General features: G+C 64.7%; 48 protein-coding genes (1 of these 48 cut by a window edge). 32 read left to right on the forward strand and 16 right to left on the reverse strand.

Translation table 11 applies throughout. The annotated features are described in order from the left end of the window. The 5 genes from F3H26_RS03730 to F3H26_RS03750 form a co-directional block, all read left to right on the forward strand. Positions 1-1149, forward strand: the 3' portion of a protein-coding gene (locus F3H26_RS03730) for a UDP-N-acetylmuramoyl-L-alanyl-D-glutamate--2,6-diaminopimelate ligase (protein WP_149774728.1). The gene continues 333 nt to the left of window position 1, outside the view; the window shows 1149 of its 1482 coding nt (coding positions 334-1482); its start codon lies off the left edge, out of view; the stop codon is at positions 1147-1149. After that, positions 1146-2540 (forward strand): UDP-N-acetylmuramoyl-tripeptide--D-alanyl-D-alanine ligase, encoded by a 1395-nt coding sequence (locus tag F3H26_RS03735; RefSeq protein WP_149774729.1) that lies wholly within the window; start codon positions 1146-1148, stop codon positions 2538-2540. The genes F3H26_RS03730 and F3H26_RS03735 overlap by 4 nt, the downstream gene beginning before the upstream one ends. Before the next feature lie 34 nt (positions 2541-2574). Next, positions 2575-3657: a phospho-N-acetylmuramoyl-pentapeptide-transferase gene (gene mraY / locus F3H26_RS03740; RefSeq protein WP_149774730.1), complete on the forward strand. Its 1083-nt coding sequence runs from the start codon at positions 2575-2577 to the stop codon at positions 3655-3657. A gap of 150 nt (positions 3658-3807) precedes the next feature. Continuing rightward, positions 3808-5202: a UDP-N-acetylmuramoyl-L-alanine--D-glutamate ligase gene (murD, locus tag F3H26_RS03745; RefSeq protein WP_149774731.1), complete on the forward strand. Its 1395-nt coding sequence runs from the start codon at positions 3808-3810 to the stop codon at positions 5200-5202. 107 nt (positions 5203-5309) lie between these two features. Then, a complete protein-coding gene (locus F3H26_RS03750; RefSeq protein WP_149774732.1) occupies positions 5310-5687 on the forward strand; it encodes a glycine zipper family protein in 378 nt (125 codons plus the stop codon). Here F3H26_RS03750 and F3H26_RS03755 read toward each other — a convergent pair. Beyond that, positions 5669-6865, reverse strand: a complete 1197-nt coding sequence (locus tag F3H26_RS03755) for a BaiN/RdsA family NAD(P)/FAD-dependent oxidoreductase (RefSeq protein ID WP_149774733.1) — start codon at positions 6863-6865, stop codon at positions 5669-5671. The genes F3H26_RS03750 and F3H26_RS03755 overlap by 19 nt on opposite strands. A gap of 129 nt (positions 6866-6994) precedes the next feature. Here F3H26_RS03755 and ftsW point away from each other — a divergent pair, with 129 nt between their 5' ends. From ftsW to F3H26_RS03835, 17 genes are all read left to right on the forward strand, one after another. Continuing rightward, complete coding sequence (gene ftsW, locus F3H26_RS03760; protein WP_149774734.1) at positions 6995-8158, forward strand: putative lipid II flippase FtsW; 1164 nt, start codon at positions 6995-6997, stop codon at positions 8156-8158. Next, on the forward strand, positions 8158-9255 hold the full coding sequence (locus tag F3H26_RS03765) for a UDP-N-acetylglucosamine--N-acetylmuramyl-(pentapeptide) pyrophosphoryl-undecaprenol N-acetylglucosamine transferase (RefSeq protein ID WP_149774735.1): 1098 nt from the start codon (positions 8158-8160) through the stop codon (positions 9253-9255). The genes ftsW and F3H26_RS03765 overlap by 1 nt, the downstream gene beginning before the upstream one ends. Then, positions 9252-10661, forward strand: coding sequence for a UDP-N-acetylmuramate--L-alanine ligase (murC, locus tag F3H26_RS03770; protein WP_149774736.1), 1410 nt, complete (start codon positions 9252-9254; stop codon positions 10659-10661). Before F3H26_RS03765 ends, murC begins: the two co-directional genes overlap by 4 nt. 75 nt (positions 10662-10736) lie before the next feature. Further along, positions 10737-10985, forward strand: coding sequence for a DUF2484 family protein (locus F3H26_RS03775; protein WP_149774737.1), 249 nt, complete (start codon positions 10737-10739; stop codon positions 10983-10985). Beyond that, positions 10982-11248: a DUF2484 family protein gene (locus tag F3H26_RS03780; RefSeq protein ID WP_149774738.1), complete on the forward strand. Its 267-nt coding sequence runs from the start codon at positions 10982-10984 to the stop codon at positions 11246-11248. The genes F3H26_RS03775 and F3H26_RS03780 overlap by 4 nt, the downstream gene beginning before the upstream one ends. Positions 11249-11272: 24 nt before the next feature. Further along, on the forward strand, positions 11273-11566 hold the full coding sequence (locus F3H26_RS03785; protein ID WP_149774739.1) for a hypothetical protein: 294 nt from the start codon (positions 11273-11275) through the stop codon (positions 11564-11566). Next, positions 11563-12489, forward strand: a complete 927-nt coding sequence (gene murB, locus F3H26_RS03790; protein ID WP_149774740.1) for a UDP-N-acetylmuramate dehydrogenase — start codon at positions 11563-11565, stop codon at positions 12487-12489. The genes F3H26_RS03785 and murB overlap by 4 nt, the downstream gene beginning before the upstream one ends. Before the next feature lie 104 nt (positions 12490-12593). Then, a complete protein-coding gene (locus F3H26_RS03795; protein WP_149774741.1) occupies positions 12594-13514 on the forward strand; it encodes a D-alanine--D-alanine ligase in 921 nt (306 codons plus the stop codon). Then, the gene (locus tag F3H26_RS03800) at positions 13502-14503 is read left to right on the forward strand and encodes a cell division protein FtsQ/DivIB (protein WP_188127681.1); all 1002 of its coding nucleotides are present in this window, start codon (positions 13502-13504) and stop codon (positions 14501-14503) included. Before F3H26_RS03795 ends, F3H26_RS03800 begins: the two co-directional genes overlap by 13 nt. Positions 14504-14511: 8 nt before the next feature. Continuing rightward, positions 14512-15846, forward strand: coding sequence for a cell division protein FtsA (ftsA, locus tag F3H26_RS03805; RefSeq protein WP_149774742.1), 1335 nt, complete (start codon positions 14512-14514; stop codon positions 15844-15846). A 16-nt stretch (positions 15847-15862) separates the two neighbouring features. Next, positions 15863-15988: a hypothetical protein gene (locus F3H26_RS19820; RefSeq protein ID WP_262504546.1), complete on the forward strand. Its 126-nt coding sequence runs from the start codon at positions 15863-15865 to the stop codon at positions 15986-15988. After that, on the forward strand, positions 15989-16249 hold the full coding sequence (locus F3H26_RS03810) for a hypothetical protein (protein WP_223162422.1): 261 nt from the start codon (positions 15989-15991) through the stop codon (positions 16247-16249). It abuts the gene before it with no gap. Positions 16250-16592: 343 nt separating this feature from the next. After that, on the forward strand, positions 16593-18200 hold the full coding sequence (gene ftsZ / locus F3H26_RS03815; protein WP_149774743.1) for a cell division protein FtsZ: 1608 nt from the start codon (positions 16593-16595) through the stop codon (positions 18198-18200). Between the two features lie 211 nt (positions 18201-18411). After that, a complete protein-coding gene (gene lpxC, locus F3H26_RS03820; RefSeq protein WP_149774744.1) occupies positions 18412-19332 on the forward strand; it encodes a UDP-3-O-acyl-N-acetylglucosamine deacetylase in 921 nt (306 codons plus the stop codon). Between the two features lie 125 nt (positions 19333-19457). Next, entirely contained in the window at positions 19458-20321 is an 864-nt protein-coding gene (locus F3H26_RS03825) for an outer membrane protein assembly factor BamD (protein WP_149774745.1), read from the forward strand. Between the two features lie 36 nt (positions 20322-20357). Further along, positions 20358-22007, forward strand: coding sequence for a DNA repair protein RecN (recN, locus tag F3H26_RS03830; protein ID WP_149774746.1), 1650 nt, complete (start codon positions 20358-20360; stop codon positions 22005-22007). An 82-nt stretch (positions 22008-22089) separates the two neighbouring features. Further along, a complete protein-coding gene (locus F3H26_RS03835; protein WP_149774747.1) occupies positions 22090-23775 on the forward strand; it encodes a chloride channel protein in 1686 nt (561 codons plus the stop codon). A gap of 13 nt (positions 23776-23788) precedes the next feature. Here F3H26_RS03835 and F3H26_RS03840 read toward each other — a convergent pair whose 3' ends face one another. From F3H26_RS03840 to F3H26_RS03860, 5 genes are all read right to left on the reverse strand, one after another. Beyond that, on the reverse strand, positions 23789-24133 hold the full coding sequence (locus tag F3H26_RS03840) for a DUF427 domain-containing protein (RefSeq protein WP_149774748.1): 345 nt from the start codon (positions 24131-24133) through the stop codon (positions 23789-23791). 76 nt (positions 24134-24209) lie between these two features. Next, positions 24210-26000: an aminopeptidase P family protein gene (locus F3H26_RS03845; protein WP_149774749.1), complete on the reverse strand. Its 1791-nt coding sequence runs from the start codon at positions 25998-26000 to the stop codon at positions 24210-24212. An 85-nt stretch (positions 26001-26085) separates the two neighbouring features. Continuing rightward, positions 26086-27963: a cobaltochelatase subunit CobT gene (gene cobT / locus F3H26_RS03850; protein WP_149774750.1), complete on the reverse strand. Its 1878-nt coding sequence runs from the start codon at positions 27961-27963 to the stop codon at positions 26086-26088. Positions 27964-28076: 113 nt separating this feature from the next. Then, complete coding sequence (gene cobS / locus F3H26_RS03855) at positions 28077-29063, reverse strand: cobaltochelatase subunit CobS (RefSeq protein ID WP_149774751.1); 987 nt, start codon at positions 29061-29063, stop codon at positions 28077-28079. Positions 29064-29248: 185 nt separating this feature from the next. Beyond that, positions 29249-29869, reverse strand: coding sequence for a J domain-containing protein (locus F3H26_RS03860; RefSeq protein WP_149774752.1), 621 nt, complete (start codon positions 29867-29869; stop codon positions 29249-29251). A 107-nt stretch (positions 29870-29976) separates the two neighbouring features. Here F3H26_RS03860 and F3H26_RS03865 point away from each other — a divergent pair, with 107 nt between their 5' ends. The 3 genes from F3H26_RS03865 (at position 29977) to F3H26_RS03875 (ending at position 31361) form a co-directional block, all read left to right on the forward strand. Then, the gene (locus tag F3H26_RS03865) at positions 29977-30231 is read left to right on the forward strand and encodes a BolA family protein (RefSeq protein WP_149774753.1); all 255 of its coding nucleotides are present in this window, start codon (positions 29977-29979) and stop codon (positions 30229-30231) included. A 114-nt stretch (positions 30232-30345) separates the two neighbouring features. Beyond that, complete coding sequence (locus tag F3H26_RS03870; RefSeq protein ID WP_149774754.1) at positions 30346-30822, forward strand: acyltransferase family protein; 477 nt, start codon at positions 30346-30348, stop codon at positions 30820-30822. Further along, on the forward strand, positions 30819-31361 hold the full coding sequence (locus F3H26_RS03875; protein WP_188127682.1) for a hypothetical protein: 543 nt from the start codon (positions 30819-30821) through the stop codon (positions 31359-31361). Before F3H26_RS03870 ends, F3H26_RS03875 begins: the two co-directional genes overlap by 4 nt. A gap of 12 nt (positions 31362-31373) precedes the next feature. On the opposite strand, the gene F3H26_RS03880 is transcribed toward F3H26_RS03875, so the two are convergent. The 6 genes from F3H26_RS03880 to pepN all read right to left on the reverse strand — a co-directional run bounded on the left by F3H26_RS03880 (position 31374) and on the right by pepN (position 39252). Beyond that, positions 31374-31772 (reverse strand): DUF4177 domain-containing protein, encoded by a 399-nt coding sequence (locus F3H26_RS03880; RefSeq protein ID WP_149774756.1) that lies wholly within the window; start codon positions 31770-31772, stop codon positions 31374-31376. An 82-nt stretch (positions 31773-31854) separates the two neighbouring features. Then, on the reverse strand, positions 31855-33111 hold the full coding sequence (gene pepT / locus F3H26_RS03885; protein ID WP_149774757.1) for a peptidase T: 1257 nt from the start codon (positions 33109-33111) through the stop codon (positions 31855-31857). 149 nt (positions 33112-33260) lie between these two features. Next, positions 33261-34772, reverse strand: a complete 1512-nt coding sequence (gene gatB / locus F3H26_RS03890) for an Asp-tRNA(Asn)/Glu-tRNA(Gln) amidotransferase subunit GatB (protein WP_149774758.1) — start codon at positions 34770-34772, stop codon at positions 33261-33263. Between the two features lie 90 nt (positions 34773-34862). Beyond that, the gene (locus tag F3H26_RS03895; RefSeq protein ID WP_223162423.1) at positions 34863-35972 is read right to left on the reverse strand and encodes a hypothetical protein; all 1110 of its coding nucleotides are present in this window, start codon (positions 35970-35972) and stop codon (positions 34863-34865) included. Between the two features lie 287 nt (positions 35973-36259). Further along, positions 36260-36703, reverse strand: coding sequence for a hypothetical protein (locus F3H26_RS03900; RefSeq protein WP_149774759.1), 444 nt, complete (start codon positions 36701-36703; stop codon positions 36260-36262). Continuing rightward, positions 36700-39252 carry an aminopeptidase N gene (gene pepN / locus F3H26_RS03905; RefSeq protein WP_149774760.1) on the reverse strand — a complete coding sequence of 851 codons (2553 nt, stop codon included), beginning with the start codon at positions 39250-39252 and terminating at the stop codon, positions 36700-36702. Before pepN ends, F3H26_RS03900 begins: the two co-directional genes overlap by 4 nt. Before the next feature lie 202 nt (positions 39253-39454). On the opposite strand from pepN, the gene F3H26_RS03910 reads away from it, so the two are divergent. From F3H26_RS03910 to F3H26_RS03920, 3 genes are all read left to right on the forward strand, one after another. Next, positions 39455-41590 (forward strand): malate synthase G, encoded by a 2136-nt coding sequence (locus tag F3H26_RS03910; protein WP_149774761.1) that lies wholly within the window; start codon positions 39455-39457, stop codon positions 41588-41590. A 36-nt stretch (positions 41591-41626) separates the two neighbouring features. Continuing rightward, positions 41627-42052, forward strand: coding sequence for a GlcG/HbpS family heme-binding protein (locus F3H26_RS03915; RefSeq protein WP_093964871.1), 426 nt, complete (start codon positions 41627-41629; stop codon positions 42050-42052). Between the two features lie 188 nt (positions 42053-42240). Continuing rightward, on the forward strand, positions 42241-43020 hold the full coding sequence (locus tag F3H26_RS03920) for a gamma-glutamyl-gamma-aminobutyrate hydrolase family protein (protein ID WP_149774762.1): 780 nt from the start codon (positions 42241-42243) through the stop codon (positions 43018-43020). 63 nt (positions 43021-43083) lie between these two features. Here F3H26_RS03920 and F3H26_RS03925 read toward each other — a convergent pair whose 3' ends face one another. Beyond that, positions 43084-45324, reverse strand: coding sequence for a xanthine dehydrogenase family protein molybdopterin-binding subunit (locus F3H26_RS03925; protein WP_149774763.1), 2241 nt, complete (start codon positions 45322-45324; stop codon positions 43084-43086). Positions 45325-45327: 3 nt separating this feature from the next. Next, positions 45328-45792, reverse strand: coding sequence for a (2Fe-2S)-binding protein (locus F3H26_RS03930; protein WP_149774764.1), 465 nt, complete (start codon positions 45790-45792; stop codon positions 45328-45330). A gap of 99 nt (positions 45793-45891) precedes the next feature. Between F3H26_RS03930 and F3H26_RS03935 the strand changes: the two genes are divergently transcribed. Continuing rightward, positions 45892-46470 carry a TetR/AcrR family transcriptional regulator gene (locus F3H26_RS03935; protein ID WP_149774765.1) on the forward strand — a complete coding sequence of 193 codons (579 nt, stop codon included), beginning with the start codon at positions 45892-45894 and terminating at the stop codon, positions 46468-46470. Here F3H26_RS03935 and kynU read toward each other — a convergent pair. Continuing rightward, positions 46463-47656, reverse strand: coding sequence for a kynureninase (gene kynU / locus F3H26_RS03940; RefSeq protein WP_149774766.1), 1194 nt, complete (start codon positions 47654-47656; stop codon positions 46463-46465). The two genes, F3H26_RS03935 and kynU, sit on opposite strands and share 8 nt — an antisense overlap. A gap of 200 nt (positions 47657-47856) precedes the next feature. Here kynU and F3H26_RS03945 point away from each other — a divergent pair, with 200 nt between their 5' ends. The 3 genes from F3H26_RS03945 (at position 47857) to F3H26_RS03955 (ending at position 51473) form a co-directional block, all read left to right on the forward strand. Beyond that, on the forward strand, positions 47857-48306 hold the full coding sequence (locus F3H26_RS03945) for a methyltransferase family protein (protein ID WP_149774767.1): 450 nt from the start codon (positions 47857-47859) through the stop codon (positions 48304-48306). A 130-nt stretch (positions 48307-48436) separates the two neighbouring features. Further along, positions 48437-50005 (forward strand): Re/Si-specific NAD(P)(+) transhydrogenase subunit alpha, encoded by a 1569-nt coding sequence (locus F3H26_RS03950; protein WP_149774768.1) that lies wholly within the window; start codon positions 48437-48439, stop codon positions 50003-50005. Between the two features lie 13 nt (positions 50006-50018). Then, positions 50019-51473: an NAD(P)(+) transhydrogenase (Re/Si-specific) subunit beta gene (locus F3H26_RS03955; protein WP_149774769.1), complete on the forward strand. Its 1455-nt coding sequence runs from the start codon at positions 50019-50021 to the stop codon at positions 51471-51473. 81 nt (positions 51474-51554) lie between these two features. On the opposite strand, the gene F3H26_RS19360 is transcribed toward F3H26_RS03955, so the two are convergent. After that, positions 51555-51909: hypothetical protein (locus F3H26_RS19360; RefSeq protein WP_188127683.1), on the reverse strand; the 355-nt coding region annotated here is incomplete at its 5' end.

Below are 51909 nucleotides of genomic sequence, written 5' to 3' on the forward strand. Positions count from 1 at the left end.
GCGGTCACCGGCACCAACGGCAAGACCTCGATTTCGACCTTCGTGCGCCAGATCTGGACCGAGCTGGGCCACATGGCCGTCAATCTCGGCACCACAGGGGTCGAGGGCGCCTGGACCGCACCGCTGGCCCACACGACCCCCGAACCCATCACCCTGCATCGCTGTCTGGCCGAGGCTGCCGAGGCCGGCGTGACCCACGCCGCGATGGAGGCCTCGTCGCACGGCCTGGAACAGCGCCGGCTGGACGGCGTGCACCTGACGGCGGCGGGGTTTTCGAATTTCACCCAGGATCACCTGGACTATCACGCGACGTTCGAGGCGTATTTCGCCGCCAAGGCCGGCCTGTTCGACCGGGTTCTGCCGCAGGACGGAACGGCCGTGATCAACATGGATGATCCGAAAGGGGCCGCGATCCGTGACATTGCGCAGGCGCGCGGTCAGACAGTTTTGACCGTAGGCAGTGGGGATGTCGATCTTTGCCTGTTGAACCAAAGGTTTGACGCTACCGGGCAGGATCTGCGCTTTGCCTGGCGCGGCAAGACCTTCCAGACCCGGCTGAACCTGATCGGCGGGTTCCAGGCCGAAAACGTTCTGCTGGCCTGCGGGCTGGTCATTGCCAGCGGAGACGAGCCCGACCATGTCTTTGACACCCTGCCGCATCTGACCACGGTGCGGGGGCGGATGCAGTTGGCGGCAACCCGCAGCAACGGGGCGGCTGTATTCGTCGACTACGCGCACACGCCCGACGCCGTGGCCACCGCGTTGCAGGCGCTGCGTCCGCATGTGATGGGCCGGTTGATCGCCATCGTCGGCGCAGGCGGCGACCGCGACGCGACCAAGCGCCCGCTGATGGGGCGGGCCGCGGCCGAGAACGCCGATATCGTCTTTGTCACCGACGACAACCCGCGCTCGGAAGACCCCGCCGCCATCCGCGCTGCGGTGATGGCCGGGGCCCCCGACGCGACCGAGATTGCCGATCGGGCCGAGGCCATCCTGCGCGGCATCGATGCATTGCAGCCGGGCGATGCGCTGCTGATCGCGGGCAAGGGGCACGAGACCGGGCAGATCGTGGGTGACCAGGTTCTGCCCTTCGATGATGTGGAACAGGCCAGCATCGCCGTGGCCGCACTGGACGGGAGGGTCGCATGACGCTCTGGACCGCATCCGAGGCCGCCGCCGCGACGGGCGGACGGGCCACGACCGACTGGCAGGCGGGCGGTGTGTCGATCGACACGCGCACGCTGCAACCGGGCGACCTGTTCGTGGCGTTGAAGGCGGCGCGCGACGGGCATGATTTCGTGGCGCAGGCGCTGGAAAAAGGGGCTGCCGCCGCGCTGGTGTCGCGCGTGCCCGACGGTGTGGCCGCAGATGCGCCATTGTTGATCGTCGATGACGTGCAGACCGCGCTAGAGGCGTTGGGCCGCGCCGCCCGTGACCGGTGCAAGGCCCGCGTGGTTGGGGTGACGGGCAGTGTCGGTAAGACCTCGACCAAGGAGATGCTGGCGACCATCCTGTCGGATCAGGGCCGCACCCATGCCAGCGTTGCCAGCTACAACAACCATTGGGGCGTGCCGCTGACTCTGGCCCGGATGCCGCGCAACACCGAATATGCGGTGATCGAGATCGGCATGAACCACCCCGGCGAAATTGCGCCCCTGGCGCGGCAGGCCCGCCCGCATGTGGCGCTGGTCACCACCGTCGCCGCGGTTCACTTGGAGGCGTTCGAGTCGGTTGCTGGCATTGCTCACGAAAAGGCCGCTATCTTCGAAGGGTTGGAGGCCGGCGGCACCGCCATCGTGAACGCCGACCTGGATCATACCGACATCTTGCGCACATGCGCCGCCCGGCACGGCGCGGTGATCGTGGATTTCGGCCGCACCGCATCGGATTATCGGCTGACCGGCGTGACCCAGTCGCCCACGGACATTCACGTGACCGCCGAGGCCATGGGCCAGGCTATTTCCTTCGATGTGCAATCTGCGGGGACGCATTTTGCCATGAACGGCCTGGGCGCGCTTGCCGCTTGTGTCGCGCTGGGCATCGATCTGGACGCGGCCATCTCCGGCCTGGCCAAATGGGCGCCGGTCACGGGGCGGGGCGTGCGCGAGATTCTGACACTGCCGGATGGCGGGCAGATCGAACTGCTGGATGACAGCTACAACGCCAATCCGACCTCGATGGCGGCGGCGCTGGATGTGTTGGCGGCGGCGCAGGGCGCACGGCGCATCGCCTTTTTGGGCGACATGAAGGAGTTGGGGCCGCAAGAGCATGCCATGCACGCGTGCTTGGCCGATGCGCCGGCCATGGCACGGATCGACAAGGTGCATTGCATCGGCCCGTTGATGCGGGCGCTGCACGAGGCCCTGCCCGAGGACAAGCGTGGCCTGTGGTTCGAAACCAGCACCGAAATGGCCCGGCATCTGCCGGGGCTGGTGCAGGCGGGCGATGCGGTTCTGGCAAAGGGTTCGCTGAGCATGGCGCTGGCACGGATTGTTGACGGATTGCGGAAATTGGGGCAAGTGGGCGCGCTTGATGCATGACCACCCATGACCGCCATGTAAGAAAGGCTTTTGGATGCTCTATTGGTTGACCGCCCTGTCGGACGGAGGGGATTTTTTCAACCTCTTCCGCTACATCACGTTCCGCGCAGGCGGCGCCTTTCTGACGGCTCTGATCTTTGGCTTCCTGTTCGGCAAGCCGTTGATCAACGTGCTGCGCCGGAAACAAGGCAAGGGTCAGCCGATTCGGGATGACGGCCCCGAGGGGCACTTTACCAAGGCCGGCACGCCCACGATGGGCGGGCTGCTGATTGTCGGTGCTCTGGTGACCTCCACGCTGATTTGGGCTCGGTGGGACAACCCCTATGTCTGGATGGTTCTTTTCGTCACGCTGGCCTATGCGGCCATCGGATTCGCGGACGACTATGCCAAGGTGTCGAAGCAGAATACCAAGGGCGTTTCAGGAAAAATGCGTCTGGCTTTGGGCATCATCATCGCCGCGCTGGCCGCGCTGTGGGCGACGCTGCACCATCCGGAAATGCTGCAGAACCAGCTGGCCGTGCCGATCTTCAAGGACACGCTGATCAATTTGGGGATCTTCTACATTCCGTTCTCGATCGTGGTGATCGTGGGGGCGGCGAATGCCGTCAACCTGACCGACGGACTGGACGGGCTGGCCATCATGCCCGCGATGATCGCGGCCTCGACCTTGGGCGTGATAGCCTATGCGGTGGGTCGCGTCGACTTTACCGAATATCTGGACGTGCACTATGTGCCCGGCACGGGTGAGATCCTGATCTTCACTGCCGCGCTGTTTGGAGGCGGTCTTGGGTTCCTGTGGTACAACGCGCCGCCCGCCGCGGTGTTCATGGGCGATACTGGATCATTGGCGCTGGGCGGCGCGCTGGGTGCGATCGCGGTGGCGACCAAGCACGAGCTGGTGCTGGCGATCGTCGGCGGCCTGTTCGTGGTCGAGGCGCTGAGCGTGATCATCCAGGTGCTGTATTTCAAACGCACCGGGCGGCGGGTCTTCCTGATGGCCCCGATCCATCACCACTATGAGAAAAAAGGCTGGGCCGAGCCGACCATCGTGATCCGGTTCTGGATCATCTCGTTGATCCTGGCGATGATTGGTCTGGCCACGCTGAAGGTCCGGTAGGGCTCCCGCCGGGCGCGGTGGGCCGGCGGCCCGCATGTACCCGTTGGGCCCGGCTCGCGCCAAAGGCGCGAGCCTGACGCCGCCCTTGCCAAGGGTCAATTCTTCGGTACAGGGTGGCGGCGCATTGGCAGATGGAAGAAGGTGCGCGGCATGATCCCGGTCAAAGGGTTTTCAGGACATAAGGTTGCGGTTCTGGGGCTGGGTCGGTCGGGCCTGGCCACGGCGCGCGCATTGCGGGCCGGTAGGGCCGAGCCGGTCTGCTGGGATGACAACCCTGCCGCGCGCGAAAAGGCCGAGGCCGAGGGCTTCGTGTGTCAGGACCTGAGACGGCAGGGCGCCTTTGACGCGATCGCCACGTTGATCGTATCGCCCGGCATTCCCCATCTTTATCCCGAACCCAACCCGGTTGTTGCCGCCGCGTTGCAGGCCGGGGTCCCGGTCGACAACGACATCGGTCTGTTCTTCCGCTCGTTGGGTGGTGCCGAATGGGACAAGTTTGACGTGCCGCCGCGCGTGGTCGCCGTCACCGGTTCGAACGGGAAATCGACCACGGCGGCGTTGATCCACCACATCCTGACCCAGTCGGGGCGCGAGGCGCAGCTGGCGGGCAATATCGGGCGCGGCGTGCTGGATATCGACCCCGGCGGTGATGGATCGGTGGTGGTGCTGGAGCTTTCCAGCTATCAGACCGAGCTGGCGCGTGCGCTGACGCCCGACGTGGCGGTGTTCACCAATCTCTCGCCCGACCATCTGGACCGGCACGGGGGCATGGGCGGCTATTTCGCCGCCAAGCGCCGCCTGTTCTCAGAAGGTGGCCCAGACCGTGCCGTGATCGGCGTGGACGAGATCGAAGGCGCGTTTCTGGCCGGTCAACTGGCCGAAGGGCCGGGCGACGACCGGGTGATCCGAGTCTCGGTGGCGCGCAAATTGGCCGGGCCCGGCTGGCAGGTCTTTGCCCGCAAGGGGTTCCTGTCGGAATACCGCAAGGGGCGGCAGGCCGCTTCGATCGACCTGCGCGGCATCAAGGGCCTGCCCGGAACCCACAACCACCAGAACGCGTGTTCGGCCTATGCCGCCTGCCGCGCGTTGGGGCTGGCGCCCAAGATGATCGAGGACGCGCTGCACAGCTATCCGGGTCTGCCGCACCGCAGCCAGATCATCGCCGAGGCAAACGGCGTGACCTTCGTGAATGACTCCAAGGCCACCAATGTCGACAGCGCGGTCAAGGCGCTGGGCGCGTTCAAGAAGATCCGCTGGATCTGCGGCGGGCTCGAGAAAGAGGGCGGTATCGCCGCGCTGAACGACGCGACCGAAGAGGTTCTGTGCGCCTATGTGATCGGGCGCGAGGCGGCCGCGTTCGCCATGCAATTGTCGGTCGAAACCCGCGTCTGCACCACCATGGCCGCGGCGGTTGAGCAGGCCATGCAGGACGCTGCACCGGGTGAAACCATACTGCTGGCCCCAGCAGCGGCCAGTTTCGACCAGTATGACAATTTCGAACAGCGCGGCGACGACTTTGTGGCACAGGTGAAGCGGCGGTTGTGATCCCGGCGTTTGCAATGAACCGCCGATTGCGCCAAGGTGAACCGCCATCGGCTTGACGCGCCTGAAGTTTCCGGATTTGCGTCAGGCGAAACAGACACGAGGTCACAATGATGCTGAACCGCAAGCTTTCCCTGATCCTGCCCGCGCTTCTGGCTGTGGCGGCCTGCGCTGATGTCGGCGCGAACTATCAGCCTATCGTCGATGGCCCGGTCAGCCCCAACTACAATGCCGACCTGGCCCAGTGTCAGGCCCTTGCGCGCCAGCAGGGCACCGTCGATGCCAATACCGCGCGCAGTGCCGCCATCGGTGCGGCCGGGGTGGCCGGCACCAAGGCCATCATCGACGACAGCGCCAGCGATCTGGGCCGCGCGGCCGTGGCCGGCGCATTGGTGGGCGCGGGCGCCAGTGCCATCTCGAACACGCAGAAGCAGGAAGTCATCGTGCGCAACTGCATGCGCGGGCGCGGCTACAACGTCGTAGGCTGAACGCGACCGGCGATTGCTTTTCCGGCGGCGTGGCCCGAGGACCACGCCCACTGGAAATTGTATCCGCCCAGCCATCCGGTGACATCCACCGCTTCACCAATCGCAAAGAGGCCGGGGACATCCCTGGCCTCCATCGTTTTGGAGGACAGGCCGTCCGTGTCGATGCCGCCCAAGGTGACCTCGGCGGTGCGGTACCCCTCGGTGCCTGCGGGGGTCAGCACCCAGTTGGACAGCGCATCGGTCAGCGCCTGCAGCGCCGCATCCGATTGATCGGCCAGGTTGCCGTGCATCGGGATCCGGGCGCTCAGATACTCGACCAGGCGGGTGGGCAGGTGGCGCGCGAGTTCCGTGGTCAGGGCCTTGCGGCCGGCGCTTTGCCGCCGTTCGCGCAGCAGGTCGAACAGGGGCAGGTCGGGGATCAGGTTGACCCGGATCGCCTCGCCCTCGCGCCAGTATGAGGACAGTTGCAGAACCGCCGGCCCGCTCAGGCCGCGATGGGTGAACAGCAGCGCCTCGTCGAAACTTGCGCGCGCATTCGACAGTCGCGCGGGGACGGACACACCGGACAGGTCCTTGAACCGCCCATCCGGGAAGGTGAAGGGCACCAGGGCCGCGCGGGTTTCAGTCACGCGCAGGCCGAACTGCGCGGCGATGTCATAGGCCAGCCCGGTTGCGCCCATTTTGGGGATGGATTTGCCGCCGGTGGCCAGCACCAGGTTGGCGCAGCTCAGGTCATGCCGAGCGCCCTCGCGCTCGACCGACAGGGAAAACCCGGTTTCGGTCTTGCGCAGATCGCGCAGCGACGTGTGCAACCACAGCTCGGCGCCTGCGCGGTCTATCTCGGCCAGCAGCATGGCGATGATCTGCTTCGATGAACCGTCGCAGAACAGCTGCCCCAGCGTCTTTTCGTGCCAGGCGATGCCGTGACGACCCACAAGGTCGATGAAATCCCATTGCGTGTATCGCGCCAGCGCCGACTTGCAGAAATGCGGGTTCTGCGACAGAAAGTTCTGTGGTCCGGCATGGAGGTTGGTGAAGTTGCACCGCCCCCCGCCCGAGATGCGGATCTTTTCCCCCGGCGCCTTCGCGTGATCGATCACCAGCACACGCCCGCCGCAATGGGCGGCGCACATCATGCCGGCGGCTCCGGCGCCCAGTATGATCGTGTCAAATCGCATGCCCCGCCCTTGGCGCGGATTGACGCCAATGACAAGAGGAAGAGGCTGGCCTGAGGGGTGTTTTCCCTGTAGACTCTCAAACAGATCCCGAAAACGGGACGGTAACGAGGCAGAGAGTGGCGGTATCTCATGACTGAGATGGTGTATGGCGCGGTCCAGGACCAGCGCGGTGAACCGATCCTTCCGAAATGGTGGCGGACGATTGACCGCTGGACGATGTCCTGCGTGCTGATCCTGTTTGCGATCGGGCTTCTGCTGGGGCTGGCCTCGTCGCCGCCGCTGGCGCAGCGCAACGGGTTCGATCCGTTCCACTATGTCGAGCGGCAGGCGCTGTTCGGATCGCTGGCGCTGACAGCGATGCTGCTGACCTCGATGATGTCGCCCACGCTGGTGCGGCGGCTGGCGGTTCTGGGCTTTCTGGCGGCCTTCGTGGCGCTGGCCTTCCTGCCGATCTTCGGGACCGATTTCGGCAAGGGGGCGGTGCGCTGGTATTCGCTGGGCTTCGCCTCGGTCCAGCCGTCCGAATTTCTGAAGCCCGGCTTCATCGTCGCCGCCGCTTGGCTGCTGGCGGCGGCGCAAGAGATCAACGGCCCGCCGGGGCGTCTGTGGTCCTTCGCGCTGTGCCTGTCGATCGTTGGCATGCTGGTGATGCAGCCCGATTTCGGTCAGGCTTGCCTGATCCTGTTCGGCTGGGGCGTGATGTATTTCGTGGCCGGCGCACCGATGCTGCTGTTGCTCAGCATGGCGGGGGCGGTTGTTCTTGGGGGAATGGTGGCCTATTCCAACTCGGACCATTTCGCCCGGCGCATCGACGGGTTTTTGAATCAGGAGGTCGATCCGACCACCCAGTTGGGCTATGCCACCAACGCCATTCGCGAGGGCGGCCTGTTCGGCGTGGGCGTCGGAGAGGGGCAGGTGAAATGGTCGCTGCCCGATGCGCATACCGATTTCATCATCGCCGTCGCGGCCGAGGAATACGGCCTGATCCTGGTGCTGATCATCATCGCGCTTTATGCGCTGATCGTCGTGCGCTCGCTGCTGCGGCTGATGCGCGAACGTGACATGTTCATCCGTCTGGCGGGCACCGGTCTGGCCTGCATGTTCGGCGTGCAGGCGATGATCAACATGGGCGTCGCCGTGCGCCTGCTGCCGGCCAAGGGCATGACGCTGCCCTTCGTCAGCTACGGCGGCTCGTCACTGATCGCGGGCGGCATCGCCGTGGGCATGCTGCTGGCCTTCACCCGAACCCGCCCGCAGGGCGAGCTGGGCGACATTCTTCGCGGACGAGGCTGATGACGAACCCCTATTTGCTGATCGCGGCTGGCGGAACCGGGGGCCACATGTTCCCCGCTCAGGCGCTGGCCGAGGCGATGCTGAAAAAGGGCTGGCGCGTGCGCCTGTCCACCGACGCGCGCGGCGCGCGCTATACAGGCGGTTTTCCGCATTCCACCGAGATCGTCGAGGTCTCCTCGGCCACATTCGCGCGCGGCGGGCTGACGGCCAAGGCGCTGGCCGGTCCGCGGATCGCGGCCGGAGTTGTGGGGATGACGGCCCAGTTTCTGCGCGACAGGCCGGACGTGGTGGTGGGGTTCGGCGGTTATCCTTCGATCCCGGCGCTGAGCGCGGCGGTGATGCTGCGTCTGCCCCGCATGATCCACGAACAAAACGGCGTTCTGGGGCGCGTGAACCAGCTGTTCGCCACCCGTGTGGCGCATGTGGCCTGCGGCGTCTGGCCCACCGACCTGCCCGAGGGCGCCCACGGCATCCACACCGGCAACCCGGTGCGTGCCGCGGTACTGGAACGCGCCGCCGCGCCCTATATTCCGCCCGGAGACTATCCGATGTCGGTGCTGGTGATGGGCGGCAGCCAGGGCGCCCGCATCCTCAGCGACGTGGTGCCCGGCGCCATCGCTGCACTGCCCGAGAACCTGCGCCAGTACATCCGTGTCTCGCACCAGGCGCGCGAGGAGGACGCCGAGCGGGTCACCGCCTTCTACGCCGAGCACGGGATTCTGGCCGAGGTCCAGCCGTTTTTCCACGATGTCCCCCGCCGCATGTCCGAGGCGCAACTGGTGATCAGCCGCTCGGGCGCGTCCAGCGTGGCTGACATCTCGGTGATCGGGCGGCCCTCGATCCTGATCCCCTTCGCCGCCGCAGCGGGCGACCACCAGACCGCCAATGCGCGCGGGCTGGTGCAGGCGGGCGCGGCGATCATGATCCCCGAAAAGGCTCTTGACGTTCCCGCCCTGACCGAGCAAATCGCACTGGTTCTGACCAACCCCGAAGCCGCACAGAAAATGGCCCATGCCGCCCTGACGGTCGGGGCGCCCGACGCGACCGAGCGTCTGGTGGCCCTTGTCGAACAGCTGGCGCAGAAGGAGACCCCATGAATCCAGCAACCAAACTGCCGCAGGATGTCGGACCGATCCATTTCGTGGGCATCGGCGGCATCGGGATGTCGGGCATCGCCGAGGTGCTGCTGAACCTTGGGTACCAGGTGCAGGGATCCGATCTGAAAGCCTCGAAGATCACCGACCGTCTGGCGTCGCTGGGAGCCGAGATTTTCGTGGGTCAGCGGGCTGAAAACCTCGACAATGCGGCCGTCGTGGTCGTTTCGACCGCGATCAAGCCGGGCAACCCGGAACTGGACGGCGCGCGTGCGCTGGGCCTGCCGGTGGTGCGCCGTGCCGACATGCTGGCCGAGCTGATGCGACTGAAATCCAATATCGCCATCGCCGGTACCCACGGCAAGACCACCACCACCACGATGATGGCCGAGTTGATGGTGGCGGGCGATTTCGACCCGACCGTCATCAACGGCGGCGTGATCCATGCCTACGGCTCGAACGCGCGGATGGGGCAGGGCGAATGGATGGTGGTCGAGGCCGACGAGTCCGACGGCTCGTTCAACCGGCTGCCGGCGACCATTGCCATCGTCACCAATATCGACCCCGAGCACATGGAGCATTGGGGTGATTTCGACCGGCTGCGCGCGGGCTTTCATGATTTCGTCTCGAACATCCCGTTCTACGGTCTGGCGGTGTGCTGCACCGACCATGCCGAGGTTCAAGCGCTGGTGGGCCGCATCACCGATCGCCGCGTGCGCACCTATGGGTTCAACGCTCAGGCCGACGTGCGTGCAGTCAACCTGACCTACAAGGGCGGCATCGCGCATTTCGACATCCACCTGCAATACGAGGATACCGTGATAGAGGGTTGCACCCTCCCGATGCCGGGCGATCACAACGTCTCGAACGCGCTGTCGGCCGTGGCCGTGGCACGTCATCTGGGCATGAAAACCGCTGAAATCCGCGACGCGCTGGCCAATTTCGGCGGCGTCAACCGCCGCTTTACCAAGGTGGGAGAGGTGAATGGCGTCACCATCATCGACGACTACGGCCACCACCCGGTGGAAATCGCGGCGGTGCTCAAGGCCGCGCGTCAGGCGACCGAAGGCCGCGTGATCGCCGTGCACCAGCCGCACCGCTATTCGCGCCTGTCCAACCTGTTCGACGATTTCTGCGCCTGTTTCAACGACGCCGATGTCGTGGCCATTGCCGAGGTGTTCTCCGCCGGAGAGGACCCGATCGAAGGCGCCAACCGCGATGATCTGGTGCAGGGCCTGATCCGCCACGGCCACCGCCACGCGCGGGCGCTGCTGGACGAAGGTGACCTGGAGCGTCTGGTCCGCGAACAGGCCCGGCCCGGCGACATGGTCGTCTGCCTGGGTGCCGGAACCATCAGTGCCTGGGCCAACGCGCTGCCGGACCGGTTGAAGGTCAAACAAGCCGTTTGACGTTCGCGGGCATTTGGGTGCACAACTTGCGGATGTGTCGCTGCCCTTGCATGTGACTCATTTGCGGAGAGAACCATGGAGTATTCCGTCATCTTTGCCGCCCTTTGGGTTATCTGCGCCACTGTGGTGGCACTGCTGCCGATGCGCCTGCAATTTCCGCCGGGCATCGTGCTGCTGATCTGCGCGCCGGTTCTGATCGCCTGGCTGGGCGTGGCGCATGGCTGGCTGATCGGAGTGCTGGCTTTTGCCGGGTTCGTATCGATGTTCCGCAACCCCATCCGGTACTACTGGCGCAAATGGTCCGGCCGCGAGGTGGGACAATGAGCTGGTCGCTTGCGCTTGCCGCCCTGTGGGGCATCGCCGCCAACGTGCTGGCCATGATCCCCAGCAAGGACAACCACTGGACCCGCGCCTATGCGCTGATCGCCGTGGGTATTCCGATCCTGGGCTATGTCACCTATGAAAACGGCCCGTGGGTCGGCCTGTTCGTACTGGCCGCCGGCATGTCGGTGCTGCGCTGGCCGGTGATCTATCTGACCCGTTGGACAAAGGCGAAAATGCAAGGCATGAAGGCGGCGGACAAATAACCCGACACCCTTCGGAGGCCAACGATGACGGACATCGCCACATTTGCTTACCTGCCGCTCGCGGCGCTTGTGCTCGGGACGCTGGCCGGATTTGTCGCCGCGCGATGGCTTGGCCTGCGCGCGCTGTTGTGGCTGATTGGTTTGACTTCGCTTGTTGCGCTTGTCCTGATCGCGATGTTGGCAGGCGTCGGCACGGGCGAGGAGGAGCAGGCCTTTGGCCCCTTCGTCTGGTTGACCGGAGGTGTTCTGCCGATTCTGTTCGCTGAAATCATGGGCGGAGTCGTCGGGCGCAGCCTGACGGTGCGTTCCGGGCAATGACCACGATCCCAACGCCTCGTGGCCGTCTGACTGCGGCCCGTGCTCTGAACGACCTCACTTGGCTGCGCGTCGGCGGCCCGGCTGATTATCTGTTTCAGCCGGCTGACCTTGAGGATTTGCAGGCTTTCCTGCGCGACCTTCCGGCCGAAATGCCGGTGTTCCCGATGGGCGTCGGCTCGAACCTGATCGTGCGCGATGGGGGGCTGCGGGCCGTGGTGATCCGGCTAGGGCGCGGCTTCAACGGCATATCGGTCGAGGGCACCACCGTCACCGCAGGGGCAGCCGCGCTGGATGCGCATGTAGCGCGCAAGGCGGCGGATGCGGGGGTGGACCTGACCTTTCTGCGCACCATCCCCGGTTCCATCGGTGGGGCCGTGCGGATGAACGCCGGGTGCTATGGCAGCTACACGGCGGATGTTCTGAAATCGGCTACCATCGTCACCCGGCAGGGCGAGGTGGTCGAACTGACACCCGCCGAGCTGAACTTCCGCTATCGTCAGTCCGACCTGCCCGAGGGTGCGGTGCTGGTGTCGGCCACGTTCCAGGGCCCGGCGGGTGACCCGGCCGACCTGCATGCCCGGATGGAGGCGCAGCTGAAAAAGCGCGACGAGACCCAGCCCACCAAGGACCGCAGCGCCGGGTCGACCTTTCGCAATCCGGCCGGGTTTTCCTCGACCGGGCGGGCCGATGATGTGCACGACCTGAAGGCCTGGAAGGTGATCGACGACGCCGGAATGCGCGGCGCCCGGCGCGGGGGCGCACAGATGAGCCCCAAGCACTCGAATTTCCTGATCAACACCGGAAACGCCACCGCCGCCGACCTCGAAGGGCTGGGCGAAGAGGTGCGAAAAAAGGTTTACGAAACAAGCGGGATCACGCTAGAGTGGGAAATCATGCGGGTCGGTGATCCGCTGACAGATTAAAGCCCCGACCGTCAGACCAAAACAGGCAAAATCAGGCGACGGATCAAAGGCATAACGAAATACGGACCACCAGATAAGGTCCGGGGACATTGAGGCGCACGAACGTGGGTAGGTCGAGCAGGACAAACCCCAAAGTGGCGGTATTGATGGGTGGCCCCTCGGCGGAGCGCGAGGTGTCTCTCAGCAGCGGGCGCGAATGCGCAGCCGCCCTTGTGGGAGAAGGGATCGAGGTCGTCGAGCTGGACGCCGGTCCCGACCTTTGTGCGCGTTTGCAGGACATCAAGCCCGACGTGGTATTCAACGCCCTGCATGGCCGCTGGGGCGAGGACGGTTGCGTGCAGGGTCTGCTGGAGTGGCTGCGGATGCCCTACACGCATTCCGGCGTGTTGGCCTCGGCGCTGGCCATGGACAAGCAACGCAGCAAAGAGGTTTTCCGCGCGGCCGGCCTGCCGGTGGCCGACAGCGTGATCGTTCCGAAATCGGACGTGATGGCGGGGCACGTCATGCCCGCGCCATATGTGGTCAAGCCCAACAACGAAGGATCGAGCGTCGGGATCTATCTGGTGTTCGAAGGGTCGAATGGCCCGCCGCAGCTGTCGGATGACATGCCCGAGCAGGTCATGGTCGAGCAATACGTGGCCGGGCGCGAGCTGACGGTGACCGTGATGGGCGACCGCGCTTTGACCGTGACCGAGATCCTGACCGACGGCTGGTATGACTATGACGCCAAATACAAGCCCGGCGGATCGCACCACGTGCTGCCCGCCGACATCCCGCCGCGGATCTTCGATCTGTGCATGGATTATGCCCTGCGCGCCCACCAGGTTTTGGGCTGCCGGGGCGTCAGCCGCACCGACTACCGCTGGGACGAGACCCGGGGCGAAGAGGGCCTGTTTCTACTGGAGACCAACACCCAGCCGGGTATGACCCCCACCTCGCTGGTGCCTGAACAAGCCGCGCATCTTGGCATGACCTTCGGTCAGCTCTGCGCCTGGATGGTCGAGGACGCCTCATGCGATCGTTGACCGCCAGTCGTGCGCCGGATGTGTATCGGGCCAAACCGCTTGCGGGGCCGGATGCCGCGTTTCAGGCTGGCGGCAATACCAAGGCCGACCCCAAGCTGCGCCTGCGCGGCGGTCGCCTGTTCCGCCGTCGCGCCGGGCGCGCCGATCCCGCCCCTTCGCGCCTCAGCTACCGCCTGCAGCGCTGGATGCTGACCCCCGGTATCCGGCGCGGCCTCAAGATCGGCCTGCCGCTGGCTGCGCTGGCCACCGCCATCGGGCTGTTCTTTGCCGACGAAACTCGGCGCGACGCGCTGGCTGCGCAAGTTGATGGTGCGATCACAGCTTTCCAGGAACGCCCCGAATTCATGGTCAAGCTGATGGCGATCGACGGGGCCGGGACCGACCTGTCCGATGACATCCGCGAGGTGGTGCCGCTCGATTTCCCGATCAGCTCGTGGGATCTGGATGTCGAGCAGATCCGAGACACGATCACCGGGCTGGACCCGGTGAAATCGGCCAGCGTGCGGATCCGGCCGGGCGGTATCCTGCAGGTGGACGTGGTCGAGCGTCAGCCGGTGGTCGTCTGGCGCACGCGCGAAGGCCTCGACCTGCTGGACGAAACCGGTGCGCATGTGGCGTCGATCGCCCGACGGACGGAGCGGCCCGATCTGCCGCTGATCGCGGGAGCGGGCGCCGACGAGCATGTGGCCGAGGCGCTGGAGCTGCTGCGCACCGCGCGCAGCCTGGAGGACCGTGTGCGCGGCCTGCTGCGGGTGGGCGAGCGGCGCTGGGATCTGGTGCTGGACCGCAACCAGCGCATCATGCTGCCGACCGAACGCCCGGTGCGTGCGCTGGAGCGGGTTCTGGCAGTGAACGAGGTTCAGGATCTTCTGGAGCGGGACGTGGCCGTGGTCGACATGCGGCTGGGGTCGCGCCCGACGATCCGAATGACCGAAGCCGCCAGCGCAGACTGGTGGAATACAAAAGTGACAACGGGTAACGGGCAGTGAATACGATGATGACCGATCTTTATCAGTCTCAGCGCGCGATGCGCCAGATGCGCCAGCAGGCCATGCAGCGGGGGGTGGTCGCGATCCTTGATGTGGGGACATCCAAGATCGCCTGTCTGGTGCTGCGGTTCGACGGAACCGGTCGGCTGAGCGAGGACAATTCGATCGGCTCGCTGGCCGGGCAGACCGGGTTTCGGGTCATCGGCGCGGCGACCACCCGGTCGCGTGGGGTGCGGTTCGGCGAGATCACGGCCATGCAGGAAACCGAACGCGCCATCCGCACCGCGCTGCAGGCGGCGCAGAAGATGGCCGACATCCGGGTCGATCACGTGATCGCCTGTTTCTCGGGGGCCAACCCGCGCTCGTACGGACTGGACGCGCAGGTGGACCTGGACGGGCAAGAGGTGACCGAGGCCGAGATCGGCCGCGTTCTGAACGCTTGCGACGTGCCGGATTACGGAGCAGGGCGCGAGGTGCTGCACGCCCAGCCGGTAAATTTCGCGCTCGACAACCGGTCGGGCCTGATCGACCCGCGCGGGCAGATGGGGCAGACGCTGGCCGTGGACATGCACATGCTGACGGTCGATGCGGTCGCCATTCAGAACCTGGTGCGCTGCGTCAAGCGGTGCGATCTGGAGTTGGCGGGCATTGCCAACTCGGCCTACGTGTCGGGCATCTCGGCGCTGGTCGAGGACGAACAGGAACTGGGCGCTGCCTGCATCGACATGGGCGGTGGATCGACCGGCGTGTCGATCTTCATCAAAAAGCACATGATCTATGCCGACAGCGTACGCATGGGCGGCGATCACGTCACCAGCGACATTTCGATGGGGCTGGGGATCTCGACCACCATCGCCGAACGGATCAAGACCTTCAACGGAGGCGTTAACGCCACCGGCGCCGATGACCGCGACATGATCGACATCGGAGGAGAGACCGGCGATTGGGAGCACGACCGCCGCACCGTCAGCCGGGCCGAGTTGATCGGCATCATGCGCCCTCGCGTCGAAGAGATCCTGGAAGAGGTCCGCCTGCGGCTGGACGCGGCCGGGTTCGACCACATGCCCAGCCAGCAGATCGTGCTGACCGGAGGGGGCAGCCAGATCCCCGGTCTGGACGGTCTGGCCAGCCGCATCCTGGGCCAGCGGGTCCGCCTGGGGCGGCCGCTGCGGGTGCATGGCCTGCCGCAATCGGCGACGGGTCCCGGCTTTTCTTCGGCGGTCGGGTTGGCGCTGTTTGCCGCGCATCCGCAGGACGAATGGTGGGATTTCGAAACCCCTGTCGATACCTCGGCGGTGCGCCCGTTCCGCCGCGCCGTGCGCTGGTTCCGTGAAAACTGGTAGGCGCCTGTTTCGGGCCGTGGCGCTGGCCGCGGCCCTGATGCCCTGCGCGGTCCCGGCCCAGACCCGCATCACCCCGGATGACTTTCTGGACGCGGTCGTGGGCAAGACCGTCACCTTCCACGAACTGACCAGCGGAGCGTAGGTGGGCACCGAACAGTTCGTCAGTCGAACGCTCTCGGTGTGGCGGCGCGCGGGTGAAGGCTGTGTCTACGGCCGCATCACCACGCCCGACGGCCAGCTGTGTTTCCTCTATGACAACGAGCCCGGACCTGTCTGTTGGTGGCCGTTCATCCACCAAGGGCGCCTGCTGGTACGGATCGCACGGCTGGGCGACGGCGAAATCCAGCAGGTCGGAGCCATGTCAGACGAAGGGCTGGGCTGTCCTTCGGTCCCGATCAGCTGAAAAATCCGGTTGCGGCGCAGAGGTTTATGCCGCAAGATATCCCCAACGCCCGTCAGAGGCCGACCGGCAGGACCCGAGCAGTCAGCCGTCGTGAACAAGTTCCAGAATTACCGCCCGCCTGAATGGGTTGGGTTGAATACGTGTGTCTGGTAGCAGTGTCCTGTTCGACCGCTAGATGTTCTGGGTTCAGGCGAGATGACGCGGAAAATCGCCTTAATTCCTCCACATTTTGTGGATTCGCGCGATTTTTGGCGTGACGTTTGGGCTTTGGAAATGTAGAATCAAACGTGGATAGGCAAGAAAAACACCGCTTTGCGGGATCAGAATTACAGGCGGACAGAGCATGACATTGAATCTTTCGATGCCCGGGCACGACGAACTCAAGCCTCGGATCACGGTATTTGGCGTCGGCGGTGCCGGTGGCAACGCCGTCAACAACATGATTGAAAAACAACTGGACGGCGTTGATTTCGTGGTCGCGAACACCGACGCACAGGCGCTGCAGCAAAGCCGCTCGTCGGCGCGGGTGCAGCTGGGCATCAAGGTGACCGAAGGGCTGGGTGCAGGCGCCCGGGCATCGGTCGGTGCCGCCGCCGCCGAAGAGAGCATCGAGCAGATCGTCGATCACCTGGCCGGCGCGCATATGTGCTTCATCACCGCCGGCATGGGCGGGGGCACCGGCACCGGCGCCGCTCCGATCATCGCGCAGGCCGCGCGTGAACTGGGCGTACTGACCGTGGGCGTGGTGACCAAGCCGTTCCAGTTCGAAGGCGCCAAGCGCATGCGTCAGGCCGAGGACGGCGTCGAGGCGCTGCAGAAGGTCGTTGATACGCTGATCATCATCCCCAACCAAAACCTGTTCCGTCTGGCCAACGAAAAGACCACGTTCACCGAGGCCTTCTCGATGGCTGATGACGTGCTTTATCAGGGCGTCAAGGGCGTGACCGACCTGATGGTGCGTCCGGGCCTGATCAACCTAGACTTTGCCGACGTCCGCGCCGTGATGGACGAGATGGGCAAGGCCATGATGGGCACCGGCGAGGCCGAGGGCGAAGATCGCGCCATCCAGGCCGCCGAAAAGGCCATCGCCAACCCGCTGCTGGACGAAATCAGCCTCAAGGGCGCCAAGGGTGTCCTGATCAACATCACCGGCAGCCACGATCTGACCCTGTTCGAACTGGACGAGGCCGCCAACCGCATCCGCGAGGAAGTGGACCCCGAGGCCAACATCATCGTCGGCTCCACTCTGGACCCCGAGATGGAAGGCAAGATGCGCGTCTCGGTCGTGGCAACCGGGATCGACGCCAGCGACAGCGCCGCCGAAGCCCCGGCGCCGCGCCGGTCGATGGCAGCGCCGCTGAGCCGCGCCACCTCGGCCGAGCAGGAAGCCCCTGAAGTCGAGACCCAGCCGCGTCCGGCCGAAGTTGCCGAGGCGGCCGAGAACATCGCGCCGAGCCTGTTCGAGTCGATCGAGGATGTCGAGCTCAAAGAGAGCTTCTACGACTCGGGTGCCGAAACCGCGTCGGATGACGATGACCTTCCGCCGCCGGCCTACCAGCCTCGCGCGGCCGAAGCCGGGCCGGCGCCCCAGCCGGTCGAACCCGCCGCCGATCCTGTGCATTCCCATGCGCCGGGCACCCCTTCGCCGCAGGCCATGCAGCGGTTGCAGGCCGCGGTTCAGAAAGTGCCGAACGAGTCGCAGCGCCTGAACGCGCAGCGTCCTCAGGCGCCGACGCAACCACCGCGCCCCGCGGCTGAGGAACGGCCGCGTTTCGGCTTCAACCGTCTGATCGACCGGATGACCGGACATGCGCCGGACACCCCCGCGCAGCCCGTGCGGCAGCAGCCCGAACTGCGCCAGACTGACGCTACGGCACCTGCGCCGGACGCGGCCGACCCGGATCAGGAGCGGATCGAGGTTCCGGCGTTCCTGCGGCGTCAGGCCAACTGATCGCGGTAACAAATTCTGAAAAAGGGTCGCCGGGTGGCGGCCCTTTATTTTTGTTTTTTAGATACTTACCTGCGGGTCGGCAGGCTTTTGCCGATCGTTCGCAAAACTGTTTCATTCGGTTACAAAGAGTGAGTTGAGCAGCGTTCGAGCCTTCCTTAACTGAGTGGCAACACGGCCGATCCAGGTCGGACACCGCTCACTGAGGTCCCATTTGCAACAGACGCTCAAATCTTCGGTCACGTTCAAAGGCGTGGGTTTGCACAGCGGCAAGCCTGCGACGATGGTTCTGAAGCCGGCTGCCGCCGGGCACGGTATCTGGTTCAAGCGGACCGACATCGAACTGGGCAATGCGATGATCCCGGCGATCTATGACGTGGTCGAGCGCACCCAGCTGTGCACGCGTCTGGTGAATGATGCGGGCGTCTCGGTGTCGACCGTCGAACATATCATGGCGGCCCTGGCCGGATGCGGAATCCACAATGCCTTGATCGAGATCGACGGCCCTGAGGTTCCGATCATGGATGGCTCGTCCATCGAATTCGTGCGCGGCATCATGTCCAAGGGTGTGCGCCGCCAGGCCAGCCCCGTTCTGGCCTACGAGGTGCTCAAACCGGTCGTCGCCGAGCGCGAAGGCGCGCGGGCGTCGATCCGCCCGGCGGACGGTTTGATCATCGAATTTCACATCGATTTCGAAGACGCGGCCATCGGACGGCAGACCAAGATTCTGGACATGCGCAACGGTGCCTTTGCCCGCGAATTGTCTGATTGTCGAACGTTCTGCCGTCGCTCGGATGTTGAGGCGATGCGCGAAAACGGTCTGGCACTGGGCGGCACGTTGGAGAACGCTGTCGTGGTGCAGGGCGACTCGGTTCTGACCCCGGGCGGCTTCCGCCGTGCGGACGAAGCCGTGCGCCACAAGATGCTGGATGCGCTGGGGGATCTGTATCTGGCCGGCGGCCCGATTTTCGGCCATTTCGTCGGCGAGAAATCCGGCCACGCGATGACCAACACGCTGCTGCGCAAACTGTTCGAAACGCCCGGTGCGGTGCGCCCGGTTCTGTGCACGCCGGAACAGGCATTGCAATTGCCGGGGCAGGGCCTGGCCTTGGCGGAAATCCCGCAGGTGGCCTGATCTGTCCCGTCTTGGCGACAATTCCGTCGCGGGTCGTTTAAGGCGTTTTGCACCGGAATTTTATATGCTAGACCAAAGCCCAATCCGGGGTTACCCAAAGAGACAAGACGACTAGGATGGGCGGTATGGTTGGCTTCAAGGCGGCAGTCAGGCTTGCGGGCGTGATTCTTCTGGCGGCTACTTTGACGGCATGCGGCAATGCGGGCGGCCTGTTCGGAAACAAGGGGGCCGATCGGTCCCAGAACCTCGAAGGCTATACCCCCGAACAGATTTTCACCCGTGGCGAATTCGAGCTGTCGCAGAACCGGCCGGATGACGCCGCCTGGTATTTCTCGGAGGTCGAGCGCCTGTACCCCTATTCCGAATGGGCAAAGCGGTCGCTGATCATGCAGGCCTTTGCGTTTCATTCGGACAAGAATTACGAGGAAAGCCGTGCCGCCGCGCAGCGGTATATCGATTTCTACCCCACCGACGAAGACGCGGCCTATGCGCAGTACCTTCTGGCGCTCAGCTATTATGACCAGATCGACGAGGTCGGCCGCGACCAGGGCCTGACCTTCCAGGCGCTGCAGGCGCTGCGCACGGTGATCGAGGTCTATCCCGACAGCGAATACGCCACCTCGGCCGTGTTGAAATTCGATCTGGCCTTCGACCATCTGGCGGGCAAGGAAATGGAGATCGGGCGCTATTATCTGCGTCAGGATCACTATACCGCCGCAATCAACCGCTTCCGTGTCGTGGTCGAGGATTTCCAGACCACAACCCACACTGCCGAAGCGCTGTACCGCCTGGTCGAAGCCTATCTGGCCCTGGGGCTGGTTGACGAGGCGCAGTCGGCTGGCGCGATCCTTGGCTACAACTACCAGTCGTCCGAATGGTATGATGCGGCTTACAAGCTGCTGACGTCGCGCGGGCTTGAACTCAAGAGCCGCGGCAACAACTGGCTCAGCCAGATCTACCGCCAGACGATCAAGGGCCAGTGGTTATAATCGCCATGGTCACAGGCTTGGGACGCTGACGACCCGATGCTGCGCGCCCTTGATATCCGCGACATGCTGATCATCGACCGGCTGGAACTGACCTTTCAGCCGGGCCTGAACGCGCTGACCGGCGAAACGGGCGCGGGCAAGTCGATCCTGCTCGACTCGCTGGGCTTCGTGCTGGGCTGGCGCGGACGGGCCGAACTGGTCCGGCAGGGGGCCGCGCAGGGCGAGGTCGTGGCCGAGTTCGAACTGCCCGAGGACCATCCCGCCCATGCGATCCTGGCCGAGGCCGGGTTGCCCGGCGGCTCGGAACTGATCCTGCGCCGCGTCAACACCGCCGAGGGGCGCAAGACCGCCTGGGTCAATGACCGCCGCTGCTCGGGCGAGGTGTTGCGCGCGCTGTCGGAAACCTTGATCGAGCTGCACGGCCAGCATGATGACCGGGGCCTGCTGAACCCGCGCGGCCATCGCGCCATGCTGGACGCCTATGCCGGGGCCGAGCCGCAACTGGCCACCGTGCGCGCTGCCTGGGCCGAGATGGCGCGCGCCCGCAAGGCCCTGGCCGAGACCGAGGCCGCCGTGGCCGCCGTGCGCAGCGAAGAGGAATTTCTGCGGCACTCCGTGGCCGAACTCGACAAGCTTGACCCGCAGCCGGGCGAGGATGCCGAGCTCGACGCCCGCCGCCGGATGATGCAGGGGGCCGAGCGCATCCGCGACGACGTGGCCCGCGCCTTTGCCCTGCTGGGCGGTGACGGGGCCGAAGGGGCGATGGCGGATGCCGTGCGCTGGCTGGAAGGCGTCGCCGACCGGGCGGATGGCCAACTGGACGAGCCGATCGCCGCCCTGGGGCGCGCCCTGATCGAGCTGGGCGAGGCGCAGGACGGCGTGACCGCCTGCCTCGAGGCGCTGGACTTCAACCCTGTCGAGTTGGAGCAGACCGAGGAACGTCTGTTCGCCATCCGCGCGGTGGCCCGCAAGCATGACGTGGCCCCCGATGATTTGAGCGGTTTCGCCGACACGCTGCGCGCCCGTCTGGGCCAGCTTGAGGCCGGAGACGCCGACCTGGCCGACCGCCGTGCTGCGGTGCAGGCCGCGCAGGCCGCCTATGACGCAGCCGCCGAGGCACTCAGCGCCCTGCGGCGCGAAGCTGCCGGCCGGCTGGACGCGGCGGTAATGGCCGAGCTTGCACCGCTCAAAATGGAGCGTGCGGTGTTCGAGACCCAGATCACGCCCGCCGACCCCGGACCCGATGGGCAGGACGCCGTGGCCTTTACCGTGGCCACCAACCCGGGCGCGCCGTCGGGACCGCTGAACAAGATCGCCTCGGGCGGGGAACTCAGCCGCTTTCTGCTGGCGCTCAAGGTGTGCCTGTCGGGCGATGACAGCACCCGGACCATGATCTTTGACGAAATCGACCGCGGGGTGGGCGGCGCCACGGCCGATGCCGTGGGCCGCAGGCTTGCGGCGCTGGCGCAGGCCGGGCAGGTGCTGGTGGTAACCCATTCGCCGCAGGTCGCGGCGCGCGCCGCGCATCACTGGCGGGTTCAGAAACACGTGACCGACGGGCAGACCCTGTCCACCGTTCTGCCGCTGTCCGAATCCGACCGGATCGACGAGATCGCCCGCATGGTTTCCGGCGACACCATTACCCCCGAGGCCCGCGCCGCCGCCCGCGCGCTGCTGCAGGCCTGATGCAAGCCTGCCGCAGGTTGCGACTTTTCTCTGCGCGATGCGTGCGTTACCAAGGGTCATCACCCAACCCCGCCGAGGGCCAATGACCCACTCCATCCGTTCCGTGTTGCAAACCCAGCTCCAGCAAGCCCTGGCCGCGCTCAAGGACGCCTGGCGGGTCATGCTCCGCCGCGGGCCAAGCCAGATTCAGTTCTGGTTCATCGCCTTGGCCATCGGCGTCGCGGCAGGGTTCATGGCGCTGGGGTTTCGCAAGGGCATCAACGCCTTGCAGGCCTATGTCTACCAGACTGACGATATTCTCCACCTGCACAGTTTTGCCGAGAATCTGCCGTGGGAGATGGTGCTGATCATCCCAATTATCGGCGGTCTGATCGTGGGGGTGATTTTGCACCTGTTCACCGATGACGGCCGTGTGCGCTCGGTTGCCGACGTGATCGAAGGCGCCGCCGTCAACGATGGTCGGGTCGAAACCAAGGCCGGCATCGCCTCGTTCCTGGCCTCTCTGATCACGCTCAGCACCGGCGGCTCGACCGGGCGGGAAGGGCCGGTGGTTCACATGGCCGGCGTGATCTCGACCTGGGTCAGCAACCGCATTCATGCCGACGGCATCACCGGGCGCGATCTGCTGGGTTGTGCCGTGGCCGCCGCCGTCTCGGCCAGTTTCAACGCCCCCATCGCCGGGGCGCTGTTCGCGCTCGAGGTGGTGTTGCGCCATTTCGCCGTGCATGCCTTTGCGCCGATCGTCATCGCCTCGGTGGCGGGCACGGTCATCAACCGGCTGGAATATGGAGACGTGACCGAATTCATTCTGGAAACGCCGGGATCGTTGCAATTCTACGTCGAACTTCCGGCCTTCCTGATCCTCGGGCTGGTCTGCGGTCTGGTGTCGCTGGCGCTGATGCGCGCGATCTTCTTTGCCGAGGATTTAGGGACCCACGTCCAAGCACGCCTGTCACTGCCGCGCTGGCTGCGCCCGGCGGTGTCCGGGGCGATGCTGGGGGGGCTTGCCGTCTGGTTTCCGCATATCATCGGTGTGGGTTACGAAACCACGATCCGCGCCCTGACCGGCGATCTGGTGCTGACCACCGCCATCCTGTTCGCGGTGGTGAAAACCGCCGCCGTCGCCATTACCATGGGCGGGCGCATGGGGGGCGGTGTGTTCTCGCCCTCGCTGATGATCGGGGCGCTGACCGGTCTGGCCTTTGGCCTGATCGCGACCGGGCTGCTGCCGGATGTGTCCGGCACGCACACGCTCTATGCCTTCGCGGGGATGGGGGCGGTTGCGGCTGCGGTGCTGGGGGCGCCGATTTCGACCACGCTGATCGTGTTCGAGCTGACCGGAGACTGGCAGATCGGGTTGGCTGTGATGGTTTCGGTTTCGATGTCCACCGCGCTGGCCTCGCGGCTTGTCGACAGGTCGTTCTTCCTGACCCAGCTGGAACGCCGGGGCGTGCATCTGGCCGCCGGGCCGCAGGCCTATCTGCTGGCGATGCTGCGGGCCGGTTCAGTGATGCGCCCGCTGGGTGATCCGCGCTCGATCACCGAAGAACAGGCGCGGGTGCTGATGGATCAGGGGCTTTGCATTCCGGCCAGCGCCACGCTCGAGGCCGCGATGCCTTATTTCGACCGTGACGAGATTGCCTGTCTGCCGGTGGTGGTGCCCGAAGACGACGGGACCGAAACCCCGGTTGGCGCGCTTTATCATGTCGATGCGCTCAAGGCCTACAACCGCGCGCTGACGGCCACGGCAGCCGAGGAACACTCGTGACCTTGCGCAAGCGTCAGATCTGTTCGACCTTCACCGAGTCGAGCCGGTAGAACGCCAGGTACCCCTTGATCCCGGCCACGGCCGGGATCGGGTTCTCATAGCTCCAGACTGCGTTTTCCGTCACCGAAGATTTGTTGACGATCGAATAATGCGTGGCGTCGCCCTTGTGCGGGCAGTGGGTCACTTTGTCGGTCTTGTCCAGAAAGGCCATCGCGATGTCGTCGCGCGGGAAATAGATGACCGGCGGCAGATCGCCCTCCAACAGCTCCAGCGCGTTGGTGGTCTCGCCCAGAATGGCGCCGCCCGAACGGACGCACCATTTGCCCGGCGCCTCGCGGATCGTGATATCTGCGGTCATTTCTGCTCCTTCCCTCGTCGTCGCGGCCCTTGTCCATTCCGGCCCGAAGTCTACCCGTCCTTGTAACATTGTCATGTCACAGCGGTGCTGTCGCGGCATCCAACCACAGTTGCGCGTCGGGCGACAGCCTTGGGCGGATCTTTTCCGCAACGTCCCGATGGTAAGCGTTCAACCAGTCGCGTTCTGCCGCCGTCAGCATCTCGGCCACGATCAGGCGCCGGTCGATCGGGACATAGGTCAACGTACGCCAGCACAGCATCGCCCGTTCGGCGTCACCGCCGGGCAGGGCGGGCGCTTCTTCCACGACCACCAGGTTTTCCAGCCGGATGCCGAACGCGCCCTCGCGGTAATAGCCGGGTTCATTGGACAGAATCATGCCGGGCTGCAGCGGCACATGGCTGACGCGCGACAGGCGCTGCGGGCCTTCATGTACGCTGAGATAGGCACCGACGCCATGTCCGACGCCGTGGTTGAAATCCTGACCCGCCTGCCACAACGGGATACGCGCCACGCATTCGATGTCACGCCCGGCCAGCCCCACCGGCCAGCGCAGCATCGACATGGCGATCATCCCCTTCAGCACGCGGGTGAAACAGGCCTTCTCCTCGTCGCCGACGCTTCCGATGGCAATCGTGCGGGTGATGTCGGTGGTGCCATCCAGATACTGCCCGCCGCTGTCCAGAACCAGCAGATGCCCGTCTTCAAGCCGGCTGTCGGTTTCCTCGGTCACGCGATAGTGCATGATGGCGCCATTCGGCCCGGTGCCCGCGATCGTGTCGAACGAGATGTCCTGCAGCGCGTCGTCCCGCCGCCGGTTTTCCTCGAGCCGGGTGACGACCTGGGTCTCGGTCACGCTGCCCGGTGCCTGCGCATCCAGCCAGCACAGGGTCTCGATCACCGCCACGGCGTCGCGCAGATGCGCGGCGGCACTGCCCGCGATCTCGGCCGCGTTCTTGCAGGCCTTGGGCAGAGCGCAGGGGTCGCCGCCATCCACGGCACGCTCGGCGAGTACGTCGACCACGGCCTGAGGCACGGTGCCCATGTCCACCTGTACCGCGCCTTCCAGCGTGCCGACGGCCGCCAGGAACGCCTCGGGCGGGTGCACCGCCACCTGCGGCCCCAGATGGTTGTCCAGCCCGGTCAGCTTCTGGGCCGCCATGAACAGGTCCACCCGCCCATCGGCGTGCAGAATGGCAAACCCGTGCGCCACCGGGTTGTAGGCGATATCCGACCCGCGAATGTTCAGCAGCCACATGATCGAATCCGGCAAGGTGATCACGGCGGCGCTGCGCCCCGCGTCCGCCAGACCTTTTGCCAGGCGCGTGATCTTGCTCTCGGCGCTTTCGCCCGCAAAGTCCAGCGGGTGCGGCTTTGCCGGGTTCATCGGCGGCGCCGGCTGATCCTCCCAGATGCGGTCGACCAGGTTGTCACAGCGCACCAGCTCGATCCCGCTGCCTGCCAGTGCGGCCTGCGTGTCACGGATCTGTCCCGCCGCGTGCAGCCACGGATCGAACCCCACCTTGCCACCTTGGGGCAGGTGCCGTTGCAGCCAGTCGGCCAGAGACACCTCGGGCCAGTGCACCGGCGTGAACTCCTCGGCCACCTGCGCCTTGACCTGGGTGCGGTAGCGGCCATCGACGAACACCCCGGCAACGTCGCGCAAGGCCACGCAGAACCCGGCTGTTCCCGTGAACCCGGTCAGCCAGGCCAGTCGCTCGTCATGAGGGGCCACATATTCGCCCTGATGCGCATCGGCACGCGGCACAAGGAACCCGTCCAGTCCTTCGCGCACCAACTCGGCCCGCAACGCCGCCAGTCGCGGCGGCCCCTGTTCCGGCCGCGCCGTCACTTCGAAGGATTGGAACATCTGCGTCTCCCTCAATCCGCGGCGGGCTCTGGCCCACCTCAGTTTGGTTCTTTCAAGAAAAGTCCCGCCCGGGGCAAGGCCTGGCTCAGCTGGCCTTCCGAATGCCCATCACGCGGGCCCGCGCGCGCGGATCGCTGTCGAACAGGGCGGCCAGCTGCTCGGTCATTGCCCCGGCCAGCTGTTCCACATCGGTGATCGTCACCGCTCGGTCGTAATACCGGGTCACGTCATGGCCGATCCCGATTGCCAGCAATTCGACCATCTTGCGCTTTTCGACCATGGCGATCACGTCACGCAGGTGTTTCTCCAGGTAGTTCGCTGGGTTCACGCTGAGCGTGGAATCATCTACCGGAGCCCCGTCCGAAATCACCATCAGGATCTTGCGCTGCTCGCGCCGGGCCAGCATCCGCCGATGCGCCCATTCCAGCGCCTCGCCGTCGATGTTTTCCTTCAGCAGGCCTTCTTTCATCATCAGGCCCAGATTGGCCCGCGCCCGCCGCCAAGGTGCATCCGCCCCCTTATAAATGATATGCCGCAGGTCATTCAGGCGGCCGGGCTGCTGTGGGCGGCCATCGTTCAGCCACGCCTCGCGCGCTTGTCCGCCTTTCCAGGCCCGGGTGGTAAAGCCCAGAATCTCGACCTTCACGTTGCAGCGTTCCAGCGTGCGTGCCAGAACATCGGCACAGATCGCCGCGATGGAGATCGGGCGCCCCCGCATCGAACCGGAATTGTCCAGCAGCAGCGTCACCACAGTGTCGCGGAACTCGGTGTCTTTCTCGACCTTGAAACTCAGCGGAGTCGTCGGATTCGCCACCACCCGTGCCAGCCGGCCGGCATCCAGAATGCCTTCCTCGCGGTCGAACTCCCAGCTGCGGTTCTGCTGCGCCTGCAGACGGCGCTGCAGCTTGTTGGCCAAACGGCTGACGGCGCCCTTCAGCGGCTCCAGCTGCTGATCCAGATAGGCGCGCAGCCGCTCCAGTTCGGCGGGTTCGGCCAGCTCCTCGGCGGCGATCTCCTCGTCATGGGTGTTCAGATAGACCTTGTAATCCGGGTCGGCCTCGGACGCAGGCGGCGGGGCGGGGGGCTCCAGCGGCGCTTCGCCCTCGGGCATCTCGGCCTCTTCGCCCATCTCGTCCTCGGCCATCTCATCCATCGAGACCTGCGCCTGCGACTGGTCCTGCTGCTCTTCCTGCGTCTGTTCCGGAGTGGCGTCGGCGTCGTGCTCGTCCTGCTCGTCCTGGCCAGTGCTGTCGGGGTCGGGCTGCTCCTCGGCCTCTTCTTCGGCCTGGTCCTCCTGATCCTCGTCCAGCGCGTCCGGGTCTTCGCCCAGCTGGTCACCATAACCCAGATCGTCGATCACCTGGCGGGCGAATTTGGCAAAGGCGGTCTGGTCCGACAGGATTTCGTTCAGACTCTCCAGCGTGCCGCCGGCCTGTTCCTCGATGAACCCGCGCCACAGATCCATGACATTCGTGGCTGCAGGCGGCAGATCGCGCCCCGTGGCCAGGTGCCGGATCAGATAGCCCGCGGCGACGGCCAGCGGCGCCTCGGACGGCTGCTTGCACTGGTCATAGCCGCGCCGCAGCGCCTCGTGGTTGATCTTGACGTCGATATTGCTGGCGGTGCCGGGCATGTCGCGGGCACCCATCGCTTCGCAACGGGCGGTTTCCATCGCCTCGTACAGATCGCGGGCCATGTCGCCCGGCGGGGCGTACCGGGCATGGGTGGCCTCGTCGTGATACCGGCGCTGCAACGCCAGCGCATCCGCCGTGCCGCGCGCCAGCAAAACCTCTTCGCGCGTCATCCGGCGCGACACTTGCGGCAAGCGCATCGACTCGCCCGACAGACCCGAGGGATCGACGGTGTAGCTGACCGACAGGTCCGGGTCGTCGGCCATCACCTTGGTGGCCTCGGCCAGGGCCTTCTTGAAGGGATCAGCGGGGTTGTCGTTCTTCTGCACCATGTTTCTCAGCCCTCATTCAAGCGCCGCCCGACCGCGACGACCGGCCCCGCCTTCATCTGGCCCAAAATATCCCCGCCGGAGGCATTGCGCCCGGCACGGGCGCAACTCCGACATCACCCCAAGCTGACGCTTGCGGCGCTTTCCGGCAGTTCCTCATCGAAACACCGCTGATAGAACTCGGCAACCGTCTCGCGCTCCAACTCGTCGCACTTGTTCAGGAACGACAGGCGGAACGCATAGCCCACGTCGCGGAAGATTTCAGCGTTCTGGGCCCAGTTGATCACGGTGCGCGGGCTCATGACCGTGGACAGATCGCCGTTCATGAACGCGGTCCGGGTCAGGTCGGCCACGGTGACCATCTGGCTGACGGTCTTGCGGCCCTTTTCGGTGTTGTAATGCGGCGCCTTGGACAGAACGATCATCACCTCGGCATCGTGACTGAGATAGTTCAGCGTCGCCACCAGCGACCAGCGGTCCATCTGCGCCTGGTTGATCTGCTGCACGCCGTGATACAGGCCGGTGGTGTCGCCCAGACCCACGGTGTTGGCGGTGGCGAACAGGCGGAAATAGGGGTTCGGCGTGATGATCTCGTTCTGGTCCAGCAAGGTCAGCTTGCCGTCATGCTCCAGAACCCGCTGGATCACGAACATCACATCGGCGCGGCCGGCGTCATATTCGTCGAACACGATGGCCACCGGGTTGCGCAGCGCCCAAGGCAGGATGCCCTCGTGAAACTCGGTCACCTGTTTGCCGTCACGCAGCTTGATCGCATCCTTGCCGATCAGGTCGATCCGGCTGATGTGGCTGTCCAGGTTGACGCGAACGGCAGGCCAGTTCAAACGAGCTGCGACCTGCTCGATATGCGTCGATTTGCCTGTCCCGTGATAGCCCTGGATCATCACCCGGCGGTTGTGCGAAAATCCCGCCAGAATGGCCAAGGTGGTCTCGGGGTCGAACTTGTAGGTCGGATCGATCGCCGGCACACGGTCGCTTTGCTCGGCAAAGCCTTTGACGACCATGTCCGTGTCAATGCCGAACACGTCCCGGACCGAGATCTCTTCGGTCGGTTTTGCGTTGATGTCGATTGATCCGTCAGCCATGAGCCTTGTCCTTATTCCTTGCCCCGCCTACCGGGGTCGAACCCGTGTGTGGTGCAACATATCGCGGGCAAGGGCAAGGGAAAGCCGACTGCCTTGCGATGAAGCCGGACGCTTTGCCGGCAACCGCCATGCCGTGGTGCAGATACAAGCCCGGCGAGCGGTCGGCCACCGGCGTGCCGCGGCGGCTACTTGAAGTTCCGGCTGTCCTTGATCTGGTCCCAGGCCCAGACGACTTCCTGCAGCTGTTCCTCCTGGCTGCGGTCGCCGCCGTTCATGTCGGGATGCAGCACCTTGATCAGTTTCTTGTAGGCCTTGCGCACTTCGGCCTTGGTCCAGGTGTCCTTGGCTTCGAGGATCTCGATCGCCCGGCGTTCGGTGGGCGGCAGGCGGCGGCCCGTGGCCTCGCGGCCGCGGTTCTTGGTGGCTTTCTCGCCCAGCACCTGATGCGGGTCCTCGATGCCCAGCCGAGCCCAGGCGCGCGCCTCGGGGTCGCCCATCGGCTTGGTCTCGCGCTCCCACACCTTGTCCTTGGACCGCTGCGCGTTCAGTTCGGCCTCGGTCGTGCCGTCGAAGAAGTTCCACTTCTGGTTATATTCGCGCACGTGCTGCTGGCAGAACCAGAAATAGTCATCCAGCACGTCGGGCGCCTTGGGGGCACGGTATTTCCCCGGTTCGTTGCAGCCCTCGTGGTCGCAGACGCGGGTCGATGTTTCGGATGCGCCCGACATGCCCCGGCGGCCGCGCGGGTTTTTCTTCTTGGCGCTGGACACCGAGATGTCGAAGCCGAAGGGATCAGGTTTTACCATATGCTCATCCTCACGAACGCGTCTTTTCGACTCGGAGGCAGCAGTTTAATCTAAGTGACCGAAAGTAGAAGAGGGGCGCGGCAAATTATTTGCCCACGAGCACGAAAATGACCATGACAGAGGAAATCCGCACCCGCCTGCAGGCGGCTTTCGACCCCTATGAGCTTGAGGTCGTGGACGACAGCGAAAGCCATCGCGGCCATGCCGGGTTCCGTGAAGGCGGCGAAAGCCATTTCAACGTCCGCATCCGCGCCGCGGCCTTTGCCGGGCTGTCGCGTGTGGCCCGCCATCGCGCCGTGCACAAAGCGTTGGGCGACGTCGTGCCGCGCATCCACGCGCTGGCGCTGGACGTCAGCGACTGAGGCAGCGACCGGAAAAACCGGTGCCGGATTGGTGCATCCAAAGTCTTTGACCCGTTCGACGGATCGGTCTTCAATAGAGCGCGGAGTGCTCTGACGGACGGAGCCTGTGTCGACATGCGCTTGTGCCGGTTAAAACATCTGGACGTCCTTCTCGGGATAGGGATCATTCTGGTCGTGGCCGGCCATGTGCTCGAGCCGCCTGTATCCAGCGTAATCTACGTTTTTTACATGCCACTGTTTTTCTTTCTGGGCGGCTTTCTGGCGCCCGAGGAAGTCCAGGTCACCAATGCGCAAACTGCGCTCGGGCTGGCGCGGCGCAAGGCGGTCCGCGTGTTGTTGCCTTATGTTTCGTTTCTTGTCTTGATCTCGTTGCCGTCGATTGTGACGGCTGCCGCACAGTCGCCTGAGGTCGCCATGAAGGCCTTGCTCAGATTGGCTTACGGTGGCGAAATGCTGACCGGCTGGACCGGAGTGTTCTGGTTTCCCACCACATATTTTTTGCGTTGGTTGCGTTCGAGTTGCTCCGTGCAGGGTGTCTGGCGTGGGTCCAACTGGGCGTGGTGTCCGTTGCGCTTGTCCTGGCCACGATGAACCAATACCTGTGTCCCGACTTCCATTTGCCTTGGGCACTGAACGTGGTCGCTATGGCGCTCCCGATCGTCTGGCTTGGTCACCAATGGCGCCGGTATCAGGCTGGGTGGAGCCTCGGCCTGGCTGCATGGGTGCCTTTGCTGATTTTCGGTGTGGGATACCTGACAGCCGCGTGGTTTGAGATGTCGCCGCAGATGCGGATGAAGCGCGCCGATTATGGCTGGCCGTTGATCACTTTGGGCGCGGCTGTCGCGGTCACTATTCTGTTGGGGTTCACCAGCAAACAGATCACCCGGATACCGGTGGGGGCAAAGCTGTTCGGGGTGTTTGGCACTGCCTCGATGACTATCATGTACATTCATCAGCCCATCCAGTTGGCAATGAAAGACATGGGCCTCGCAAGTGACTATCTGCGATTGCCGATCACACTTGGCCTTTCGTTGGCGGTTCATCACATGCTGAACCGGACCCAACTGACGCAAAGGCTGTTCCTTGGTCGCACTCGGAGCGGAGCGCCCGGGACCAGCGCCGCGAGCTGACCACGTTGCTCGTCAATCGTCTTTGTTCTCGGATTTCACTGGCGGCTCGTCCGGTTCGGCCGGAATCGGTTTGGGCGCCTCGACGTCGCGGGGGTCCGGCACAGCGCGCGCCAGGGGTGTGGCGTCCTCTTCGGGGGGGCTCAGGAACGCGGCCATGTCTTCGTTCGCGGCTTCGCTGTTTGCCATTCGCCGGAACACCATCACGTTGCGCCAATTCAAAGTGCTGCCGGTCAAACCGGAGCGTTCCTCGCTGGGCAGAAGCTCGGAGCGGTGATACTCCCAGCCATCAATGGCCAAGTCGTTCAGCAACTGTTCGATTGTGACGGCGAAGCGCCCTTCCGGCGTTTTTACACCCTTGGCCTTGGTGCCTTTCCGGGGGGCGGGGACAACCTTGTATTCGTAACGCTGCATCGATGGTTCCCTATTGCCTGTTGGCGGGCAATTTACCTGCCCAGCCAGGGCGGAGAAGAAAAACTTCGCGCCCCAGTGAATTTCAGCCCTGACTGTTGCCTTCGCCCTGCGCCGCCTTGCCGACGATCCTCAGGCACAGCTCGGTCGCCGCCGCCATGTCCTGAACCGAGATCCACTCCAGCGGCCCGTGGATGCATTGCATCCCGGTAAAGATGTTGGGGCAGGGGGTGCCGAACTCGGTCAGGCGCGACCCGTCGGTGCCGCCGCGTATCGGAACCGAGACCGGATCGATCCCCATGTCCCGGCAGGCCTCGCGCGCCAGATCCACCGGTGTCATGTCCTTTTCCAGCCAATAGCGCATGTTGCGGTACTGGTGGCTGATTTCGACGCTGATCCTGGCGCGCGGTTCGCTGGCCTGTACTGCATCACAGACCTTGCGCACCAGCGCGCCCTTGGCTTCCAGCCCGTCCATCTCGAAATCGCGCAGGATCAGCTTGATTTCCATCTCGGACGAGCCGCCGTTCAGGTCGGTCACGTGGATGAACCCTTCGCGCCCGTCGGTGACTTCGGGGGTCATGGTGGCCTGCGGCAGCGTCTGCACGATCTTGGCCGCCAGATGGGTCGCGTTCACCATCTTGTCCTTGGCCAGGCCCGGGTGAATCGAAACGCCCTCGATCCGGATCACCGCCCGGTCGGCCGAGAAGCTCTCATATTCGATCTCGCCCAGTTGCTGCCCATCCAGCGTATAGGCGAAGTCGGCGCCCAGATCCTTGGGAAGCGCCTCGGTCACGCCCCGGCCGATTTCCTCGTCGGGGGTAAAGGCGATGCGGATCGGTCCGTGCGCGACTGTCCGATCGGCCAACAGGTGCCGGGCCATGGTCATGATGATCGACACGCCCGCCTTGTCGTCGGCGCCCAGCAGCGTGGCGCCCGAGGCGGTGATCAGGTCGTCGCCGACTTTGCTGGCCAGATAGGGGTGCTCGGCCGGCGACAGCACCAGCGACGGATCGTCGGGAAAGGTGATGTCGCCGCCATTGTAGCCCTTGATGACCCGCGGCTTGACCCCGGTCGCGTTGAACTGCGGTGCGGTGTCCACATGGGCCAGAAAGCCGATGGTCGGCCCCGGCGCGGTGCCCGGAATGGTGGCCAGAACGACGCCATAGTCCGTCATGGTCACATCCTGCGCGCCCATTTCGGTCAACTCCTGCCGCAGCAGGTTCAGCATACCGTATTGGACTTCCGTGCTGGGGGTGGTGGGTGAGTTTTCGTCGCTCTGGCTGTCGATGGCCGCATAGCGAACCAGCCGGTCCTCCAGCTCCTGGTCAAATCTGTTCTGCATGGCACCTCACCTCTCTGGCCAAGACAAAGGCCGCAACCGGCCGCCCGAGTCAAGCGCCGCCTCGGCCCCGGAATGCGTCAAGAACTCCGGGTAAAGCTTTGTACAAACCGGACAAACCCAGTTGCCCGACCTGTACAAACCGAAAGACCTTATTGGCCCAGCTTCTGCGCAACCAACTGGTTGACCGCCTTGGGGTTGGCCTTGCCGCCGGTGGCCTTCATCACCTGTCCGACGAACCAGCCGGCCAGCTTCGGGTTCACCTTGGCCTTCTCGACCTGGGCCGGGTTGGCCGCGATGATCTCGTCCAGCGCGGCCTCGATGGCGCCGGTGTCGGTCACCTGCTTCATGCCGCGCTCTTCGACGATCTGCGCCGGGTCGCCGCCTTCGGTATAGACGATCTCGAACAGGTCCTTGGCGATCTTGCCCGAGATGGCGTCCGAGGCGATCAGGTCGATGATCCCGCCCAGCTGTGCGGGCGAGACCGGCGAGTCGGTGATGTCGCGGTCGTCTTTCTTCAGGCGGCCGAACAGCTCGTTGATGACCCAGTTCGCGGCCAGCTTGCCGTTGCGGCCCTTGGCGACCTCTTCGAAGTACACGGCCGCTTCAACCTCGGCGGTCAGCACCGATGCGTCATAGTCGGTCAGGCCGAAATCGTTGATGAAACGGGCCTTTTTCTCGTCCGGCAGCTCGGGCAGTTTGGCGGCGATGTCATCGACCCAGGCCTGCTCGATTTCCAGCGGCAGCAGGTCGGGGTCGGGGAAATAGCGATAGTCATGCGCCTCTTCCTTGGACCGCATCGAGCGCGTCTCGCCCTTGTCGGGGTCATACAGGCGGGTTTCCTGCTCGACCTTGCCGCCGGCCTCGACGATGGCGATCTGGCGGCGCGCCTCGACCTCGATGGCCTGCTGGATGAAACGCATCGAGTTCATGTTCTTGATCTCGCAACGCGTGCCCAGATGCGAAAAGTCTTGCGTTTCCATGTACTTTTCATAGTCGCCCGGACGGCAGATCGACACGTTCACGTCGGCCCGCAGGTTGCCGTTCTGCATGTTGCCGTCGCAGGTGCCCAGATAACGCATGATCTGGCGCAGCTTGGCGATATAGGCGGCGGCCTCTTCCGGGCCGCGGATGTCGGGGCGGCTGACGATCTCCATCAGGCAGACGCCGGTGCGGTTCAGGTCCACGAAGGACATGTTCGGATCCATGTCGTGGATCGATTTGCCTGCGTCCTGTTCCATGTGGATGCGCTCGATGCGCACCTTGCGCGCGGTGCCGTCGCCCAGTTCCACCAGCACTTCGCCTTCGCCCACGATCGGGTGGTACAACTGGGAAATCTGGTAGCCCTGCGGCAGGTCGGGATAGAAATAGTTCTTGCGGTCAAAGGCCGATTTCAGGTTGATCTGCGCCTTCAGGCCCAGGCCCGTGCGCACCGCCTGTTCCACGCAGAATTCGTTGATCACCGGCAGCATGCCCGGCATGGCCGCATCCACGAAAGACACGTTCGAGTTCGGCTCGGCCCCGAATTTGGTCGAGGCCCCCGAGAACAGCTTGGCATTGGACGAGACCTGCGCGTGCACCTCCATCCCGATCACCAGTTCCCAGTCGTGCTTGGCACCGGCGATGGTCTTGGGTTTGGGCAGTTCATAGGTCAAGTCGAGCATGGCGCGCCTCATTTCCGCAGAAGTCTAGGCCTGCGTATTAGGCCCGGACCGTCCAAGGGGCAAGGGGCAAAGGGCGCGGGGGCGCGAATCTCAGGGCGTGTTCAACTGCAAGCCCGAGGGCGTGAAGGTCACGACGGTGCCGTCGCGCAGCTCGTCGCGGAACAGATCGCTGATGGCGCGCAGGGCGGCGCGGTGTCCCCGCGCGGCGTATCGTTCGGGCGATTGCACCCGGACCGAGTTGTTGAACCCATTCGCCGCGTGCGCCCAGATCAGCGGGTGCAGCTCGGTCAGGTGGTCGCGGATCAGCCATTGGGCGGCGTCGGCGATGCGGCTGCGCACCAGATCGGCCTGTTCGTTCAAACATTGGCCGCTCTGCATGGTCAGGGCGCAATAGGACGCCAGCAGGTTGACCGTCTGCTGGTCGGGCCGGCGGGCGACGATGTCGGACAGGCCCTGCAGAAAATAGTCGGTGTCCAGGCGGGCACAGGCGATCTCGTCCAGCGCGATGGCGTCGAACTGGGTCCAAGTATAGCCGCCAGCGCCCCAGATGGATTGCGTGTTGGCTGCGGCGCGCAGGGCCCGCAGTTCCAGTTCCTCGTAGCTGCCGAACCAGCGGGGCAGCAGATGGCAGCCCATCGCGCGCATGTGCCGCGGGTTGTGCGGGTCCAGCGCGATCAACCGTTCATACCGGTCCGCGACGCGTTGGGTGCCGGCCGGTTGCCCGCCCAGCAGGGCGCAATCGGCCGCAGCCATGATCGGGCTGTCGGCTGCGGCCGGCCGCCATTGCGACAGGATGGCACCGGCGCGATCGAAATGCGCAGCGCAACGGGCCCGGTTCAACGGCGGAAGCGTCGAGACCTGTGCGGTTCCCCGCCAGGCCCATGCCAGGTCGATATGGGCCAGCGCGACGATCAGCGCGATGATCGGATCGCCGGGGTGGTCCTGCATCACGCCTTCCAATTCCGAAATTCCGGCCAGCACATCATACTCGGCAAAGGCCTTGCCGTCGGACAACGCGTGTTCAACCGCCAGAACCACGTCCGAACGTGCCCCAAAGGCCAACAGGTCAGCCACGGGAACCCCGTCGGGGGCCGTGGCGCGGGTTCGGTCGGCGGTCCGGATTTCGGCGGACAGTTCGGCCCAGCGATCTTGGCGGGCCAGATGGCGGCCCCGGTCGATCCGGTCCTGTCCGGTTGGCACGTCAGTCTGTGCGACGGGAATGTTCAGCCGGCCAACATGGTGCAGACAGTCTGCGGCTGGATCGACCTGCGGAACGCGCGGATGCGGCGTAGATTGAAAAATTCCTTTGAGGGGGGCAAGCCCTGCCCAGAAAGACCGGAACATGGGGAACACTCGGACCATTTGAAACTCGTAAAAAACCAAAGCTTAGTGTGCTCTGGAATTGTCGAAAATTCAAGATGTCGGGCGCTGGCGCTCAAAAACGGCGATGGATCAGGTTCAATGGGCCTGTAAACTGCGGAATCGTTTCAGAAAACGGTGAAATGATGCCGGTCGACCCGGAAACCGGCCTGTTGCAGCGCCTGTTCCAGCTGTTTGTGCGGCGGCAGGGCCTCGTCCGGCAGGCGCAACCGCTTGCCGTTGGTCAGAACGACGGACACCCGCACGGAAAAATCCCAGCGTGTGTCGAAGCGGAAGGCGTCGATCTCGGTCAGGTCGATTTCACCCTGCCGCGCGCCCGAATGCCAGCGCAGCTTTGCCGGGTCCAGGCTCAGCCCCGCGCTGGTGTTGCGTAGCACGTCCCACAGCGCGGGCAGGGTGCCCAGCGCCAGCAACCCGATCAGCCACCATGCCGCGTCGAAAACCAGCACAAGTGCCAGCAGCCCCGCATAGACAGCGCACAGAATGGCGATGCTGCGGGGCGACCGGTTGTGGCGGGCAAAGCGGAACCCGGAGCTTTCGGGCGCCGTCATGCCCCGAGGATGCGCGAGATCATCTCGGTCGTGTCGCGCGACAGGTTCGGGGTTTCGGCGATCCGGGTCAGTTGGGCGCGGATCAGGTCCTGACGGTCGGCGTCATAGCGTTTCCATGTCTGGAAGGCGGTGCACATGCGCGCGGTGGTCTGCGGGTTGACCGGATCCAGCCGGATCAGCCAGTCGGCCAGCAAGGCGTAGGAGGCGCCGCTGGCGTGGTGGAACCCGGCGTGGTTCATCGCCAGCCCGCCCATCAGCGCCCGGAACCGGTTGGGGTTCTTCCAGTTGAAATCGGGATGCTCGCACAGGGCACGCGCGATCCGCGGCGCATCGTCCGGGGCGGCCAGCGAGGCCTGAAGCCCGAACCATTTGTCCAGAACCAGCCGGTCATGGCGCCACTGGTCGTAGAATGCCGCCAGTTCCGCCTGGCCCTTGCCGGCCCGCGGCAGGCAGGACAGGGCGCTGAGCTGCAGGGTCATGTTGTCGGCCTTGGCATAGACCTCGGCCGCCATCGCCCCGCCGTCCAGTCGGGTGGTCAGCGCCAGCGCGGCGCTGCCCAGGGCGCGCTTGCCCGCCTGATCGGCATCGGGTGAATAGGGGCCGTCCACCAGCGCCTCGGAATGCAGGCGGGGCAGCAGGTCCTGCATGTGCTGGGCGGTGGCCTGGCGCAGGGTCTCGACCGCGCGCCAGATCGCCATCGGGTCGGGCGTTTCGCCCTGTTCGTGCAGCGCGGCGGCCAGTTCCGACTGGGTCGGCAGGCCCAGCATCAGCGCACGATAGGCCGGGTCCAGATCGGCGTCGCGCAGAACGGCCAGCAGGCCATCCAGATATTCGGCATCGGGGGCCGCGTCCTGTGTGATCATGCGCAGCAAAGTGTCCTGCGCCAGCGTCCGCCCGGCCTCCCACCGGTTGAACGGATCGGTGTCATGGGCCAGCAGAAACGCGCGTTCGGCGTTCGGGCGGTCATGTTCAAGGATCACCGGCGCCGAGAACCCCCGCAGGATCGAGGCGACGGGCCGCGCGGCCAGCCCCTCGAAGGTGAAGCTCTGGCGCGCTTCGGTCAGTTCCAGCACCTCGGTGCCGCGCACCTCGTCGCCATTCGGGCCCAGCAGGCCCACGGCCACGGGGATCACCTGCGGCAGCTTTTCGGGCTGGCCGGGCGTGGGCGGCGTGCTCTGGGACAGGGTCAGGGTATAGGTGCCGTCGGCCCAGTCCTCCTGGACCTTCACCCGGGGCGTGCCGGACTGGCTGTACCAGCGCTTGAACTGGGTCAGGTCGCGGCCGGTCGTGTCCTCGAACACTTTCAGCCAGTCCTCGATCGTGCAGGCCTGCCCGTCATGGCGCTCGAAATACAGATCCAGCGCCTTGGAATAGGCCTCGTCACCCACCAGCGTTTTCAGCATGCCGATCACCTCGGCGCCTTTTTCATAGACGGTCGCGGTGTAGAAGTTGTTAATCTCTTGAAAGCTTTCGGGGCGCACGGGGTGCGACAGCGGCCCGTTGTCCTCGGGGAACTGGCGCGCGCGCAGGTCGATCACGTCATGGATGCGCTTGACCGGGGCCGAGCGCATGTCCGAGGTGAACTGCGCGTCGCGGAACACGGTCAGTCCCTCTTTCAGGCACAGTTGGAACCAGTCGCGGCAGGTGATGCGGTTGCCGGTCCAGTTATGGAAATATTCATGCGCGATGATCGCCTCGATCCGTTCGAAATTGGCATCGGTCGAGGTTTCAGGGCTGGCCAGCACCGCCGACGAGTTGAAGATGTTCAGCCCCTTGTTCTCCATCGCGCCCATGTTGAAATCATCCACGGCGACGATGTTGAACACGTCCAGATCGTATTCGCGGCCATAGACATCCTCGTCCCATTTCATCGACCGCTTCAGGGCCTCCATGCCAAAGGCGCATTTGCCCTCATCCCCGGGCCGGACCCACAGGTTCAGATCGACATGTCGGCCCGATCTGGTGGTGAAACTGTCGGAATAGGCAACCAGCTCTCCGGCGACCAGCGCGAACAGATAGGCGGGCTTGGGCCAGGGGTCGGTCCATTCGGCCCAGCCTTCGCCCGTGCCCGTCGGGTTTCCGTTCGACAGCAGCACCGGCAGGTCGCCGTTGATGCGCACGGTGAAGGTGGACATCACGTCGGGCCGGTCGGGATAGAAGGTGATCTTGCGGAACCCCTCGGCCTCGCACTGGGTGCAATACATGCCGTTCGACATGTAAAGCCCTTCCAGCGCGGTGTTGTTGCCGGGGTCGATCTCGACCTCGGCCTCCCAGACGAAGGGGGCATCGGGGACGTTGGCGGTCAGGCCCTTGTCGGTGACCTCGGGCGTGATCGGTGTGCCGTCGATGCTGGCGCGGATCAGATTCAGCTCTTCGCCATGCAGGAAGAACGTGCGGTCGGTGGCCTGCGGGTTGGGGCGGAACGCGATGCGCGATGTCACGCGCGTTGCATGCGGCGCCAGGTCGAAGGTCAGGTGAACGCTGTCGACGATGTAACCGAACGGCGAGTAATCCTTGAGGTAGATCGTTGTGGGGGCTGGGTCGCGCATCTGGGGCCTCGTTGTCATTTTTGCCGCTACGTTAGGCGCTGCCGCGGGGCACCGCAAGCAGGCGGCCCATTGCCTTGGCGCGTTTGAAGCTGTTTCAGCCGGATGCAGAGGGGCGGGGGGCTTGCCGGCAAGTTGCCGATCGGAAACACTCGCCCTATTTGATGGACGCGACCACCGCAGAACAGGGCAGGAGATTCGATTCATGAGCGGCAGACAAGACCGGCACGGGCTGAAGGTAGACACGGTTCTGGCCGATTTCATCGAGCAGCAGGCGCTGCCCGGAACGGGGGTGGCCCCCGATGCGTTCTGGGCGGGGCTGGCGCGGATGGTGGCCGAACTGGGTCCGCAGAACCGCGAATTGCTGGACAAGCGCGCCGAGATCCAAAGCCGGATCGACGCGTGGCACCTTGCGCGCAAAGGGCAACCCATCGACATGGCCGAGTATCAGGCGTTCCTGCGCGAGATCGACTATCTGCTGGATGAAGGCCCCGATTTCCAGATCGACACGGCGAATGTCGACCCCGAGATCGCCGCGACGCCCGGCCCGCAACTGGTGGTGCCGATCACCAATGCGCGTTTTGCCCTGAACGCGGCCAATGCCCGCTGGGGCAGCCTGTATGACGCGCTGTATGGCACCGACGCGATGGGCGACCTGCCTCAGGGGGGCGGCTATGACGCGGCCCGCGGTGCGCGGGTGATCGCCTGGGCCAAGGCGTTTCTGGACGAGGCCGCGCCGCTGGCCCAGGGCAGCTGGGCCGATGTGTCCGGTCTGAAGGTCGAAGGCGGCGCATTGGTGCCGGCGCTGGCCGATCCGCAGAAATTCGTGGGCTTCAGCGGTGCGGCCGAGGCCCCGCACTTCGTGCTGCTGAAGAACAACGGCCTGCACATCCAGATCATGATCGACCCGTCCAGCACCATCGGCGCCTCGGACCCGGCGGGCATTTCCGACGTGCGCCTGGAATCGGCCCTGTCCACCATCATGGACTGCGAAGACTCGGTCGCCTGTGTCGATGCCGAGGACAAGGTCGTGGCCTACGGCAACTGGCTGGGCCTTATGAAGGGCGATCTGACCGAAGAGGTCACGAAAGGCGGCCGGACATTTACCCGCAAACTGTCCGAGGACATCGCCTTTACCCGGCCCGACGGATCGACCAGCAGCCTCAAGGGCCGGTCGCTGATGCTGGTGCGCAATGTGGGCCACCTGATGACCAACCCCGCCGTGCTGGACGCCGAGGGCAACGAGATCGGTGAGGGGCTGATGGATTCGCTGTGCACCACGCTGATCGCGATGCACGACCTGCAGCGCGATGGCGGCAACTCGGTCCACGGCTCGGTCTATGTGGTCAAGCCCAAGATGCACGGACCCGAAGAGGTGGCGTTCTCGGTCAAAATCTTCGACATGGTCGAGGACATTCTGGGCCTGCCGCGCAACACCGTGAAACTGGGCATCATGGATGAGGAACGCCGGACCTCGGTGAACCTCAAGGAATGCATCCGCGCCGCGAAATCGCGCGTGGCCTTCATCAATACCGGGTTCCTCGACCGGACGGGGGATGAGATCCATACCTCGATGGAGGCCGGGCCGATGCTGCCCAAGGGCGACATGAAGAATACGCCGTGGATCCAGTCCTACGAGGATCGCAATGTCGATATCGGGCTGGCCTGCGGGCTGAAGGGCCGGGCGCAGATCGGCAAGGGCATGTGGGCCATGCCCGACCGGATGGGCGAGATGCTTGCGGCCAAGATCGGCCACCCCATGGCCGGTGCGACCTGCGCCTGGGTGCCGTCGCCCACCGCAGCGACCCTGCACGCGACTCATTATCACAAGGTGGACGTTCTGGCCCGTCAGGACGAGATCGCCGCCGGAGGCCCGCGCGGCACGCTGGACGATCTGCTGACCATCCCGCTGCTGGGCGGCCGCAACCTCAGCGACGATGAAATCACCCGCGAGATCGAGAACAACGCGCAGGGCATCCTGGGCTATGTCGTGCGCTGGGTCGATCAGGGCGTCGGCTGCTCGAAGGTGCCCGACATCAACGATGTGGGTCTGATGGAGGATCGCGCCACCTGCCGGATCTCGAGCCAGGCGCTGGCCAACTGGCTGCATCACGACGTGATCGGCGCCGATCAGGTGATGGCCGCGATAAAGAAGATGGCTGCCGTGGTCGACCGCCAGAACGCGGACGACCCGGCCTATCGGCCCATGGCGCCGGGGTTCGACGGCATCGCCTTCCAAGCCGCCTGCGATCTGGTGTTCAAGGGGCGGGTGCAGCCCTCGGGCTATACCGAGCCGGTCCTGCATGCGCGGCGGCTGGAACTGAAGGCCCGTCAGGGCTAGAACCGGGACAGACCACTGCAGACAGAGGACAGGATCATGTCGGTTTCACTTAGAAAAGCCCGCACCATCATTCGCAAAACCCTTGAGAAAGGTCGCGAGATGGACTTGAAGCCCCTGTCGGTGGTGGTTCTGGACGCGGGCGGCCACGTCATCGCCTTCGAGCGCGAGGACGGTGCCGCCCCCGGCCGGTTCGCGATTGCCCATGGCAAGGCCTATGGATCGGTCATGCTGGGCATGGCGGGCACCGCTCAGATGCAGCGGGCCGAGGCGCAGGCCTATTTCATGGCTGCGGTGAACGGGGTCTATGGCGGGCAGGTCGTACCGGTGCCGGGCGGCGTGCTGCTGCGCGACCGCAAGGGCGCGGTGATCGGGGCCGTCGGCGTCACCGGCGACACCTCGGACAACGATGCCGCTGCCGCCATGGCCGGGATCGAGGCCGCCGGGCTGACCGGCGAAACCTGATTAGCAGAACCACCGTTCCGCTGCGGTCGCCTGTTTCGGAAAATTCGTCCAGTAATCTGCGGAAATCGGGAATAACATGTGCGTATATGAACACGTCCTTGCGCCATGGTGCAGGGCGTGTTTTCTTGCACGTTGCTGACTGGGCGGATAATTTCCGATCAGTTCAGGAAAAACAGCAAGGTAGCGCAATGTCCCGACCCGTCGTTGGCATCATCGGCAATTCATATCTGACGAACGACCAGTACCCCACCCATGCCGGGGGGACGATGAATTCGGACGCGGTCGCGAATGTCTCGAACTGTCTGCCGCTGCTGATCCCGGCCGACCCGCGCTATGTCGACGTGGCCGAGCTGCTTGAGGTTTGCGACGGGTTCCTGCTGACCGGTGGCCGCCCCAACGTTCACCCCGAGGAATATGGCGAGCCGGCGACCGATGCGCATGGCGAATTCGACCGGGCGCGCGATGCGATCACCCTGCCGCTGGTGCGGGCCTGCGTGGAACGCGGCCAGCCCTTTCTGGGCATCTGCCGGGGCTTCCAAGAGGTCAACGTGGCCATGGGCGGCACTCTGTACCCGGAAATCCGCGATCTGCCCGGACGGATGAACCACCGCATGCCACCCGATGGCACGCTGGAAGAGAAATTTGCCCTGCGCCACGTGGTCAAGCTGACCGAGGGCGGGGTATTCCACCGACTGTTCGGCGCCAGTGAGGTGATGACCAATACGCTGCACGGGCAGGGCATCAAGACGGTGGGCAAGGGTGTGGTGATCGACGGCCACGCGCCGGACGGCACGCCCGAAGCGATCTATATCCAGAATGCGCCCGGGTTCACCCTGTCGGTTCAGTGGCACCCGGAATGGGATGCGGCGAATGACCCGGTGTCGCGGCCCCTGTTTCAGGCTTTCGGCGACGCGGTGCGGGCTTGGTCGGCAGGTGCCATGCCGACGCCGGTGCGGCAATCGGCCTGACAATCGGCTCTCAGATTTCTTCGAAAGACCGGCGCGGCAACCACCGCGCCGGTCTTTTTTGTTTCACACCAGCAGGTTGAACTGTTTGTTGAGCGGCAGGGTCCGGGCGCGCTGGCCGGTCAGATCGAATAGCGCGTTGCCCAGCGCCGGCATCGAGGGTGGCGTTCCGGGCTCGCCCGCGCCGCCCATGAAGCGGTTGGTTTCCAGCACCTGAACCTCGACCTGCGGCGCGGTGTGCATGCGCAGCGCGTCATAGTCGGGGAAATTCATCTGCTCGACCTCGCCCTCGGCAAAGGTGATCTCGCCGTAACAGGCCGCCGACAGGCCATACATCATGCCGCCGAACATCTGCGCCTTGACGTTTTCAGGATCCAGCGCCAGCCCCATGTCGCAGGCGATCCAGGCCTTGCTGATGCGGATGGTGCCGTCTTCGTCCACCACCTCGATCACCTGCGCGACAGGGGTGCCGAAGCTGTAGGTCAGGGCAACGCCGCGGCCCACGCCATCGGGGGTCTTGCCCGTCCAGCCGGACATGTCGCGCACCACCTCAAGGCACCCGGCCGACGGCGCGTGTTCGTCGCGCATCAGCGCCAGCCGGAACTCCAGCGGGTCGCGGCCGGCCGCGTGAGCCATCTCGTCGATGAAGGTCTTGTGGAAAAAGCCGTTGTGGCTGTTGCCGACCGAGCGCCAGAAGCCGACCGGAATGTCCAGATCGGCGATGTGGCCGCTCATGCGATAGTTGGGTACCGCGTAGGGCTGGTTGAAGAACCCTTCGACCAGAACCTTGTCGGGGCCGGCGCCGGGCATGCCGGTCATCCGCTGCATCGCCTGCTGCGTGCAGGATTGCGAGGCGACCTTGCCGTCGATCAGAACCGCCTTGCCGTCCTTGACCGCACCGCGCATCCGCGCCATCGCGCCGGGGCGGTAGAAGTCGTGGCGCATATCCTCTTCGCGGCTCCAGGTGGTCTGGACCGGGACATTGGGCATGGCCATCGCGACCTTGGTGGCGATCACGCTGAAATCGAACTCGGCCCGGCGTCCGAAGCCGCCGCCCAGATAGGTCGTGTAGACTTCGACCGCCTCGGTGTCCAGACCGGCGGCCTCGGCGATCTTCATCTGCATGAAGGTCGGCGCCTGGTTGCCACCCCAGAATTCCAGCCGGTTGCCCGAGAACAGCGCCGTGCCGTTCATCGGTTCCATCGTGGCGTGGGCCAGGTAGGGGACGGTGTATTCGGCCTCGATCACGGTTGCGCCTTCGGGAACGGTGTTGGCATCGCCGTCATCGCGCATGGTCGAGTTGGGGGCGGCGTCGAAGGCCTTGGCGATCTCGGCAAAGATGGCGTCGGTTTCGGGGGGATAGGGGGCCTCGCCCCAATCGACCTCGATCGCCTCGACCGCCTGGTTGGCCAGCCAGGTGTTGGTGGCGATCACCGCAACGCCATTGCCCAGATCGACGATCTCTTCCACGCCCGGCATTGCCTTGGCGGCGCTGTCGTCAAAGCCATTCATCTGGCCGCCCAGCCTGGGGTTCATCCGAACGCTGGCGAATTTCATGCCGGGCAGGCGCACGTCAACGCCGAACTGCGCGGTGCCGGTGGCCTTTTCGACCATGTCCAGACGCGGTTGCGTCCGGCCCAGATAGCGCCATTCGGACGGGTCACGCAGGGGCGCCTCGATCGGTTCCATCTGCGCCACGTCTGCGGCCAGGTCGGTATAGGCGATCTTGGTGCCATCAGGCGCGATGACATGGCCAGAGGCGGTCTTCAACTGGCCGCGGTCCACGCCCAGCCGATCGGCGGCGGCCTGTTTCAATGTTTCGCGGGCCGAAGCACCAGCCGCGCGCATCCGCTCGAACCCGTCCTTCATCGAGGTCGAGCCGCCGGTGACCTGCAGGCTGAGCACCTTGCCGATCACGCCCAGGGCCTCGCCCAGGTTGTGCTGGAAGTTCGCGATGTCATAGCCCTTGTTGGGCAGGCTCTCGCCGATCATGGCCGAGTTGTAGTAGGCTGCGGCAGCCGGCCCGTGCAGAACGGTGACCTGGTCCAGATCCACGTCCAGTTCCTCGGCGATCAGGGCGGCCCAGGTGGTTTTGACGCCCTGGCCCATCTCGGCGCGGGGCGCAAACAGGGTCACGCCGTTCCGGTCGATCAGGATGAAGGGGGTCAGGGCCGCTTCGCCCTCGCCCGGCTTCAGCGGGTTCTTGGCGGGGCGGTTGACGTAATAGACGCCGAAGGCCACGCCACCGACGATGGCGGCGGACCCGATCAGGAAGGTGCGGCGCAGGATTTTTCCGATGCTGGCCATGGATCAGGCCTCCTTCATCTTGGCGGCAGCGTCGTGGATCGCGGCGCGGATACGGGGGTAGGTGCCACAGCGGCACAGGTTGCCCTGCATCGCCTCGTCGATTTCTTCGTCAGAGGGGGCGGGGTTTTCGGCCAGCAGCGCGGCGGCCTGCATGATCTGCCCCGACTGGCAATAGCCGCATTGCGCGACCTGGTGGTCGACCCAGGCCTGCTGGATCGTGGCCAGGTTGTCGGGCGTCCCCAACCCTTCGATCGTGGTGACCTCGCCCCAGACATCGGACAGGGCAACCTGGCACGAGCGGACGGCCTCGCCATCGATCTGCACCGTGCAGGCTCCGCAGGCGGCCACTCCGCAGCCGAACTTGGTTCCGGTCAGGCCCACCTCGTCGCGCAGCACCCACAGAAGGGGGACATCGTCGGGCAGATCGACCTGATGTGGCTTTCCGTTGATCGTCAGCGTGGTCGCCATGGCGCACCTCTTTTGGCTGTGGCTGGTTTCTGACATAATTGATGAAAAATGTCAGTACGTCAATTGACAATTTCGCGCGAAACTGTCAGAGGTCAATTCATGGCGGAAAAACTGGATGATACACGGGCAAAGGCGATCCTGACTTCGGCGTTTCAGGCCTTTTCCGCCTATGGGTTCCGCAAGACCTCGATGGATGACATAGCGCGTGGCGCGGGCATGTCCCGTCCGGCGGTCTATCTGCATTACAAGAACAAAGAGGCCATCGTCCGCAGCCTGACGCAGGCGCATTACGCCGAGAAGATCGCGGCGGTGGCGCAGGCGCTGCAGGGCGACGGAACGGTGTCCGAGATTCTGGCGCAGGCGATTGACGCGCAGATCGCCGGGATGTCGGCGATCCTGGCCTCGCCGCATGGGCTTGAGATGCTGGATACCAGCAAGTCCACCGCTGCCGACATCGTGGCCGAGGGTGAGGCGGCGCTGGCGGATCTCTACGCTGAATGGCTAAAGCGCGAACTGGCGGCCGGTCGCGTGCGCCTGCCGGACGGACCGGCCGAGACCGCGCGGACCATCACCGCCGCGCTGAAGGGGATCAAGATGACCGCCTCGAACGCCGAGGAGTTCGAGCAGCGCATCGCTCAGTTGGCCGCGTTGATCGGCGCAGGGCTTGAGGTCAGGTAACTCGCTGTCGGATCTTGAATTCCGGTTTGTCCCACAAACGGTTCTGCATGATGTCGGTCAGGATTTCGACGGCGCGCGTCACGTCGCCTTCGTCGATATACAGCGGCGTGAAGCCGAACCGCATGATGTCGGGCGCGCGGAAATCCCCGATCACGCCGCGGGCGATCAGGGCCTGCATCACCGCGTACCCGTCGGCAAACCGGAACGAGACCTGGCTGCCGCGCATCGCGGGGGCGCGGGGGCTGGCCAGTTCCAGATCGGGGCAGGTGGCCTCGACCTGCTGGATGAATTGTTCGGTCAGGGCGATGGACTTGGCGCGCACATCATCCATGTCGGCCATGTCCCAGATATCCATCGCCGCAGCCAGCGCGGTCATCTGGATCACCGGGGGCGTGCCGACACGCATGCGCTCGATGCCTGCGCCAGGGCGATAGTCCAGGTCGAAGGCAAACGGCGCCTCGTGCCCCAGCCAGCCCGACAGGGCCGGGCGCGCGGTGTCGGCCCATTTCGGCGCGACATAGATGAAGGCCGGGGCGCCCGGACCGCCGTTGAGGTATTTGTAGGTGCACCCCACCGCGAAATCGGCGTTGCACCCGGCCAGGTCCACCGGGATGGCCCCGGCAGAGTGGGCCAGATCCCACACGGTAATGACGCCTCGCGCATGGGCCAGATCGGTCAGCGCCTTCATGTCATGCCGGCGGCCGGTGCGATAGTCGACCTCGGTCAGCATCAGCACGGCGATTTCGTCGGTGATGTGTTCGGCCACGGCCTCGGGGTCCACGACCCTCAGTTCGTACTCTTCGCCCAGCGAGCGCAGCAGTCCGTCAGCCATGTAGAGATCGGAAGGGAAGTTGCCATTGTCCGACAGGACCACCTTGCGCCCCGGGTTCAGCTCCAATGCCGAGGCAACCGCCTGATAGACCTTGATCGACAGCGTGTCGCCCACCACGACCGTGCCGGGCGCGGCGCCGATCAGGCGGCCGATCCGATCGCCCAGATCGGTCGGCATGCCCATCCACCCGGCCTTGTTCCACCCGGTGATCAGCATCCGGCCCCATTCCTCGGTCAGCATCTTCTGCACCTTCGCGGCCGCCGCCTTGGGCAGGGGGCCCAGCGAGTTGCCGTCAAGGTACAGCACGCCTTCCGGCAGGTGGAACATGGCTTTGGTGGCGGCGAAATCGGTCATGCTGGTTCTCTGTGTTTGTGCATCTTTGAACCGGGGGTATCGGATCGACGCGGACCTGTCCACGATCGGGTTTTCGTGGATCGATGGCCCGATTTCGGGTTGCGACACCTTGGAGTTTTGCCATCCTGTCCTGAAAACGGTAGGACGTAAGCCGGAAGCGACAATCCGCCGGTGTCTGTCGCAACGACGAAGGGATGCGAATGCGCCGTATCGACTTACCGCCACTGTGGCTTGTGGGCTTTGCGGCGCTGGCCTGGGTGCAGGGCCGCTATCTGTCGTTCGGCTTGTCACTGGAAGGCTGGTTCACCGATCTGCTGAGCGGGCTGCTGATCGGTGGAGGCATCCTGCTGGCCATTCTGGCTATCGTTGAATTCCGCCGCCACCGTACGACGGTCATTCCGCATGAAACACCTTCGGCGCTGGTGCAGTCGGGCATCTACAAGCGCAGCCGCAATCCGATCTATCTGGGCGATGTCCTGATCCTTGCCGGGTTGATCCTGCGCTTCGATGCGGTGCTGTCGCTGGTGTTGGTTCCGGTCTTCGTCTGGGTGCTTGAACGGCGGTTCATCCTGCCCGAGGAAAACCGTCTGCGCCGCACCTTCCGCGCGGATTTCGCGCGCTACGAACGCAAAACCCGGCGCTGGATCTGAGATGCGCCGACCCGTGACACAACGTAATGAATGCTGCACTTGCGAAATAATGTTGCGCGAGATACATGATTGCTTGACAGGAAATACCGACCAGCCGCTCGAACAGAGTGATAATTAGGGGGACTTGCCGGTGAAAATAGGCACGCCAAAGGAAATACTGAAGGGCGAGAACCGGGTCGCGATGACTCCGGAGTCGGCCGTTCAGTTGCAGAAACTGGGCTATGACTGCGCGATCGAGAAAGGGGCCGGTGCGGCCGCCGGGTTCTCGGACGAGGCATACGAGGCCGTCGGGGTCGAGATCGTCAAGACCGCCGCCGCGCTCTGGAAAACGGCCGACATCATCGCCAAGGTGCGCGTGCCCACCGAGACCGAACTCAAGCGGTTGACCAAGGGCAAGACGCTGATCTCGTTCTTCAACCCGGCCGGGAACGAAGAAGGAATGGAACTGGCCAAGGAAAAGGGCGCCAACGTCATCGCGATGGAGATGGTGCCGCGCATCAGCCGGGCCCAGAAGATGGACGCGCTGTCGTCGATGGCCAACATCGCCGGCTACCGTGCGGTGATCGAGGCGGGCAACAACTTTGGCCGTTTCTTCACCGGTCAGGTGACGGCCGCGGGCAAGGTGCCGCCGGCCAAGGTTCTGGTGGTCGGCGCCGGCGTGGCCGGTCTGGCCGCGATCGGCACGGCCGTCAGCCTGGGTGCCGTGGTCTATGCGTTCGACGTGCGCCCCGAAGTGGCCGAGCAGGTCGAGTCCATGGGGGCCGAGTTCGTCTATCTGGATTTCCAGGACGATCAGGACGGCGCGGAAACCGGCGGATATGCCAAGCCCTCCAGCCCCGAGTTCCGCGAGGCGCAGCTGGCCAAGTTCCGCGAGTTGGCGCCCGAGATGGACATCGTCATCACCACGGCGCTGATCCCCAACCGCGAGGCGCCCGAGCTTTGGACCGAGGACATGGTCCAATCGATGAAACGCGGCTCGGTCATCGTGGACCTGGCCGCCGAGAAGGGCGGCAACTGCAAACTGACCGTGCCGGATGAAAAGATCGTCACCGACAACGGCGTGACCATCATCGGCTATACCGACTTCCCCAGCCGCATGGCGACGCAGGCCTCGATGCTGTACGCGACCAACATCCGGCACATGATGACCGATCTGACGCCCAACAAGGACGGGCAGATCGTTCACGACATGGAAGACGACGTGATCCGCGGTGCGACCGTGGTCTATCAGGGCGAGATCACCTTCCCGCCACCACCGCCCAAGGTGCAGGCCATCGCGGCCAAACCCAAGGCCGAGGTCAAGGAACTGACGCCCGAAGAAAAGCGCGCGCAAGAGATCGCGGCCTTCAAGGCGCAGACCAAGCAGCAGGTAACACTTCTGGGCGTGGGCGGGGCGCTGATGCTGCTGGTGGGGCTGGTGGCTCCGGCCAGCTTCATGCAGCATTTCATCGTCTTCGTGCTGTCGGTCTTCGTGGGCTTCCAGGTGATCTGGAACGTCAGCCACAGCCTGCACACGCCGTTGATGGCGATCACCAACGCGATTTCCTCGATCATCATCGTGGGCGCGTTGATGCAGATCGGGTCGGGGTCTTTCCTCGTCATTCTGCTGGCGGCGCTGTCGATCTTCATGGCCGGGATCAACATCTTCGGCGGTTTCCTCGTAACCCGGCGCATGCTCGCCATGTTCCAGAAATCTTAAGGAGGCCGGGCACATGGAATTTGGCTTCACCACTGCCGCCTATGTCGTTGCGGCTGTTCTGTTCATTCTTTCGCTCGGCGGCCTGTCGAACCAGGAAAGCGCCAAGCGCGCGGTCTGGTACGGCATCGTCGGCATGGCGCTGGCGGTCTTTGCCACGCTGGTCGGTCCCGGATCGGGGCTGTGGCTGCTGTCGCTGCTGCTGATCATCGGCGGTGGTCTGATCGGTCAATACGTGGCGCAGCGCGTCCAGATGACCGAGATGCCGCAGCTTGTGGCCGCCATGCACTCTCTGGTGGGTCTGGCGGCGGTTTTCGTCGGCTACAACGCCCATTTCGAGATCAAGAACGTCGCCGAAGTCTTTGCGATCGTTGACGCGGCCAAGGATGCCGACCTGTCGGATCTGGGCGCCTTCGCGAAACTGATCGCCAAGAAAACCCCGGCCGAACTGGCCATTCTGCATGTCGAGCTGTTCCTGGGCATCTTCATCGGTGCGATCACCTTTACCGGTTCGGTCGTGGCCTATGGCAAGCTGGCCGGCAAGGTCACCTCGGCGGCCACCAAACTGCCGGGCGGGCATGCGCTGAATGCGGCGGCGGCGGGCCTGTCGCTGATCTGCCTGATCTGGTATTTCAGCACCGGCGGCTTCTTCCCGCTGTTCCTGATGACCCTCGCGGCGCTGTTCATCGGCTATCACCTGATCATGGGCATCGGCGGCGCCGACATGCCGGTGGTGGTGTCGATGCTGAACAGCTACTCGGGCTGGGCGGCGGCGGCGATCGGTTTCAGCCTGGGCAATGACCTGCTGATCGTGGTCGGCGCGCTGGTCGGCTCTTCGGGTGCGATCCTGTCCTACATCATGTGCAAGGCGATGAACCGCCATTTCGTCAGCGTGATCCTGGGCGGTTTCGGCGGCCCGCAGGGCGAACAGATGGCCGTGGAAGGCGAACAGGTGGCCATCGACGCCGAAGGTGTCGCCGCGGCGCTGAACGATGCCGACAGCATCATCATCGTTCCGGGCTATGGCATGGCGGTGGCGCAGGCGCAGCAATCGGTCAGTGAACTGGTGCGCAAGCTGCGCGCCAAGGGCAAGAACGTGCGCTTTGCCATCCACCCCGTTGCGGGCCGCCTGCCGGGCCACATGAACGTGCTGCTGGCCGAGGCCAAGGTGCCCTATGACATCGTGCTGGAGATGGACGAGATCAACGACGATTTCCCGGACACTGACGTTGTCATCGTCATCGGCTCGAACGACATCGTGAACCCGGCCGCGCAAGAGGATCCGAACTCGCCCATCGCGGGAATGCCGGTTCTCGAAGTGTGGAAGGCCAAGCAGGTGATCGTCTCGAAACGCGGGCAGGGCACCGGGTATTCGGGCATCGAAAACCCGCTGTTCTACAAGGAAAACACTCGCATGTTCTATGGCGACGCCAAGCAGTCGCTGGACAAGCTGCTGCCTCTGATCGACTGATCTGCGGCTGTGATCCAAGAAAAAGGCGCCCATTGCGGGCCAGCCGTTTACTTAATCGTAGCCGCGACGAGAACGTCGCGGCTACATTTCGTATGGCGGTGTGAAGAACCCGCAGGCAGTGGCGTCCGAGGATAAAAAAATAGCCCGCGAAAACCTCCGCAGGCCATAATCTCGAAATCTTTTTTGAGTCGAACTATCGAGGGATTGCGGCAGACATGCCGCGTCCAGGTCATCGAGGTTGATGTCGTTCCCGGATTTCAAAATATCGTAGATCATGTTGGTCAGGATACCAAGCCCCTGCTTGTCCGACTTCAAGAGCAATGATGCCAAAGCGTTGTTGGAGGTCATTGCTCGAACCACGGCACCCTGAACGGCGCCGGGAAGATTTCCCTTTAGTGCTTGTTCCTTTGTATTCTTGTCTATCTGCGCCCGCACG

The sequence above is a fragment of the Ruegeria intermedia genome, from assembly GCF_900129345.1.
In the GTDB taxonomy this organism is placed as follows: Bacteria; Pseudomonadota; Alphaproteobacteria; order Rhodobacterales; family Rhodobacteraceae; genus Ruegeria; species Ruegeria intermedia.

Excerpts from the sequence above, each read along its gene's own strand:
- F3H26_RS03930 (WP_149774764.1), bottom strand. The coding sequence starts at position 45,792 with ATGGCGACCACGCTGACGATCAACGGAAAGCCACATCAGGTCGATCTG.
- F3H26_RS03800 (WP_188127681.1), top strand. The coding sequence starts at position 13,502 with ATGCGATCGTTGACCGCCAGTCGTGCGCCGGATGTGTATCGGGCCAAA.
- murB (WP_149774740.1), top strand. The coding sequence starts at position 11,563 with ATGACCACGATCCCAACGCCTCGTGGCCGTCTGACTGCGGCCCGTGCT.
- cobS (WP_149774751.1), bottom strand. The coding sequence starts at position 29,063 with ATGGCTGACGGATCAATCGACATCAACGCAAAACCGACCGAAGAGATC.
- F3H26_RS03875 (WP_188127682.1), top strand. The coding sequence starts at position 30,819 with ATGAACCAATACCTGTGTCCCGACTTCCATTTGCCTTGGGCACTGAAC.
- F3H26_RS03775 (WP_149774737.1), top strand. The coding sequence starts at position 10,737 with ATGGAGTATTCCGTCATCTTTGCCGCCCTTTGGGTTATCTGCGCCACT.
- F3H26_RS03840 (WP_149774748.1), bottom strand. The coding sequence starts at position 24,133 with ATGACCGCAGATATCACGATCCGCGAGGCGCCGGGCAAATGGTGCGTC.
- F3H26_RS03765 (WP_149774735.1), top strand. The coding sequence starts at position 8,158 with ATGACGAACCCCTATTTGCTGATCGCGGCTGGCGGAACCGGGGGCCAC.
- murC (WP_149774736.1), top strand. The coding sequence starts at position 9,252 with ATGAATCCAGCAACCAAACTGCCGCAGGATGTCGGACCGATCCATTTC.
- F3H26_RS03915 (WP_093964871.1), top strand. The coding sequence starts at position 41,627 with ATGTCGGTTTCACTTAGAAAAGCCCGCACCATCATTCGCAAAACCCTT.
- F3H26_RS03860 (WP_149774752.1), bottom strand. The coding sequence starts at position 29,869 with ATGGTAAAACCTGATCCCTTCGGCTTCGACATCTCGGTGTCCAGCGCC.
- mraY (WP_149774730.1), top strand. The coding sequence starts at position 2,575 with ATGCTCTATTGGTTGACCGCCCTGTCGGACGGAGGGGATTTTTTCAAC.
- F3H26_RS03755 (WP_149774733.1), bottom strand. The coding sequence starts at position 6,865 with ATGCGATTTGACACGATCATACTGGGCGCCGGAGCCGCCGGCATGATG.
- F3H26_RS03925 (WP_149774763.1), bottom strand. The coding sequence starts at position 45,324 with ATGGCCAGCATCGGAAAAATCCTGCGCCGCACCTTCCTGATCGGGTCC.
- F3H26_RS03910 (WP_149774761.1), top strand. The coding sequence starts at position 39,455 with ATGAGCGGCAGACAAGACCGGCACGGGCTGAAGGTAGACACGGTTCTG.
- F3H26_RS03835 (WP_149774747.1), top strand. The coding sequence starts at position 22,090 with ATGACCCACTCCATCCGTTCCGTGTTGCAAACCCAGCTCCAGCAAGCC.
- F3H26_RS03750 (WP_149774732.1), top strand. The coding sequence starts at position 5,310 with ATGATGCTGAACCGCAAGCTTTCCCTGATCCTGCCCGCGCTTCTGGCT.
- kynU (WP_149774766.1), bottom strand. The coding sequence starts at position 47,656 with ATGACCGATTTCGCCGCCACCAAAGCCATGTTCCACCTGCCGGAAGGC.
- F3H26_RS03955 (WP_149774769.1), top strand. The coding sequence starts at position 50,019 with ATGGAATTTGGCTTCACCACTGCCGCCTATGTCGTTGCGGCTGTTCTG.
- F3H26_RS03845 (WP_149774749.1), bottom strand. The coding sequence starts at position 26,000 with ATGTTCCAATCCTTCGAAGTGACGGCGCGGCCGGAACAGGGGCCGCCG.
- F3H26_RS03785 (WP_149774739.1), top strand. The coding sequence starts at position 11,273 with ATGACGGACATCGCCACATTTGCTTACCTGCCGCTCGCGGCGCTTGTG.
- F3H26_RS03880 (WP_149774756.1), bottom strand. The coding sequence starts at position 31,772 with ATGCAGCGTTACGAATACAAGGTTGTCCCCGCCCCCCGGAAAGGCACC.
- F3H26_RS03780 (WP_149774738.1), top strand. The coding sequence starts at position 10,982 with ATGAGCTGGTCGCTTGCGCTTGCCGCCCTGTGGGGCATCGCCGCCAAC.
- F3H26_RS03920 (WP_149774762.1), top strand. The coding sequence starts at position 42,241 with ATGTCCCGACCCGTCGTTGGCATCATCGGCAATTCATATCTGACGAAC.
- F3H26_RS03865 (WP_149774753.1), top strand. The coding sequence starts at position 29,977 with ATGACCATGACAGAGGAAATCCGCACCCGCCTGCAGGCGGCTTTCGAC.
- pepN (WP_149774760.1), bottom strand. The coding sequence starts at position 39,252 with ATGCGCGACCCAGCCCCCACAACGATCTACCTCAAGGATTACTCGCCG.
- pepT (WP_149774757.1), bottom strand. The coding sequence starts at position 33,111 with ATGCAGAACAGATTTGACCAGGAGCTGGAGGACCGGCTGGTTCGCTAT.
- gatB (WP_149774758.1), bottom strand. The coding sequence starts at position 34,772 with ATGCTCGACTTGACCTATGAACTGCCCAAACCCAAGACCATCGCCGGT.
- F3H26_RS03935 (WP_149774765.1), top strand. The coding sequence starts at position 45,892 with ATGGCGGAAAAACTGGATGATACACGGGCAAAGGCGATCCTGACTTCG.
- murD (WP_149774731.1), top strand. The coding sequence starts at position 3,808 with ATGATCCCGGTCAAAGGGTTTTCAGGACATAAGGTTGCGGTTCTGGGG.
- F3H26_RS03900 (WP_149774759.1), bottom strand. The coding sequence starts at position 36,703 with ATGACGGCGCCCGAAAGCTCCGGGTTCCGCTTTGCCCGCCACAACCGG.
- cobT (WP_149774750.1), bottom strand. The coding sequence starts at position 27,963 with ATGGTGCAGAAGAACGACAACCCCGCTGATCCCTTCAAGAAGGCCCTG.
- ftsZ (WP_149774743.1), top strand. The coding sequence starts at position 16,593 with ATGACATTGAATCTTTCGATGCCCGGGCACGACGAACTCAAGCCTCGG.
- ftsW (WP_149774734.1), top strand. The coding sequence starts at position 6,995 with ATGACTGAGATGGTGTATGGCGCGGTCCAGGACCAGCGCGGTGAACCG.
- F3H26_RS03870 (WP_149774754.1), top strand. The coding sequence starts at position 30,346 with ATGCGCTTGTGCCGGTTAAAACATCTGGACGTCCTTCTCGGGATAGGG.
- F3H26_RS03825 (WP_149774745.1), top strand. The coding sequence starts at position 19,458 with ATGGTTGGCTTCAAGGCGGCAGTCAGGCTTGCGGGCGTGATTCTTCTG.
- recN (WP_149774746.1), top strand. The coding sequence starts at position 20,358 with ATGCTGCGCGCCCTTGATATCCGCGACATGCTGATCATCGACCGGCTG.
- F3H26_RS03945 (WP_149774767.1), top strand. The coding sequence starts at position 47,857 with ATGCGCCGTATCGACTTACCGCCACTGTGGCTTGTGGGCTTTGCGGCG.
- ftsA (WP_149774742.1), top strand. The coding sequence starts at position 14,512 with ATGACCGATCTTTATCAGTCTCAGCGCGCGATGCGCCAGATGCGCCAG.
- F3H26_RS03735 (WP_149774729.1), top strand. The coding sequence starts at position 1,146 with ATGACGCTCTGGACCGCATCCGAGGCCGCCGCCGCGACGGGCGGACGG.